Below are 57671 nucleotides of genomic sequence, written 5' to 3'. Positions count from 1 at the left end.
CCAGATATGACGTCGTGACTGTTGGGGAAGCAAATGGAGTTAAGGTAGAGGACCAAGAAGATCTGCTGGATTGGATCTGTGAAGTCAGAGGGAAATTTAATATGGTCTTTCAATTCGAACACCTGGACCTCTGGAAAAACAGCACAGATAGACAACTGGATGTTCCCAAATTGAAAAACGTCTTGACCAAGTGGCAAAAATCACTGGAAGGCGTCGGCTGGAATGCTTTGTTTATAGAAAATCATGATCAGCCCCGTAAAGTCTCAACTTGGGGAAATGATACGGAGTATTGGTATGAAAGTGCCACAGCACTTGGAGCCATGTACTTTTTCATGCAAGGCACCCCATTCATCTACCAGGGGCAAGAGATAGGCATGACAAATGTGGCTTTCCCTTCCATAGCGGATTATAACGACATAGCCGATCGGAATTTATATCAGATCAAACGCGAAGAGGGGATGTCGCATGAGGAGATCATGAACATCATCTGGGCTTCGAGTCGCGATAATTCCAGAACGCCGATGCAATGGTCTTCGGCCAAAGAGGCCGGGTTTACCAGCGGTACGCCATGGCTGAAAGTGAATGACAATTACATCAATATTAATGTAGAGAAACAACTCCAGGAACCACGTTCTATTCTTCAATTTTATAAACAAATGATTCAGCTGCGAAAAGAGCACGATACGTTGACTTATGGTATTTATGAACTTCTTTTGCCGGATCATCCGAGTGTATATGCATATACACGTACACTGGCAGACGAACAGGTGCTGGTAGTAATCAATCTTTCTGAACACATGGTGGAGCTTGAGGAAAATGAGCTTGGCCTCAACTTTTCAGAGATCTGGCTTACCAACTATGAGAAAGGTTTACTGCCACTGGTGTTGCGACCGTTCGAAACCATTGTTGGATTAAGCGATAACGTGTAAGCAGGAAACGTAAAAAAGCGTCTATATCATGGCCTGAATGATATAGACGCTTTTTATTGTTGTTTGGCAGGAGTATCAAAATTCGCCAATAAACCGTTACATTTGTTAGCCAAATGAAATTCAGCGGAGAATGTTAGTTTTATTGATGGAGAACATCCGCGTATTCAGAGATACGTTCGAAACGTCCCTTGGCAAACGGGCATAAAGGTAAAATCTTAATACCATTTTCCCGCGCGTATTCCACCATAGCTTTGATAAGTTCATCGCCAAGCCCTTGTCCTCGGTAAGCATTTTCCACCAAAGTGTGATCAATTATGTATAGCTCTGGACTCGAGATTACATAGGTCATCACCGCAGCAATGTCACCGTTATCTTGAATAAGGAATCTTTTATTGGCAGGTTCATGTTCTACGTTATGCATGTTCATCCTCTTTCTTTGTTGAATATTCACCGTCCAGAAGCTTATACGTCAAAGCTCCGCTTGGACATGTGTCAATATGCCGGGCAATGGCCTCCGAAGTGTCACCATCAGGATCAACCCAAGGTCGCTTGCTTAAATCAAAAACAGCAGGGAGACCTTTTACGCAAATACCGGAATGAATGCAGACATCCGAATTAAACATAACCTCGATATCTTTACCGTAATATAATTTCTCTTTAACCATAATGCATTCACATCTTTCACTGTTGAGTTTGTTACAGATCGATATCCCAGGCATCCATGGTAGGCCATGTCTGCCAAGCCCTTAATGTCCGAATTATAAATGAGGAATCGTTAATAAGTCAACGTGACACAGAACAAGAACACGGTCATTCTATGTGCTGATCATAACCCTGAGTCCTCCGAAAAATTAACGCTCCAAGAAAGTTATGTTTCCAGCGATTCTAAGTTGTCATCTAATAATACCCATAATGAGATTGGGAACTTATTTAGTGACTTCGATCTGAAATTGATCGGAATATGATTTGAGGTTGCCTGCAAGACCGGCGAGTTCCCCGGAGATGTTCGACAGTTCGCTTGCCGATCGCTGCTGCTCCACAGCACTAGCCGTGACTTCTTCGGCCATGGCTGAAGTTTCCTCGGTTGCGGAAGCAATATAACTGAGGTTTTGTTCCAACTCCTGACGAATAGAGTGCATATCCATCGTCCGGCTGTCTAAACTCTGAGCCAACTCATGCACTTCGGTCGATAAGCGGCTAACCTGTCCAAATGCCTGGAGGCAATCAGCGATCTGTTTCTCCTGTTCCTTAACAGCTACCATATTCGCATCAAAATGACTGCCCATCCGATGTATCTCTTGAACAAATGAACCCAGGATTTCATCAATCTCCTGGATCGAACGTTCGGATTGTTGAGCGAGCTGTCCCATTTCACCTGCAACGACTGCAAAGCCTTTACCCGCTTCTCCAGCTCGGGCTGCTTCAATTGAAGCATTCAGGGATAGTATTTGAGTTTGTTTTAAAATGTTGTGAATTTGACCGCTAATAGAGGAAGCGAGTTCGGATTGAGTCGTCAGAGACCTGGAAATATCCTGTTGATGCTCAACACGCTTGGCATTCTCTCGGCCCTTCTCAAGTAGAACCTCATGTTCACGTGTAACTTGTACTTGAACAGAAGATAGCTGCTCTGAAGTATAAGTAAACTGTTTCACATATGAACCTACTTCATCCATTATTTTGCTCAGATTCTCTGAATGCTGGACGGAGTGTTCTGTCTCTTCAGCCTGTTTCATTGAACCTATGGCAATTTCCTCAATCGCTCTGGAAAGTTCTTCGCTCTGACGCTGGTTTGTCTGAGCGGTTTCCGAAATATCTTTTGATGACTGCTGTAATGTATTTGAACCTTGCTGTATTCCCATCAGAATGTTCGTCAATTGGGCAACCATGATGTTAATCAAATCACTGATGTCACCGAGTTGATCATTGGACATATGTGTGGATACGACTTTGAGATTGCCATCAGCAACCTGTTCGAGGCTTGACTTAATATCGCGTACTTGTCTAAGAATACCTCGTACTACGAATAACATCATGACCAAAGAAAGAATCAGTACAATCACAAAAATCGGGATAATGGTCCGATAAGCATTATTCACGGATGTCGCGGAGACTTGATTCACTGCTCCAGCAGAAATATCAATGCCCAGATAGCCAATAACAACGCCTTGCGAATCCTTGATTGGTGTAAAGGAGGACAATAGCTGTCCCCAAGTTGGATCATCTACAATGCCTGTTGTGACGACTTCACCGCGTAACAAGCGTTCCTGAATCTGGGGATTAAATTCCATTGCAGTCCCGTAAGGGCTATATTCCGTATCGTCCCAATTCGCTCCATCTACGGTGTAGAACCACCCGTCCGAAGTTTTGTTATACATATAAACATACAAGGCTCCCGATTGAAGCCTAACTTTAACGAGTTCGTCCCTAAGACTTTTATATTCGTTGCTCTCCTCTGAAGCAGTAGAAGATAATGTCTTAATTAATTCCGACTCCTGACCTAGTTGAGAGGCGGTATTCACAGCCAGCTGCTGATTGTTATGCTGTATGGTCATTAATGATGCATTTTCACTGGAGTCGATGGTGGCCCATATGATTAGACCGCCCATGGCCAGTAGCGGAACAAGAATAATCAAATACAGTTTGAATCTTAAATCCATCTTTTTTTTGTAAGTCTTTCTCACGTTCGGTTCCCCCTTGGATGTAATAAAGTAATTATGGTTATTCGTATAACCCCATACTATTTATCGTAATATTGAAGGGGGAAATGAAGACTAACACTAAATTTGTATATACATATACGTAGATTATAAACTAACGTGTAAAAGTGAGAACTATCAAAATTTGTGTAATATAAGATAAAAAAACTACCAGCATCAAGCCACCACTCAGGATTCAGTATATTTTGCATTATAATGAGCTACCTGTTGGGAGAAAGCATGCCTCCCTATGGTAAGAAATGAGAAGAGTGTCTCCTGCTAATTTCTCGTTAAAATACTTCTTCCACTTTGGACAAAAATGAAGAGACCATAGCTCATCGCTATGGTCTCTTTCTGCTGGACATAAAAATTAATAAAAAATTGCCTTACTCATTTCAACTGTCCTTTATAGCCTACCATTGAACCGTTGGATTGCTTCCTCGGTCACCGGCGTGAAGAGATTAACCAGATTACCGTCAGGATCGCGAAACAGCACAGCACGATTCCCCCACGGCATTGTGGTAGGTTCCTTTACCCACTCATCGACAAACGACTTCAAGCGCTCGTATTCGGCATCCACATCGTGGACGTGGAACTCAATAATGACAGTACGATTGTTTGCCGCCACAGCGGAACCAGCGCCAAACAGTTGCACCGTCTGGGAGTGGCCGATCGCTAGAGTGCACGATGGCATAACAAGTTCGGCAAAGACAGGTGCAGGGCGTCCTGCGGTAACACCCATAATTTTCTCATAGAACTCGACGAGACGATCCACGTCATCAGTAATGATGCGCACAGAAGCAAAATTCACGAGATATCATCCTTCCTATAATAAGTAATACATTTTGGATCAAAAAACACTTCGTATTTACCTCTACTCCTTTACAATTGCTTACTCCAACTATACAAATACACTACTGACAACAGTATGTCAGTAGTGTTTTATGAAGAAACCACCGTCCACTAGCCATCATTCTATAGAAAGTATTAGAGTTTCAAAGTGAGGGTAAGTGCTAAAAATCGATTGTACTTGGTGGTAAACAGTGTTACTCTAAAAGTCTGTGTTCGACAATATATTCATTACTAGCCACCAATTTAGTTGTAAAGAAAGGTAACACTATGATAAAAGTTGAAAACTTATCCTTCTCATTTCCACAAAAGGAACTATATAAAAACATTTCATTTACGTTTGAAGAGGCACAACATTGTGCTTTTATTGGAACAAGCGGCAGTGGGAAAAGTACATTGATCGATATCCTGATGGATCCGGAACGATATTTGTTCGAGGGCAAGTTAGAGATAGACCCCGATTGCAGAATCGGGTATGTGAGTCAGTTTTTGCAAGTAGATAACACAAAAGAAATGACCGTTTTTGAATATATCGCAGAAGAATTCATCAAGATACAAGATGAAATTACAGCGATTTATGCGGAGATGGCCACCACATCGGATATGGATTCCCTGATGGAAAAGCTTCAATTGGCTTTGGATGCCTTCGAAGCGATGGATGGGGACAATTTCGAAAAAAACATCAATAAACAGTTAAACCTTGCCAACCTCATGAAGCTCAAAGATCTTAGTATATCCGCCATAAGCGGCGGGGAATTCAAACTTATTCAAGTGATGAAGGAAATGCTGAACCGTCCAGACTTCATGATTATGGACGAACCCGATGTATTTTTAGACTTTGAAAACCTGAACGCGCTTAAAAAATTGATTAACTCCCACAAGGGAATGCTGCTGGTCGTTACGCACAACCGTTATCTGTTGAATCATTGTTTCAACAAAATCATACACCTCGAAAACACAGAGCTCCAGGAGTTTGACGGGCGATATATCGATTATAACTTCTCGCTGCTTCAGACTAAAATTGAGCTGCAAGAAATCGCGGTTGCTGAAGCTGAAGAAATTGAGAGATATGATCATATCATCGACAATCTTAGAGAGATCGCCACGTATAATTCAGAAGCCTCCAGAGGCAGAGCGTTAAAAGCCAGAGTCAAGTTTCAAGAGAGATTGGAAGCACGTCGAATAAAAGAGCCATTTGTCGATATCAAACAGCCGAATATCCGTTTTGGGATCGATAAGGAAATGGAAGACACCGTTGTGGTTAACGTCAATAATTATAGCGTTTCCTTTGACGAGTTGCTTTTGGAAAATGTGAATTTTGAGATCAAATCGACAGATAAAGTAGCCCTGATCGGTCCTAACGGTACCGGGAAGACGACTTTACTCCGAGAAATCTTTAAAAATAATCAGGATTCCATTGAAATAAATACTGATGTTAAAGTGGCCTATTTATCTCAGGTTCAAGGCGAAATGCTAAAAGATTCGAATACCATACTAAATGAATTCATTGATTCCGGCTTTCAAACGTATGATGAAATTAGATCGTATCTTCCAAACTATGGCTTTGAAGGAGAAATCCTTGTTCAAAAGATTGAATCGTTATCTGGCGGAGAAAAAAACATGCTTCAATTGGCTAAAGTTTCTGCCAGTCAAGCCAACGTATTGCTCCTAGATGAACCGACAAGCCATTTAGACATCTATACACAAATCGCATTGGAGAAAGCCATTGAAGACTACAAAGGTGCGATTATCATGATTTCTCATGATTTCTATTCTGTTGTAAATGGTATGGATTATGTTTTAATTATCGAGGACAAAATGATTAGTAAAATGAGTATAGAAGAATTCAGACAGATGATTTATGCGAGTCATTTTGATGAAAACTATCTAGAAAATGAACAAAAGAAAAAGTCTGTTGAAATGAAAATTGAATTGGCTTTAAAAGATACTAATTTTGAACTTGCTAAGAGTTTGGTTGATGAGCTAGAAAAGCTGATTAAGTTGCTTTAGACAAGGTGAATATTCCATAAATCTAAATCCCCCTGTATGTGGATTAATCCGCATACAGGGGGATTTACTTCTAGAAACAGCTAAACGAGCTGATTCGCTGCAGATCAATGCCGGTGTATAGCCAGAAGAAGCCATTCCAACGGAAGCCAGCCACCGAATTTCTCCCTACAAATACCGGGTACATCCAGAAGCCGGGACCACGATCCGGCCAAATATATGTGTAGCGAAACAGACAGCCGGATATGGCTCTTGGATCTACCGCATATAACGAAGCGGGTTGCTGTGGAATGAATGATGGTGGCGGCCCAGTAGGTGCCTGCACCCCTTGTGGCCCGCCGCCTCCACCCCCAGGGAACGATGGCGGACCAGGAATTCCACCGGGTCCTCCCGGTCCTCCGGGACCCCCAGGTCCGCCGAACCCTCCACCAGGTCCAAAAGGAGGTAAAAATGTCATATCACATCACTCCTGTTCATTAGTCTAATGTATTGTATGTAGGCAATTGAGCAGGGGAATGGGTGGAAGCCTATAGAAGGCTGCTAATAATCAAGTCGAATCAAGCAAATTAAATTGCAGAAAAATGTCGAATAAAGTGATTGCTAACTAATTTATTGTGTGATATTATGATCCAGTAAACGTTTACATCGATAACGAATTGAATATTAGCAGTGTTTGGCTGTTACTGGTAAAGCAGGCATGACCAAAATGATTTTGCATTTTCCTTATGTGAGTAGGGGAAAGCATATCGTTTTGGTCTTTTTTTATATCCAAATTCAGAAATGAGGCAATGTTATGGATTATCGCAAGTTGGGACAAGAGATTACGGAATTGGTTGGAAAGAAAGATAACATCGCTCGGCTTACGCACTGCGCAACCCGACTGCGGTTCGAACTGCACGACATCTCCAAAGCAGAGACAGAAAAACTTAAAGCACTCCCAGGAGTCATTACCGTTGTGAACAATGGTGGACAATACCAGGTTGTTGTGGGCAATGAGGTGCAGCAGGTCTACCGAGTTATTACTCAGCAGATGGGTTCGGCTACCCGAAGTGCGGAATCCAAATCGGATTCTGGCAAAAATAACGGACCAAAGCAAAAACAGAGCTGGATTTCCAGATTCATCAGCGTGATCTCAACGACATTTACTCCGGTCATTCCGGCAATCATTGGCGCGGGTATGATCAAAGCGATATTAGCCGTACTTGTGCTGACAGGTCTCGTAACGACGGAAAGCCAAAACTACTATATCCTTAATACCATTGCGGACGCGGCTTTTTATTTCATGCCTATTCTGCTGGCTTATGGAGCTTCCATTAAGTTTGAAACAAGTCCAATTCTGGCGATGACAGTTGCCGGTGTGTTGTTACACCCGGGATGGAGCGCCCTGATGGCGGAAGGAAAAGACGTGTTTTTCATCGGTGTTCCAGTTCGACTAACCGATTACGCGGGCTCCGTGCTGCCGATTATTATCGTCGTTTGGCTCATGTCCTATATTGAACGTTTCGCGGATCGGGTATCGCCTTCAATGATCAAATTTTTCACGAAACCAATGATTGTACTATTGATTACAGCACCACTTGCATTGGTGGCGATCGGGCCTTTCGGAACGTACCTGAATGATCTGGTTGCGATGGGTGCAGAAGCGATTAATGCCAGAGCCAGTTGGCTGATTCCTTTGTTAATGGGAACTTTGCAACCATTCCTGATCGTAACAGGTACCGCATGGGCCATGACGCCGATTGCAACTAGCCAACTAACCAAAAATGGATATGAAATGATCAACGGTCCGGGAATGCTCGCGTCCAATATTGCTCAAGGTGGGGCCACGCTTGCTGTAGCATTAAAAACGAAAAACAAAAAACTCAAACAGCTCGCAGCTTCATCCGGTTTCACCGCTGTGCTGGGCATCACGGAACCATCCTTGTACGGTGTAACGCTGAAACTGAAGAAACCCTTAATTGCCGCAATGATTGGTGGTGGTGTAGCAGGGATATATGCTGGTCTGACTGGATTAGTACGTTATGCCTTCGTTTCTCCGGGGCTTGCCGCGTTACCTGCCTTCATTGGAAGCAATCCGATGAACATCGTTCATGCCATTGTGACTTGTCTGATCGCTTTTGTTGTTACCTTTGCTCTGACATGGATTATTGGTTTTGAGGATCCAGTGGATGATGAAGAAGAAGGCAATACCAACGTTAACGATGACAAGACACTTTTCGGGCAGCCTGTTCAAGACAACAGCCCAGACACTAAGTCTGCTGCAAAAACAAATGCAAATGTACCACGCCAAAATGAATTACGCCCACTTACAATCGCCAGCCCGATGCAAGGGGAATTAGTCCTTCTAGACCGTGTACCAGACGATGTCTTCTCTTTGGGATTACTGGGTAAAGGCGCTGCCATCATTCCTGCCAAAGGAGAACTGTATGCACCGATCACAGGTGAAGTTACGGCTTTCATGGACTCCAAACATGCGGTCAAATTAAATGGTTATGATGGAGAAGAGGTGCTCATTCATATTGGAGTGGATACCGTCAACCTGAAGGGGAGACATTTCGACTCTTCCATTAAAGTAGGGGATCGCGTACAACGGGGGGACTTGTTGATCAGCTTTGATATCGAAGCCATCAAGGCGGAAGGCTACGAAGTCATAACCCCGATTATTATCGCCAATTCGGATCGTTTCCCGGATATTAAGCTGGAGAAGCAGAGTCCTGTTGAGGTTGGAGCAACCATTATCCACCTTTCGTAACAACCGTAATACGGTCCGTCATATATCTTAATCAACATAAAAATGAAGGAGTGTTTGAGATGTTATATCAACACATCAAACCATTCCCCAATGAATTTCTGTGGGGAGGCTCTACCTCGGCCTATCAAGTGGAGGGAGCCTGGAACGAAGATGGCAAAGGCCTGTCCGTCATCGATATGTGTGATCATCCGGCTGGAACCGCCGATTTCACAGTTGCTAGTGATCACTATCACCGATTCAGAGAAGACGTGAAGCTTTTTGCAGAGCTGGGCCTCAAAGCATATCGTTTTTCAATTGCATGGACTCGAATCTTGTCTTCAGGCACAGGGGCTGTTAATGAGAAGGGACTCCAGTTTTATCACCAATTGATTGACGAATTGCTGCTCCATAACATTGAGCCTATTGTGACCATGTACCATTTTGACCTGCCCTACGAGCTTGAGAAAAACGGAGGATGGAACAACCGGGGGACGATCGATGCCTTTGTCGAGTACGGGCGTATCTTGTTTGAGCAATACGGGCATAAAGTGAAATATTGGTTGACCATTAATGAGCAAAATACGATGATTCTCCATCCAGGTGCTATTGGTACACCAAAAGGCGGACTTCTGCCTTCCAGTAAGGAACTGTATCAGCAAAATCATCATATGTTTGTGGCTCAAGGCAGAACGATGCGACTATTTCATGATATGCTACCACAAGGCAAAATCGGGCCTGCATTGAACATGACTTCCATGTACCAGGCAACCTCCAGACCAGCAGATGCAATCGCTGCACATAACTGGGAGACGATTCGTGGATGGGGTTTTCTCGACTTATCAGTGTGGGGACGGTATAATCCATTATTCTGGAGTTATTTACAGGAACGTGGCATCGAGCCGGTTATTGAGCAGGGTGACATGGAAGATATCCAGTCTGGCCGCCCCGATCTGGTAGCAATCAATTATTACTCGACGGCAACCATTGCCGCCAGTATGGGCGATGCGTCGGATGTTACGGCTCGTGCAGGGGATCAGCAAATTATGCTTGGCGAGCAGGGAGTATACCGGGCCGCTGAGAATCCTTATACGGAAAAAACGAAATATGGCTGGGTCATTGACCCGGTTGGCCTAAGGCTGACATTGCGTAAGGTATGTGAACGATATGGTCTCCCGATTTTAATTACGGAAAATGGTATAGGAGCCCCAGATGTACTGGAGGCAGATTACACCATTAACGATACGTACCGGATTGATTTTATTGAGAAACATCTGGAACAGATCAAACTGGCTCTAACGGATGGAGTAGATGTGATTGGTTATTGCCCTTGGTCCGTTATTGACGTGGTAAGCACACATCAGGGGTATGGGAAACGTTATGGAATGATCTATGTAAACCGCGGTGAACAGGATCTGAAAGACTTGAAGCGTTTGAAGAAGAAAAGCTTCTCGTGGTATCAAGAGGTCATTAAACAGAATGGCAGATGTATCGGAAATTCGGATCAGCCGGTCACGAAAGAATAAAGGATCGTGATGAATTCATGAGAGTAATCAAAATATTAAATAACAGCTTGCTTCTGATCAAAGATGAACAGGGACAAGAGATGATTGTCATGGGAAAAGGGTTGGCATTCAAAGGCAAAGTCGGCGAGCGACTCGATGAGGAGCATATCCAGAAACGATTCATTCTGCAAAATAATCCGTCTGCCCAGGCTTACGTAAGAACCATCGAAAACATGCCCGAAAAACATGTGAATGTCATAAACAAACTGATTACCAATGCAAAAGAAAAGCTGTCTCTTGACGATCAAATCTTCTTCACGCTTATGGATCACTTGTCATTTGCCATTGAACGATGGAAAAAAGGTGTAGCATTACAGAATCGCATGTTATGGGAGATCCAGAGGTTTCATCCTCTCGAATTCGAACTGGGCCTTGAAGCTGTTCAGATGCTGAATCTAGAATTGGGGATTGAACTACCGGAAGAAGAAGCAGGGAATATCGCTTTTCATTTTGTGAATGCCCAAACGCATGAACAGAATATGGAGCGCACGATGCAATCCGTTAAGATGTTAAAAGATATTTTTAACCTGATTCAATACACCTTTGATATGCAATTGAACAAAAATTCCATCCATTATGTGAGACTTGTCACACATCTGCAATTCTTCATCCAGCGTTTACAAGAAGGACGTCTGGGCAATTCGGCGAAAGATTTTATATTTCAACACATGGTAAAGGAGCACCCGCTTGAATACAAGTGTGCGGAGATGATCAAAACCTACGTGCAAAATATGCTGGATATCTCCATATCGAACGAGGAATTATTATATTTGATGATTCACATTGCACGAATTGTGCAGGAGGAACAGGGTGACGAGGGACGATTATAAAACAAAGTTAAAGTTATATTCCCTTATTTTTGGGGAAAGCGATTCTTTGAATATCTGATGCCTTGATTTCTAGCATGTTTATATGCCTGTTAGCAGACAGGAAAAAAGATACTTTCTAACTATGACCGTTTTCTCGTATTTTATCGGGAAACGGTCTTTTATTTTTGCAAATATGTAGCGGCTTTTTGATATTTCATGCGAACGAACTCCACCTTCCTAAACTCACAATTACCAAACGATAACTTTTTATTATAATTATTGGAAATTTTTAAGTGCTATCCAAAAAACTATAATCTATTTATCTTGATGTTAATCCGTTCAGAAATACTTAGACCAAATCATGAGGAGGAATTTTATGAAACGGTTAGGTCAATGGAATATAACGGCCTTGGTTCTTGTGCTGGTACTCGCCATGTTTCCATTTTCGAATGTCTCACATGCAGCCAAGGCAGTTACAGAAGTGGAAGGAGGTCATTTGAGCACAAACTTTGAAGACGGTACACTTCAGGGATGGACTCCACGTACAGGTAACGAAAGGCTGACAGTGACACAACAGGAAGCACACGAAGGTCAGTCCAGTATGCTGCTGGAACCCGATCGGCAGCGTGAAGATTGCCAAAACAGAATGGAATACATGGCACAAGATCACCGGAAAATTTCAGTATAACGATGACCCCACTAAATTGAATCTGTTCATCGAAACACCCTACATCTCTGAAGATAGCGTAGATACGTTATCGTTCTATGTGGATGATGTATCGCTGGCAGTTGGAAGGCGCATATGGACAACTGCTCACAAAACACTTTAACAGCTTGACCGCAACCTATGAGATGAAACCGAAGTACATGTCTCCTTCCGAAGGTGTTTATGAGTTCGAGGCAGCCGATCAATATGTTCAATTCGCCGAGGAACATGGTATGGGCGTACGCGCACATGCGTTGTTGTGGCATATTGATGCTGCAGAGTGGATGTTCAAGGATCCTCGGGGTAACCCTGCGAGTCGAGAATTACTACTTGCCCGGATTCAGGATTATGTTGAGACCGTCATGACCCGATACAAAGGTAAGATCTATGCCTGGGATGTGGTAAACGAGGCGATTGCGGATAGCAATGGTGATGCCAACGGTTTACGTAAAAGTCCCTTTTATGAACTAATCGGTCCGGATTACATTGAGAAAACCTATGAATTCGCCCGTGCAGCCGATCCGGATGTCAAATTATACTACAACGAATACTTCACGGAAATCCCTGAGAAAAGAGAGCATATGTATCGGTTGGTCAAACGACTGAAAGAGAAAGGGCTCATCGATGGTGTGGGTTTGCAATCTCACTATAACCTGGAATCCCCGCCCATCAAGGAAATTGAAAAAACGATCAACATGTTCGCCGAACTTGGATTGGATATTCCGATCACGGAACTGGATGTTGATAGCGGAATTCCATTTGGTGAAGAGATGTCCGATGAAGTTGCGGTAAGGCAGGCGCATCGATATAAGGAAATGTTGGATTTGTACAAAAAACACAAAGATCACATTTCTTCAGTTACCTTATGGGGACTCCAAGATGAGAAGTCTTACAACAACCAGGCTATGCTGTTTGATTCAGCCCTGAAGGCCAAAAAAGCATACTGGGGACTCGTGGATGAATCCAGCTTGCCTGTGTTGACATAGAGAGCCGTCTCACTTTCGGGTAAACCGGATATCAGGTTGAATTGTCCATTCCATGGGGTGGTATCCAAGCCGGTTCAGAATATGAAGCCGGATTGGATATCCGTGTGACTGATGGCGGTACAAATGGGACACAACCTTATAATCCACTGTACTGGAATGATCGAACACAATCTCAGGAGCAAGATACAAGCAAATACGACGTGATTCAACTCGTCCCTATGCCAAATCTGCACAAGCTGTGCAAGGGATTGTTCAGATTGATGGGAAGAAAGACGCCCTATGGAATAAGGCTGTACCATTTGAAGTAAAACGGTTGAATGAGAGCGAAGGTGCAGAGGGGGGGCCTCACCCGGACGCCTTGTAAGTGCTGTGAAGAAAACAAATAAAGGATATCTCGTAGTAGCCAGAATTCAATTGCATTCACTGACGCCCAAAACAGGAAATGTTCTCGGTTTCGAGCTCCAAATTGACGACAACCAGGGCGGAGGTAAGCAGAACGTAGCCAAATGGAATGATAAGACCAATGAAAGCTGGAGAAATACTTCCCAGTACGGAATACTCACTTTTGTCGGAAAGAACAAACACGGGCATTAAACCATTGGCAGTAGTTGCAAGAATAGAAACCATCATAACAGTGGCTAAAACTCAACCATTGTTGTGATGGTTTTCATCATTTAAATACGTCACTCAAACTGATTATGGGGGATACAATCTGCCTTGACTATATTTAACAGCCCTTGATATACTAAATGGATGTTATTTTCTCTTTTATGCGGATAAGAAAGCAATCAACTACATACAACCGTTTGCGAGGGAGCCTTAACCGGCTGAGAGGGTGTTAAACCGACCTTACCTGATTTGGATAATGCCAACGTAGGGATGCAACGATGAAACGCTGTACTTGGGTAGCTCATGCGAACCCCCTTGTTTTAGTGTATTTGTCTGCGAAACATCCTATGGATGTTTCGTTTTTTTGTTTTAAAATACATACGTACATTATGAATTGGAGGGACATATGTTGACTATTTCAGAGAGACTATATCAGGCAGCACAGCCTGTGTGGAAGGAATGTCTTGAGCATCCCTTTGTTAAAGGAATCGGAGATGGTTCCTTACCGGTCGAACAATTTCGTTATTATTTGCTGCAAGACTACTTGTACCTGTATGATTATGCCCGTGTATTTGCACTAGGTATCGTCAAGTCGCACGACCCCAAATTGATGCAGTTTTTTAGTAAAAACGTAGATAACATCTTGAATGGCGAAATGAAAATTCATCGTTCTTATATGGAGCGATTAGGAATTACAGAGGATCATGTTTTTCAGGTAAAACCTGCACTGAAAAATGCAGCTTACACTAACTATATGCTTTCTGTTTCCCATGCGGGTGGCATAGCAGAAGTACTTGTATCCATTCTGGCCTGCTCATGGAGCTATGCAGAGATTGGTCAAGTTCTTTCCCAAAAGCCAGGTGCAGCTGATCATCCTTTTTATGGTGAGTGGATCACAGGATATGCTTCCTCTGAATACAACAGCAGCAATCAATCCCTTGTGACGTTAACGGATAAGTTATTAGAAGATTGTAGCGAGGAAACGTACCAACGGATGGAGGATATTTTCGTGATGTGCAGTCGCTTTGAGCTTGATTTTTGGGAGATGTCATGGAGGATGGAAAATAAGTAGAATACGTAAAGGAACGGTTGTATAAGCGTGTTTCGTGACGATGCCGAAAAAAGGGCGGATTGTATCCGCCTTTTATTATTATTGAAATTCTTGATACAGGAACATTTTGTTCTCTTGGCTAAAATCAAAAAGGGTGTCAGGACGGTATGTTCATAGCAGTCTGAATGTTTTTCAGATCGAGCTGAATTTGCTCTGCAATATGGTAAGGGTGGTATAGGCCATGCTGCACCATGTAATTTGATATCTTTTCATAAGAGTCTATGGCTTCATCGAGCTGTTTCATCAAAATTTGCTTGATTTCGGGGGTGGCACATTCGGTCACAGCCATGGCGTAGTTTCTGACGCTGCTCTTGGCGTTCATCAAAAAATCCATTGCGATCACGTCATCGGTCAGCGTATTAAGACCAGTCATGTGTTCTAATATTGGGTTCATTTTTTATCTCCTATACAGTCGCTTTAGACAGCACTCCACCGAGCTCCTGAAGCTGCTGTTGTGATAATGTTGCATCTTGTTGCAAAATTTGCTTGAGCTCCGGGTCGGTTACCAGAGCTTGCATGGTCTTGGATTTAGTCATGCAAACCGTCTTGAACGCAGCTATTTCATGTACCTCGAGCATCTCATGCAAAGCGTAAGTGGAATCCATTCAGATTGTCCTCCCATGTATCTATTCATATTTAAGGCTTTAAGATGACTTTAATGCAATCGTCCGTTTTTGTATCGAACACTTCATAGCCCCGCTTGGCCTCGCTGAGCGGAATGACGTGTGTAACAATGTCCCCAGGGTCCACTTTGCCAGACGTAACCAACTCGTACATATATGGCATGTAGTGAATTACCGGGGCTTGTCCGGAACGAATATTCACGTTTCGCTGCATGATGTCTCCGAGCGGGAATCCGTTATAACGTCCGCCGTATACCCCAGTGACTTGAATGGTGCCGCCTTTGCGGACCGCCTGAGATGCAATGATAAATGCGCTCATGGTGCCGCCTTGCAGTTTCATACCGCTGGCCAGAAATTCAAGATCGCTCATCTTGCCGTCCATTCCTACCGCATCGATAACAACATCGGCGCCGCCTTTGGTCATTTCCTTGAGAGTGTTCCCAATATTCTTATCCTGTTCGAAGTTTACGATTTCCACATTGTTTGTTCGCTTTGCATGCTTTAAGCGGTAATCGACATAGTCGACGGCTATGACCCGCTTAGCTCCTTTCAGCCAGCAAAATTTCTGGGCCAGGAGTCCGACCGGACCGCATCCGAGCACGATGACCGTATCTCCATTCTTTACACCGGCGTTATCTACGCTCCAGAATGCTGTCGTCATGGCATCGGCAATCAAGCTTAGCTTTTCGTCAGGTTGTTCGCAGTTTTCGGGAATCTTGAAGTGGGTAAAATTGGCGAACGGGACCCGTAAATACTCGGCTTGCCCGCCAGGATATCCACCGGTCGTTCCGGAGTATCCGAAATATGCGCCCATATCCCCGTGTTGGTTTGACTCGTCACATTGGCTTTCCAGCTGATTTTTGCAAAAAAAGCATTCACCGCATGCGATGTTAAACGGAATGATCACACGGTCACCTTTCTTTACCTTTGTTACGCCGGGGCCTACCTCTTCTACGATCCCCATCGGTTCATGTCCGATGACATAGTTCTCCTGAAGGTTAGGGATCATCCCGTGAATAAGGTGGAGGTCGGAACCGCAAATGGCTGAACTGGTGATCTTTACGATCATATCGTCCGGTTTCACGATCTTCGCATCCGGCACCTCTTTGACCACGACGTTTTTAATCCCTTGATACGTTACCGCCTTCATGCGTTATGTCCTCCAATATGTTCATCTGGGGTCTGATCAAACATCCCTTTACGGGATGTATCATCCGGGAACAGATTCATCTGCCCAATCATCACCGTATTGTTCGCCGAAAGCTGGTCGAGTTGATATTGTTCGTTCAGCTCGTAAGGATGGAACCACTTTTTGCGAATCATGAGCTCCGAGATTTCTTGGTGCATAGCAATCCCTTGTTTAAGATGAGTGTGCAAAAGGGCTCTAACATCCGGTGAAACCGTTTCCGTCAAGGCGATGGACAAATTACGCACACCTTCCTTGGCACGAACAAGGAAGTCCATGGCAAAAGTCATATCTGCCATCTCCGGCATATTTAATGAGTTAATCGGATCTAAATAATCGGTATTCATCTGAGTTCCCCTTAATGTGTTATAGGTGTCGGATTATTTGGAACGGGTACTTGAAAAGGAGCTCTTGCGTAGATTGCTTGCAGCTCGGCGATCTGTTGTATGGATTGAATGACGTCTTTCTGCATTAAGGCTTTTAGCTCTTGGTCAAAGACCAGGCCTTGCATAAGTTTCGACTTAGCGATGCAGAGCGTTTTGAAGTTTAACGCTTCATGCAGTTCCATCGATTCGTGCGGCGCTAGCGTTGGATTAGCCATTTAGAAAGGATCACCTCCTTTTTCATCAAGATTAGATTTTCCAATGCATCGGATTTTATACTAATATGGATCACCGGAGAGATAAGATCCGAATATCCCCATACAGTCGCAGGGATATAAACAAAATCTCAATCCCATACTTATTTCTGTTTAAATGAATGATCTTACTCAAGTAAGGAGGAGTTCACGGTGCCCAATAAAAACAAAATTGACCTAGCCACCGAAAATGCAAGAAAACCGGCAGAAGGTGCACTTAACTCGAGTGGTAGTAATACGGGAGCAGCATGCATCTAACGCGGTTTCTGAGGTGCAGACGGCTTTAAATCAGGCAATAAGCTCGTTAAATGAATCTGATGCAACAAATTCACAAGCGTTGGAGATCGTCCGGCAGCAATTGACCCGAGCAGATGAATTTTTAGATCAAGCGCTAACTTCAGCAAATGCATTACGTCTGCCGGACCAACAATAAAACGGTTTTGGTACTGATAAGCTTGGCAGATTTTTTCCTTCTTTTCCGAATTTTCTCCGATACTCTCTGCATGGGGAATTACCCTTCGTTGACGATCGGAGGAAGCATTTTTCCTAGAACACATATATTTACCGTCAACATGCTTCGGCTTACGCCGAAGTTTTTTGTATTTTTAGATCTATCGGACATTGTCAAAATCGAGGTTGAAAAAGAATGATTAAGGGCCAGGCATTAGAAAAAGTCTTGAACATAATTATAGGTAATATCTATTCAACTATGTTGAGGAGGACATCATACAGCCTATGTTACCTATGGAAGAATATTTTGGTAAGTTAGAACTTGTTCATTCCTTTTACGGGGCTATGCCTACAGGCGTTAGTGTATCCGAAACCGGGCGTATCTTTATTTGCTTTCCAAAATGGGGAGATGACGTAAGATTTACGGTAGCGGAAATTGTTGAGGGTCAGATGCAACCTTATCCTAATATAGAAACGAATTTGATCAACCCATTGAATATCGTTATGTCCTTCATCAGTGTGCAAAGTGTTGTTGCAGATGGAAGGGGAACTCTGTGGGTACTGGACACGGCTGCACCAAACTTTTCTGAGCCAATTAAAGGAGGGGCAAAATTAGTCGCGGTAGATTTAGAAACAAATACAATAAGAAAAGTATATACATTTGCAGATGATGTAGTATTGCCGACAACGTATCTGAATGATGTCCGATTTGACTTTCGTGTAGGAAAAGCAGGTTTCGCATATATAACGGATTCTTCTTCCAATGGTCCAGGGGCTATTATCGTCGTAAATTTAGAAAATGGCAATGCATATAGACGGTTGCATGGAGCAAGCTCAACCTCACCCGATCCGTATTTTGTACCGAAAGTGGAAGGTGAAATTTTGATGAATCGAAACGCGGATGGTTCGACATCTCCCTTTCGATTGGCCTCTGATGGTATTGCCATTTCCCCTGATGGAAAAATGTTATTCTATTGTCCACTAACCAGTCGCCAGCTATACTCGATCTCAACAGAATCGTTAAGAGATAGAGCGATACCGGATTTTAAGTTAAGTGATCTTGTGCAGTATTGGGGAGAGAAGGGTGCATCTGATGGGATGATCACGGACGCAAAAGGAAATGTTTATGCTGGAGATTATGAAAACGATAGTATTCGAAAGATATTGCCAAATGGAATCATGGAAACCATCGCCCACGATCCCCGAATTTTATGGCCGGATACGTTTTCTATTGGTCCGGATCAATACTTATATGTAATTGTGAACCAATTACATAGGCAGGCGAGATTTCATTATGGAAGAGACCTGCGACAAAAACCCTATAGTTTACTTCGTATAAAAATTGATGAATTACCTGCTCCTACCTTTTGATATACATCCCACTTTACGCGTACAATCGTGTAAGCTCAAAAAGACATGATTAAACATTTCAACAACAAGCCCTGATATAATAAGCAAATAGCAACTATCTATTTTCTATGGAGGTGAGGCTATTGAAAACAATCGGGGTAGGGTTCTTACATGCACGGCTCTATGCAAAGCCAGTGAAGGATATGGCAATGCTTTGCATAGAGCCCGGGAATAATCACATTGCCAACGACGAATCGTAATATTCTACTTACTGGCTTTGCACCTTATTGATCTATTAAATAAGGAGTGAGGCCCATGAAATATTCAAAAGCCGAGTCTATTTTTCCGGAAGAATTGTTACGTATCATTCAAGAATACGTTCAAGGGGAATTGGTTTATATCCCCAAACCCAAAGAGGCGCACCTAAAATGGGGCGAGAAAACAGAGAGCAAGAGCAGGGTCTCTGCTCGAAACGCTGAGATTAAATCCTTATTCTGCAGTGGAGTCAGGATAGAGGAGTTGGCGGGTCGGTATTTCTTGTCCTGCGAAAGCATAAAGAAAATAGTCTATACAAAGAACTAATGAAATCCGCTAACTCGTCGTATCGACGGTTTAGCGGATTTTGTGCAAAGATGACTTAAATCAACTTATACATAGTAACCGTACCTCTAAGTCGATAGACTCAAGTTAAGGTTGTTGTGATGAAGGACGGCCGGATCATACAAAGAGGTGTAACGAATGAACGAAATCATAAAGAAGAAGCTGCTGGACAAAAATGAACTGCTCATTAACATGGTGATTGAACGTGTAAAAAGAGATTTTCTAGAGGATATCGCCATTATTGGGCTTACTGGTTCATTTAGCACCGGGGACTTTCACGAGAAGAGCGATCTTGATTTAATTATCATTAATAATACAGAAAAGGGATGGAAAATATCCGATTGCTTCATCTTGGACGACGTTGGATATGATATCTATTGCACGCCATGGGATTCAAGAATACAAGAGCAATCCGCCTTGGAGAGTCCCAACGTATCCAGCCTAACCGAGCTTAAAGTACTCTACTATGCTAAGCCTGAGGATTTGGAGAAATTGAACGACTTCCAGCAAAAAGCTCTTGATGCACTTGCGAACCCGATAGGAGAAGTGTGTCTTAATCGGGCAAATAAATGGATCGATCTGGCTAAGCAAGCATACAGCAATACGATGCTTGGTGAAGATATCGGTTCAGTGCGATATGCATCTGCTGGGGTTCTGTACAATCTAGTCAATGCCTTGGTGAGTATGAATAACACGTGTTTCAAACGAGGAATCAAGCGTTATTTGGAAGAGATACGCTCGTTTCGTTATGTTCCAGATGATCTCGAAACCTTGTACACGTCAATCATCGAAGCTCATACCATTGAAGATATTCGAATAACATCTTTTAATATGTTGAATAGCGTTACGAGGTTACATAGCACGATGTGTGATAACTTCATTGTTAAACCGATTCCGACCTTTGATAATCTTGGAGGAACATACGAAGAACTGTGGTGCAACTACCGCAATAAAATTTTGAACAGTGTTACAACGAACGATGCTTCCTACGTCTTTCTTTCGGCCTTTGGAGCACATGAGTATCTTGATGAAATGGCCACGGAGAAAGGCACCAAGAAATATGATCTTATGCAATACTTTGATGCAAGCAATTTACCAGTTATGAAAGAGAAGTTCCTTGAAGTGATGGATGAATATCTAGAAGAGTATGATAGGGTCGGCAGAAAAGTCGAACGTTTTACAACCTTCGAGCAACTATATGCCCATTATATGAATCATTGACCTTACGTTCCAGCTAGTAATAAGTCCAGGAATTGAACACAAGGAAAAAATCCTTTTACAATGATTGTCAGTACGTTTATAATACAATCACCAGGTAGATTACCCAACAAAAAAGTGAATTATTGTAATATCTAGTCACACTCGGCTCGTCATAGTTCTTGAGCCGCATATTACATCATAATAGTAACGGAGGTATGGTTATGGTCAAGAAGAAAATTTCCACAGCCCTCAGCGCAGCTTTAATCGTTTCTATGCTGGCTACTGGCCTAATAGTCACTATCCAGGGTAACACAACGTTAGAGATAGCGAAGTCAGCAGGGGATAAAAAGGTTGAAGTTGTTAAAGCATAAGCGAGCCGTTAATTTATTAAGAACATGTCAAGAGACAAGAACATATTCCTATTGAAGTCGCTATTTTAGCGGCTTTTTTTGTTTTATCGGTACAGATTGGGTTTACTACTAACGATATTTTGTTGAACAAGTAAAGAGAAGTTTAGATGTAACCTTTTTTACATTTGTAAACTATTAGTTTAGAAATAATAAAAAAATGATTAGATCAACTTAAATTAAAATTGTTATTTTCTATAATCAGTCATAAATTGTGCAAATGTAAACAAAAACAGATATATACATAAAAAATAATATTCATTTATCCAAAAATACTTTGACAAATGAAAACGAGTGGATTATTTTGTTAATAAGGAATGCATATTTCTTCTTTTAGATTCTAAGTAGCTTAAGGGAGCGTGAATAAAATTAAAAAAGTACATCTATCAGGTGAAAATAGTATCAGCAAAGATCCAGAAAACTTTATTTATAAAACTGAATACAGACCGCAAATACATTATTCCCCTAAGGGAAATTGGATGAACGATCCTAACGGAATGGTTTATTACGAAGGAGAATATCACCTTTTCTACCAGTATACTCCTCATGATACGCAGCCTGATTTCGGCAGTATGCATTGGGGGCATGCCGTAAGTAATGATTTAGTTCATTGGGATGAACTTCCACCAGCCATCTCACCTGGGGAAGATGGAGCGATCTTTTCGGGAAGTGCGGTAGTCGATAAGAACAATACAAGCGGATTCTTCAACGAAGCAGGATCAGGATTGGTTGCAATTTATACTAATAATGGTAACAGCGCTCAACCCGGTAAACCGCAGGTTCAAAGCATCGCTTACAGCAAGGACAAAGGTCGAACCTGGACAAAATATGAAGGTAACCCTGTTTTATTCCCCGCGGAAACGCTAGACTTTCGAGACCCAAAGGTATTCTGGCATGAAGAATCTTCAAACTGGGTAATGGTTCTTGCTGTAAGTAACCGTGTAGAATTTTACACATCTTCGAATCTTAAGGATTGGTCTTTTGCAAGCGATTTCGGTTCTGATATTCCGGGCATCCATCGTGGAATATTTGAATGTCCTGATGTTTTTAAAATCCAAGTGGATGAGGACCCTAATACCACTAAATGGATTCTGACACTAAGTGTCGGAGATAGAAATGGCGTAAATCCCAACGATTCAGAACCACCCGCAGGCGGTTCTGGCATGATGTATTTTATAGGTCACTTTGATGGTAAGTTTTTTACACTAGATGAAACATTGGAATCATTCGATACAATCCAATGGATAGATTACGGATCTGACTTTTACGCGGCCGTGACCTGGGATGGTATCCCGAATGAGGATGGGCGAAAGATTTGGGTCGGTTGGATGAATAATTGGCGTTATGCTTCCACTCTTCCTTCTAAAGAATGGCGTGGCCATATGTCAATCCCACGAGAGATTCAGCTTAGGACGTACTCGGAAGGACTTCGCTTAATTCAAGCACCCATAACTGAGTTAAATCAACTTAGAAGTTCAATTCTGTCTCTACAAGACATTACGATTAAACCAGATATGAACGTTTTGTCTGCTGTTTCTGCTGCAAAGATGGAAATTATTGCGGAATTTGAAATCGGTAATGCAATAGAATTTGGGTTCAAGGTGCGAAAATCTTCCTCTTCCAACCAGGAGACAGTCATCGGATATCATGTCTTGAATGAGGAGTTGTTTATCGATCGGACGAAGTCAAACGCTGTTGATTTTCATCCCGATTTTGCTGCAAAACACATGGCCCCCATGAAGCCAGAGCATAAACGGATACAGTTGAGCATCTATGTTGATTGGTCAAGTGTAGAGATCTTTGGCAACAATGGAACAACTATCATTTCAGACACGATTTTCCCCGACTTGGGAAGTAGAGGACTGGAACTCTATGCCATTGGTGGAGAGCTAAAGGTCGTGTCGCTTCAAATCAATAATCTAGTTAGCATTTGGGAAAATCAGAGTGTTTAGAACTTAGCAATAGCTTGATTCGCCATAATGGTTACTGCGCGGTTTTGGGCAACCGAACTGAACTGAACTGGGTGTCCAAAACCAATTAAATTTGAACCGACTTTACAATCCTATTAGAAAAGAGGGTATGGAATGAAAGATAAATCTAAATATGCAATATGTCTTCTGATGGCAACGGGATTGGCTCTGACTTCAAACGGTATTTTTACATCTAAATCAATTGCGGCTAGTGCTGTGCTCGCTGATCAGGAAACAAATAAACAGGCAAAGGAGGAGCTTGATATTTTTGAAAGCGCATTCAAATCAAATACCAATTTGATAGGCTGGCAAGTGAAAGGAAAAGGAGGATTAGAGGATACTTCAGAAGGAATTTTGCTAACTTCACAGCCTAAAGAAAATGTAATGGCCATCTCAGAGACAGTGTCCGATGATTTTATCTATGAAGCTGATGTCATGATTAGGGATAAGAAGGCAGATGCAACATTATTGTTTCGATCTAATGAGGATGGCTTTAGCTCGTACATGCTGCAAATCGTTCCGGACGCAGGTCTGATTCGGTTAAGAGATGCAAGAAATGGAGATGGGAGATTAAAGGAGGAGCGTAAAGTTTCTGTTGAAATGGGGCAAATCTATCATCTCAAAGTGAAGGCAGTGGGTTCCTCGCTAAAAGTATATTGGGGCAATCAATATAAACCATTAATTGATGTTCAAGACATTTCTTATCAAAGCGGTAAGCTTGGACTCCATGTATGGGATGGATCCGCCTTGTTTTCGAACATCGTGGTGAGCGATCTGAAAGGTAATTTGGGTACGGTGCTTTCTAACAAGGGAAAATGGCAGCCTGATATCAACGGAAAAAGAGGGACGGTAGAACAGGAGAGCAAAGCACAGCAAATCTATAATAAAGAAGCGACTGATATGGTCTATGAAGGAAATATTACCCTTCGTCCTGATTCTATTGCAGCTCTCGCATTTCGATCTTCAACCGATGGAACCAAAGGATATGAAGCTACTCTTTCGAAGGAAGGAGATCAGGTCCGTGTAAGTTTGACGAATACAAAAGGAACAATAATTACCAGTTCTCAACGTACTTATCCGAGTCAGATGGGAGCCAAACATCATGTGGAAATCAAGGCAAAGGGAGATCGAATTCAGGTCTTCCTGGACGGGTACACTACGGCCGCGATTGACGTGAAAGATTCAACCTATAGAAGTGGAAGTATTGGAATTGTCGTAAAAAAGGGGACGGCATACTTCCAGGATACTTATGTGACGGAACTGAGCCAATATTACAATGAGATATATCGTCCACAATATCACTACACGCCAATACGTGGTTCAGCGAGTGATCCGAATGGACTTGTCTACTTCGAAGGAGAATATCATCTCTTCCATCAGGATGGAGGAACATGGGCGCATGCTGTAAGTAAAGATATGCTGAACTGGAAACGGCTTCCGATTGCACTTCCCTGGAATGATCACGGACATGTCTGGTCTGGGTCGGCTGTTGCGGATATGACAAATGCATCTGGTTTATTCGGAGATTCAGGAGGCAAGGGCCTCATTGCATACTACACTTCCTTTAATCCGGATAGCCCAAATGGGAACCAGCGTATAGGTTTGGCTTACAGTAAAGACCTAGGTCGTACTTGGGAATATTCGAAGGAACGCCCGATTGTGATCGAGAACCCAGGTAAGAGCGGAAATGAAGTTGGGAATTGGGATTTCCGCGATCCGAAAGTGATCCGTGATGATGAGAATAACCGATGGGTTATGGTTGTGTCCGGAGGAGATCATATTCGTTTCTACACCTCAACGAATTTACTTGACTGGACATTGACAGATAATTGGGGATATGGGGATTACGTCCGCGGAGGCGTATGGGAATGCCCTGATTTGTTCCAGCTTCCGGTAGACGGAACGTCACAGAAGAAGTGGGTTATGATGATCAGTACAGGAGCGAATCCCAAAACAGGCGGATCAGATGCTGAGTATTTTATCGGTCATTTAACAGCTGATGGTAAATTCGTGAACGATAATCCGGCGGGTAAGGTGCTAAGAACAGATTTTGGTAAAGAATTTTATGCTTCGATGTCTTTCGCTAATATGCCTGATCATCGCACAGTGATGATGGCGTGGATGACGAATTGGGACTATCCGTTCGCTTTCCCAACGTCCAATTGGAAAGGTGAACTAACCATCCCGAGAGAAATATCATTGGTAATGACCGAAGATGGAATTCGTATGGTGCAAAGTCCAATCAAAGAATTGGAATCACTGCGTAAACCTTTGTATTCTGCTTCTAACAAGTCGGTGAGCCCTTCTTCCGGGAATCTGCTAAAAGGTATTATTTCAGGTGCTTACGAAATTGAAGCTGAAATTGAAATCCCTGAAACTAGCACAGTGACCGAGTTTGGCTTTAACATTCGTGAGGGTGCAGATCAGAAGACGGTCGTGGGTTATAAGGCAAGCGATAGTCGTATGTTTGTGGACCGAACTGCATCGGGCGAAACAGATTTTTCTAACCTTTTCAGTAAGAAACATGAAACACCTACGCAAATGGAGAATAATCGGATCAAGATGCGTATTCTTGTGGATGAGTCTTCCCTTGAAGCCTTTGGTAACGACGGCAAAGTCGTCTTTTCAGATGTTATATTTCCGGATCCTGCTAGTAGAGCAATGAGTTTTTACGTAAAAGGTGGGAATGTGAACGTTGTTTCCTTGAAAGTGCATCAACTTGAATCTGTCTGGAATGAGGACATTCCTTCAAAAGTTCAAATAAAGATGGATACGAGCGTTCGGGAACTGGGGGTAGGCGAGTCGGATACACTGCAGGCGATGATCGAGTACGGACCAGGTTTAGGCGTTCAACCGCTTAAGTGGAATTCCAGTAATAAAGAAGTAATAGCCATAGACTTGGCAGACAACTCACACGCAGTTATTAAGGCGAAAAAAGAAGGGGAGTCCACCGTCACTGTATCTACTCCGAATGGTAAAACTGCCACTAGTGTGCTCGTTAAAGTCATAGGTGGCGAGTTCCGGACAAACCTCAGTGGATGGACTAAAGATCTGTCTACTGCTTCATGGTTAGTTAGTGAACATGGGATTCGTGGTAAATATTTTAGCGATGCGAATTATATTGCCAAAGAGAAGGCTGGGAATTTTACGTATGAAGCAGACATGATGCTCAGTGAAACAGGAGGGGCAGGTTCTATTTTGTTCAGGACTAGCGAAGATGGTCGCAGTGGTTATTATCTGAATCTAGACCCTAACATGAAGGCAATCCGTCTGTTCTATAAAATCAATGGAGGATTTGAAGAACGGCAGGTTCTTGCAAAAGTACCAACTTTCATTCAGCCAGGTCAAACGTATAAGGTGAAAATAGAAGCGAATGGTCCGCATATTGTCGTTCACGTGGACAGTCAAAAAGTCATAGATATCATGGATGGTACTTTTGCAGAAGGCCACTTGGGACTCCATGTATTTGGCGGCTCCGCATCTTATCAGAACGTCAATGTCAGCAACGGTGAACCTGCAAACATCACCAAGTCCAGCCTTGTAAATGCCGCAACACAGAAATCCATTTATACAGTTGACCTTGTCAACGGGGAGCCGGTTGCCTTGCAGGATGCAAGTGCGGCTTCCGTCCAGAAGTGGGTATTTGTTCCGACAGGCGACGAAGCAGGTTCGTATTCAATTCGTACTACGGCCGGTCAGACGCTTGATCTGGATATAGGGCAAAACAAACTTCAGCTATATCATTACTTAGGGTACAACAACCAGCGCTGGGTCCTTCACCAGAACAAAGACGGATCAGTTCATATTACTTCAGCTCATCATCAAAAAGCATTAGAAGTATCGGAAGATGGGACCGAACTCTTCCTAAATGAACTGAATCCATCACTTGATCGACAAAAATGGATATTAACGAAGTAATTAAAATTTATTGCATGATGGCATATCTCATAGATATTCCAATAAAGAAGTGCCGCGGGACAGGAACATTGTTCTATTCAAGTCGCTATTATAGCGACTTTTTTCTTTTAACGAGAGGAATCAATCATATATTATATTTTTTCCTTCTTCACTTAGTTTTCTCAAAGATGTAATCATGTGATTAATCTCTTCTTCAGTGTGTCTTTCCCATGAAGCTAATTCAGCTACTATTTTAAGTGGCGATTTAGATCGATATGAACGTGTTGGGTTTCCAGGAAACCTTTTATCAGTTACGTTCGGATCACTTTCAAAATCTCCTAATGGTTCTACAATGTAGATTCTTTCTTTTGCATTAGATCTTGCCAATTCAGCACCCCATTTGGCAGCATTTAATGTTGCAGTAAAGTATATATGGTTAGAATTTTTCTCTTGGTAATTTGATAAGAACTGTGGTTCTAATAAATCACCAATTTGCAGTTCTGCTTTTGTACCATGAAAAAAAGGACCTTGATCTATGATCACTTTTTTGTCATCCATACTGATCCACCTCTTTTTTAGTATTGTATTTAGCAGTATAGTGTAGGAATTTCAAAAAAAACAGTCTATAAAAAAATAAAAAATAACGGTATAATTTAAGTAGAGAGAATGATACTGTGTCCAATAACCCGAGTTTAAGAAGGCAGCCGATCAGCGTGATCGGCTGTTTTTTTTAACTAACGAGCAGCTTATATGATAACCGTTCAAGGCAGATCTCTGACCTGGATTGTAGAGTAATGTTGTACTGTCAGAGATTATTGTTGATAAGCATTATCATTCATGTTATATTGTTAACCAATAAACTAAATATAAGAAATTATTTAGAAAACCCCTATTATTTAAACGAGATTTTTGTTTACAAGTAAATAAGGAGCGATCAAAGAATGATCTCAAAAGATCGAACAAAACAGTTGCTTTATGACCAATTTATCCGTTTCTTACATGTGTATGAGAACCACAAGGATACAGAAATCGAGCATTTCCTAAGTATCGCCCAGCGAGAAAGCATCGAGAAAATCCCTCAGCATTTGACCGCGGTTCATATGATAGATTGCATAGGCAAGCATGAGCCTATTAACAACACAGGTATTGCCGAGGCGATGAATTTGTCCAAAGCAAGTATCACCAAAATTGGCAACAAACTGCTGGAGGAAGGATTCGTCAAACGCACAAAAATGAATGACAACAAAAAGGAGAGCTATTTCCGGTTGTCACCGCAAGGCAAAAAAATCTTTGAACTTCATGAACGTCTGCATATACATGAGGCAGAGCGCTTCTATCGTACTCTCGACAAATATTCGGAAACGGAGCTAAAAGTAATCCATCAATTTCTTCAAGACAGCAGTATAAATATTGAATCCAGATAGAACAAAGGAGAGTGAAACATTTGAGTCTGGCGGAATTGATCAGGGAGCGCAGGAGTATTCGTAAATGTAACTCTACGCCGGTGGACCAGGAGTTAATTGTAGAATTACTGCGTAAGGCTATAAGGCTTCAACCATTTGTTGAGTCTGGGTCGTGGCGTGTAGTATATGCCGGAACTCCGGAAGCACGCAAACGGTTGGTGGACTGCATGCTGGAACAGATGTCACAAAGCAAGCTCGGCAAGCTGATTCCCGGGAAACTTCTGGATGTTTTTAAAAAGAGATTTACCGATATTCCTGCCCACGTCATTGTTATGTCGACTGTAGGACCGAATCGTCTGACCAATGACCGCAATTATTCGGCTGCCTGCGGAGTGATGCAAAGCTTCCAACTGCTGGGCTGGGAACGAGGGTTAGGCATGTTGTGGGATACAGAGTCCATGATTCAGCATGAAGGGTTCTTCAATGGTATTGGCTTACGTGAGGATGAAAGATTTGTTGGCATTCTTCATATAGGATATTACGACAAAGCGCCAAGAAGTCGGAAAAGGACACCAGCCGAGCAGAAGTGGACCGTATTGCGAGGACAGACTACATAGAGAAGGAGGATATAAAAATGAAATTGTCAGATTTGGAAGGAGACATGGACGGTCCGAGTGAGTTTTTGGATCAACCGGTATCGCAGGACCTAATCCTTGAATTGCTCAATCATGCCGTATGGGCGCCAAATGATGGCCTCCGGGAGCCGTGGCGATTCATCTTTGCCGATAACCGGTATGGGGACATCATGCAGGGATTACAGGAGTCTGCCCCTGCATATCTTCTGGTCTTGGTGAAGGAAGAGGCGGATCAACATAAGCGAGAAGAAGACTTTGCGGCTGTCTGCTGCCTGATTCAGAATTTCCGCTTGCTGGCTCATGAGCAAAGTCTGGGCGTGCGTTGTACCTTGCATGACTGGATGTACGACCCGAGCCGTACTGAAATGTTTGGTGTACTGAGTAACGAGCGCATTGCTGCGGTTCTGGAATTGGGATACGGTGCAAATCAGTGGAAAGAAAATACGGAGTTACCAGAGACTCAACTTCATTTTGAACTGCTGTAGGGGTGGAGACGATGGGATGAGACTCCAAAATGCGAATAAATCCAGATATGTCGAGGGAAAAGAAAATATACCCAAGGAAGTCGCTATTTTAGCGGCTTTTTTTGTTGTAGTAGATACAAGGTTTTATATCGTTCACATAGAATACTAGTTTAGAGTGAAATGAGAAGGAGATTCCAAAGCATTGAGTCTCAATCCCCACTAGGGCCTATGTAATGTAGGAGGGATGAGTTTCAATGCTTTTTTGATTATGAGGGGGCATTATAAATGGGATTTTTAACAGAAAAGGATGTTGGAGAAGGGTTGAATGTTCAGCAAGTTTATTAGCAACATTGCTTCTGTTATTTAATCTAATCGTTATTTTTTGATAAATGTTTTTCCCTTTTTTATTGCAGGAAAATGGGAATTAGAGCACGAAATATGTTGATAATTATGCTAAAAAAGTTGCTTTGTGCACAATGATGTACCCAAAGCTGGATGTGCTTGAGCAAAGAGAAAGGTGTGCCACTATCCATGAAAAAACCGTCTGAACACCTCATTGCCATGCTGGGTCAGCCTTATGATTTCAGGCGTGTTCAACAAGTATTGCAATCCTTCGGTGTCAAACGTATGCCGAAGGCGAGCGGTTATTTTAGTGACGACATTATTTGGTCTGTAAAGTCATCTATCCGCCTAGACGTTTATCGCTCACCGAAAATTCATGAACTGACTGGACGTGACGATCTGAACATGGATGAATGGATGATCGGCGCCGTCCATTTTCTTGCTCCTGGATCGGATGACCGAATAAATACCCCGTTTCCAGGACAGCTTCCTGCCGGAATGACAATGAACTCAACGCCAGATGAGTTCATTCGTGAATACGGTCAACCTGCATTGTATGAAGAAGGGGAATGGTTCGGGGGCAGCGGTCCGTTTCTGGCTTGGCGTGAATCCGGCATCAATCTCGCCATTGAGTATGAAACGAACGAGGACGACAGTGCAATGACATGTTATACTGCCTGTTTAGTTGGATGTATCGGCGCTTGGCGAAAGGATTACCCGGAGGTTTTTGTTCCCTGAAGACATCAAAAAAAGAAGCACCGACGCTGGTCTGCATCCCCATGGTATGACAAAGACAACCATCGAGTTGCGCTCCATGCCTGGCTCAAAGTAGGGAACTTATATTAGTCATAACAATTCATGTCGAGGGACTGATAGGGTGATAGGGATGAGAAGACTTGAGTCTGATATTGTCAGGTATGAACACGAAACGATAAGCGGAACAACAATAATAAACTCGAATGTTGGTTCGCCCATATTTTGGAACTGCAAGTTGCAACATCTGATATTTGATACCTGCAATCTTACAAATGCGAGATTTTTTGCCGGTAGTACGATTGATCATTGTACATTTATTCGTTCCGACTTGCGCTCTGTTGGCATTGCCAAGGGCGAAGCTGTTTTCACCAATTGCGAATTTTCCTTCTGCGATATGAGAGGCATGACATTGGAGAACGCTACGTTTATCGACTGTACTTTTTATAAATGTAGATTCAATGACCGGATTCTACAAGCGGCGAATATCGTCAATTGTTCCTTTACCGGCAAGCTAGTGGATATTACGTTTGAGGGAAATGGCCAACAAAAGCTAATCGCCAATTTTGAAAACTGCATCCTGGCTGGTGTTCGTTTTGTGAACTGTGACCTGACGCAATGTATTCCGCCAAAATACAAAAACCATCTGTATGTTGAACAGGTATCGGCACGTGTAACAAAGGGTCGTTCGAACTACAAACTCCTCAAAATAAAAGAACAGAAATGAGACTTTCTGATTGGAGTTCACCTCAAAATCGTAATAAAAGGATTGACATGAAACCAGTTACATATTTTAATCTTGTTTTGTAGCGAGAGATCACACAATCATATAGGTAGAACTCATGATGAAACTTTTTCGGATACTTATTAAATATTCATTATAAAGTATTTGGATAAAGGAGATCTTCTCAATCAAAAAGGACGAATGATACACTAAACATGGAGGTCACAAATATGATTAAACTGGTAATCACTGATTTAGATGGAACGTTTTTGAACAATAAAGGTTCGTACGATGTTGAACTCTTCAAAAAGGTTTATGCCGAGATGCAGCAAAAAGGAGTTACTTTTGTCGCATGTACCGGGAAACAATGTGAACGTGTAGAAAAATTGTTTGATGAGCATGGCAAAGGAGTCTGGATTCTGGGTGACAGCGCTGCTCGAATCAAAAAAGATGGTGAAGTCATTAAAGAGTTCAGCATGAATAAGGATCTCGCCTTGAAGGCGATTGATCGAATCCAGGACTTCGACAAAACGATGACTCTCATTGTATGTGCAAGTGATGCTGCTTACGTTCATTCTTCCATTTCAGAAGAAATGTACGAAGTGGTTAAGGGCTCCTATGAACGTGTAATCAAAACAGATTCTTTTGAAACCATCGAGAGTGATTTTATCAAAATTACGGTCTTTGATACGGAAGGACGCAGTACAGCATTAAGAGCGCATGTGGAGGGTACAATGTTTGGACAGGTTTACATTGTTGACTCGGAGGCCAGATGGCTGGATATTACGGCATTACACACACACAAAGGAGAGACCGTGAAGAAGCTGCAAGACATGCTGGGTGTCACATACGAGGAGACGATGTCATTTGGTGACGGTGAGAATGATGTGGAGCTTATGGCCATCGCCAAATATAGCTTTGCAGTAAGTAATGCTTGTGATAATACGAAAAAAGCAGCAAGTTTCATTACGAAATCCAACGAAGAAAAGGGGGTTCTTCTAACGGTTCAAAAAATCCTGGATTTGCAGTAATCCTTGTCTGACAAGGTACTACATGTTCGATCTAACGGGGGCAATCTTAGGATTGCCCTATTTTCATTGGATAAAAACGTTACTTGGGGTCCGAGTCGTTGTTGGTAACTTGTTTGCGATAATGCTGGGGAACTACACCCATCTGTTTACGGAAAATGGACGAAAAATAACTGGAGCTTTGAAAACCGCAGGCAAGTGCAATTTCACTTATGGATCTCCGTGTTTCTTTTAACATTTCACAGCTTTTCTGAAGTCGATATTGGGTGACATAGTTGTTTGGCGATTGGCCCACATATTTGTTAAACAATTGGCAACATCGACTTCTGCAAACAGCTCCGGCAGATGCGATCTCCTCAAGCGTTATCTTCTGATCATAGTTCTGGTGAATGAACTGAGTCATTTCCTGAACATGCGTTAATATGCCAGGTTGACCGGAAACGGGCTTCAACTGATCGCCAATTGTAGCACACAACGACAACGCTTGGGATACCAAACGAAGTGGATTGGGAGGCGTATGTTCCCTATGCATTTCAAGATAGAGTTCCTGAATGGACTGTACGATGTCTTCTTGCCATGTTGTCTGCTCTGCGAGCACAACAAAATCAGCCATTTTGGAACTGAATTTCTCCTCCCAGTACGTCTGAAGATACGAAGTTTTCTCACCAAGGATAGAGGGATGGATAACGACCACCAGGAACGAACAATCGTTGTGATCCGCAACAGCGTAACCATAATGCAAACGTTGGCTATTCACAAAAAGTCCATCTCCTTGATGCAATCGAGTGATACGTCCATTCACAGAGAAATTCATCGATCCCTTTAATATATAGATAAACTCCAGATCCACATGCCAATGTGCAACTGCTGCATGATTATTAAATTGATGAAGACTTCCTTTGCGTACATAAAGGGGGAAATCAGGAAGATTATAATCTAACCGTTCTGATAAATCAGAGAACACCTCTAAATCTGTCATTGAGAATCCCTTCTTTACACAAATATACGATATTAATAAAAGTATAGCCAATATTGATGGAAACAGCAATCAACGTATCCTATTCTTATATTATTGATAACAACGGAGAGGACAGATAGAGGTGAGAAAACGCATGCAACTTAAAGGTTTCGGCAAACGCGACTTTAATCGAGAGTTAATATCGCTTGTGATCCCCATTGCATTACAAAATCTAATATCAGCAACGGTGATATCTGTTGATGTAATCATGCTGGGTATGATGAGTCAATCTGCAATGGCAGCCGTATCACTCGTAGGACAAATCACCTTTACCTTAACATTGTTTTACATGGGATTGTCAGCGGGAGCGAGTATCCTCACTGCACAGTACTGGGGGAAGAAGGACACACTAACCATACAGCGCATTCTAAGTATTGCCTGTGTATGCTCCTTATGCATATCGATCCTGTTTTTCTTGTCTTCCTTCCTGATTCCCGAGGCACTTATGCACTTGTTCACCAATGACCCTGAATTGATTCAATATGGTTCAAGGTTCTTACAGTTCAATTCCTTTTCTTACTTAGTGATGGGATTATCGCAGATGTATCTGAGTGTAATTCGAAGTATGGAAAATGCAAAACTTAGTGCGTGGATCAGTTCTTTATGTTTGGTCTTAAACATTATATTTAATGCCATTTGTATTTTTGTACTATTCCCATCCAATCCGGAACTTGCGATTGCGGCTGTAGCTCTTGCCACCGTGCTCGCACGTATGATTGAACTGGCATGTTGTGTGCTTCACTCCCTAACCAAGGGAACCATTCGTTTTCATTTGCCTGTACGTGACGGTATTCAGCGTAGTTTATTGAAGGATTTCTTGAGATATACATTGCCTGTGCAGGGAAATTATATCGTATGGGGAGGAGCGCTTACCGCTACGGCGGCCATTATAGGCCATGTGAACTCCGATATGGTAGCGGCGAACTCCATCGCATCTGTAGTTAAGAACTTGGCGGTTGTTCTCTGTGGCGGCATAGCCACCGGGGGCTCTGTACTGATTGGAAAGTATCTTGGACAGGGTGAAATGGAGAAAGCAAAGTATGCGGGTAACAACATGTGTTATTATGCTTTCATTTTTGGAGTCATTGCAGGCTGTACCATTTTGCTTATTAAACCTTTGGTGTACTCCATCGTCAATCTGAGTCCAGTCGCTCAAAGCTATCTGGATGGCATGTTATACATTAGTGCGTATTACTGTATTGCGAAGTCGTTTAACTCTACAACTATTGCAGGTATATTCCCGGCTGGTGGAGATGCGAAGTTTGGATTATGGTGCGATACCATTGTAATGTGGCTTATTATTCTACCACTTAGTTATCTATGCGCTTTTGTTTGGCAGGTATCTCCCATATTCTTATACGTTATCATCAGCTTAGACGAGTTAATCAAACTGCCTATTGCTCTAGCCCGATATCGTCAATATAAGTGGCTGAACAACTTAACTAGAAATTTTAAGAAACCTGATCTTAACCAGGGATAAAGGAGAAGATGACATGAATATCCAAGAACGAATGGCAAGCAAACAATTATTTACGGATGATGATGCGAATTACCCGAAGGAGGCTGCGGAGTTAGCCAAAGCACGCCAGCGAGGTAAGGCACTATGCTATGAGATCAATAATTTGCATCCAGACGATGTTGAAATGCGAAAAACGTTAATGAGACAACTTTTTGGCAGCATGGGAGCAAATGTATGGATGGAACCTCCGCTCCGCATGTCATATGGCTCAAATACGACCGTAGGAAATAATGTATATATCAATTTCAATCTAACCGTGGTTGATGACTATAAAGTTACGATTGGGAATGATGTCATGTTCGGCCCCAATGTAACGATTGCTGTAACGAGTCATCCTGTACACCCTGAGAAGCGCAAAGAAGGCGGGATGTTTGCATTACCAGTTGTTATTGAAGATGGAGCGTGGATTGGGAGCGGAGCGATTATTCTACCAGGAGTCACAATCGGAGAGGGCAGTGTCATTGGTGCCGGCAGTGTTGTAACCAAGGATGTGCCTGCAAAAGTAATTGCTGTGGGAAATCCATGCAGAGTTCTTCGTGAGATTACCGAACAGGATCGAGAGTTCTACTATAAAGATATGCGTTTTGATCAGGTTGAATGGTAAAGGAAGTGACTTTTTACCTTCTAGAAAGGAGTTTGTCTATGACTATGACATTGTATATCATATATGCGATTACTACATTATTAGCTCTGTATTTTGTCATTAGAGCCATTGTTCATTCCCGCCGAACCCATTTCATAGCTAGTAAGATGAATAGAAAGTTTGAACATTACTATAATGAAGATGCCTATCATAATGATATTTCCTCCAAGGATTAACATTGTTCTGTGAGTGAAAACCTGGGCGATTAATATGTTTACTACCTTTGTCATGATGTTACGCTCTGAAGATCTGCACGGGCCCTATGAAGAAAAGGAGTTAATTCATACACATGGGGTTGAATTAGATCGCGAACCGAATCAAGGCGGCCTTACGCAAACGGAAGCTGGGGAGTGGTATATTACGAGTCTAAAAATGCCATTAAAAGTCGTTGATACAACGGCTTTTTTTTATCGAAATATGTTCTTGTCCCCAACCGAAGACAAGAACCATATCCGATTGTACAAATCAGTTTGTGCGATAGATGGAATTCAAGTAATTCGAAATCACAGCGGGTTCATCAATGGAGGTTCGCAGTGCAATGTAACCGTCGGGACGAATCAATACGAGTTCTTTACTTGCTACATCGTAAATTCGATAGGCATTCCCTGCTGTGTCTATTATGCCTTCCGGCCCATCTGCGTTTGATGGCAGGATATAATGCACTTGAAGTTCATCGTTGGTGTAGTTATTTAAGGAAGGAAAATACAATCAACACAGTTTGCAAAAGCCAAAAGCGTCCAGTGTGTGCCACGCAATAGGTCAAAGATACTTCCTGCAAATCCGGTACCTTGCAGACCCGTAGCATTAGGAGCACGATCCCCAGGAAAGGGAGAGGTAGCATGGGGTAGAGCAGACGGACGGATAAGAGAACTGGACCGATAGGAAATGAGAAGCCCACTCGTCAGATCGTCGGATATGGTGCTCAACGATTGGGACAATCCTCCGCCTTCAGTCGCCGTTCCTATGACCACTCCCATCTTCTTCGTGCTGTCCTCAAGCACGGCTTGAGCCACAGGACGGCGCTCTTCATCGTACGTGTCGAGTAAGGAAGTATCCGCTCCGCGTATCACATCAGCCATCTTCCAGCCGAGGTTGTACGCGTCCTGCATCTCCGTATTCATGCCTTGACCACCGGCTGGTGAATGAACATGGCCAGCATCGCCTGCAAGGAAGACCCGGTCGTTACGGTAACATTCAACCATATGAACGTTAACCCGGTAGATGGATAGCCAGGAAGCATCCCTGAGCTTAACACGTCCAGCCCCAGCGCGTCGGTCAAACATGGCTTGATACACCTCTAGCGACGGCTGCTCTGGTTCCTCGATGTCTGCTGGAATGGTGGCCTGCAGTTGCCAAATATCTGATTTGGGGAGCGGAGTCACTCCGACCATGCCCTCCGAAGATATCCAGATATGGATATGATCACGATCTAACCCTTCCAATCGTACATCGCCAAGATACCATCGCTCATGATCGTGTGTTTCCCCAACCAGCGGTAAGTGAATAAACTTGCGGATATTGCTTTTGCCCCCGTCAGCGCCGACGACATAACGAGCGCAAATGTGCTCTTCTCCTTGTGGTGAATTCACGGTTACCGTTACACCATGCACATCCTGAATAAGCCCTACAGCTTCCATGCCCAACTCAACTTGACCGCCAAGCGTTGCATATTGGTCGCGCAATGCTTTTTCCACATCATATTGAGCAATCCAGACCGGATCACGATAAGGGGTTTCAAGTTCGGCGCTGGCTGCAACGGTAATAGACGGCTTATCCACACTACCGCCATCTGCGGTATAATAACGAACAGGCAGATCCACCACACCTGTGTCAATAATGTAGTGAATGGCCTCCAAATCATCGACGACCTTCAAGTGAGCGAGGCTAGATACCTTTGGCGCGAGAAGCAACGTTATATAAGGTGCTTCGCTCAATAATACGATGGTCAACGTTTCGACGGGCAAGATCGCAGGCAAGAGTAAGCCCCGTTGGGCCAGCCCCGACAATAAGGACATCAACAGAAGACGGCATGGTATTCATGGTAGAATCCTCCTTGATCATTGTTATGATATGTTACACTTTTATACTAGACCGTGCAGTGTAGTTTATAAACAAAGCTCTAACTCTAATCAATTTCAGATAGTATTACATATAGGAGGAATATAAGAATGGATCATACAGAAAACAAGAAAATCCGAAAGGGCTCTTCAGACAAACGAGCTAAAATTATTGCGGCAGCACGAGACCTGTTTCTTTCCGATGGTTTTGACCGATCCAGCGTCGATGCGGTTGCAGCTAAAGCGGGAGTTTCCAAACGGACCGTTTATGATTATTATGGCGACAAACAGAACTTGCTGCTTGCTGTTGTGGAAGAAACCAGTCAGGCGGTTCTGGACATGATCAAGCAAGGTATATCAGACTACCTCTGGGAATTCGAGGATCTGGAGCAGGCGCTCATCTTATTTTGCGAACAATTCGTAGCTTCTGCGAACGGTTCGTCCGATTACAGCGCTTTGATCCGTCTGGTTACAATGGAAGCCGCCAATCTGCCAGCCTCGTTTTTAGAAAAGCTGGATAACGCAACGGAAGAGGGCATTATCAGGAGGTTTACCGAGTTTGGACAAACCGGACTGCTCGATGTGCCAGATCCTGTAATGGCTACAAAGCACTTCGCTGCCTTAACGTTTTTATTGGTATTTGATCAACCGAGAAAAACCGGGACATTAGAGGAGGAACAAACCAAACGTATCATCACTGAAGGCGTACGCGTCTTTCTTTGCGCTTATGCACCACGTACTGCTCAAAACCATCAACCATCATCATACTGATTGCGACCTTGCTCAAAAATAAAAAACTAGCTGGGCCGCTAGTTTAACGTAAATATATGCTGAGGATATGTAGGCGTTCAAAAGCAGATTTTGGGAGTATTCAAATTGGTAAACGCAGCGGTGGTATCATTGAAGGTAAGGGAGTAAAAGGTCTGGGTGTACACTGCCCAGGCCTTATATTAGACACGATTAAGCTGTGACTGTTTCCCATTATTCGTCGAGGGACAAGAATCAGATATGCTTTCGTGGCTTTCTCGGGAAGCACTAGATACCGAAGTTACGTCCAATAGCTCATTTTTATTGCACCAAAACATCATAACTGATTGAGCTTGCTTTCAGGCTCTTCACCATTTTCTACACGTTTTATATTATTTATAAAGAAATCATATCTTGTTTTATGAAATTTCCGACCATCAGGCATTCCTGCTGTATGGGGAGTAAGGATCACATTACCCAGATTCCGGAGCTCACTATCCATAGGAAGCGGTTCAGATTCAAAAACATCCAGGCATGCGCCTGAAATATCCCCGTTTTTTAATGCATCAATCAAGTCTCTTTCGTTGACAATCCCGCCACGGGCTGTATTGATAAAAAGAGATGTATTCTTCATTTTTTTGAATGTCGCTTTGTTGATCAGCTGTTTGGTTTGTTGATTCAAGGGTACATGTACACTGACTATGTCCGATGTGCTTACAAGAGTATCGAAATCCGTCATTTTCACTAAATCGTCCGATTGTACAATGGCATTTCTCGCATATGCCAGCACATTCATATCAAAGACCCTGCAAAACGCAGCTACTTTTTCTCCGATAGCGCCCAAACCGATAATCCCAATCGTTTTGCCTTTTAATTCACTCCCTGTATAGTCCAATTGATTTTCATCCATCTTGTTTTTCATGAAAGTATCAAGAAAAGGTATGTTTTTATAATAAGACAATATCAGTGCCATTACGTGCTCGGCGACTGCCTGTGCATTCACTCCTGCAGCATTGGCCGCCCAAATGCCGAGCTGTGTACAGGCAGGGACATCCACATTATCAAATCCAGCACCCGTCTGTACCAATTTTAATTTTTTTGCCTTAGAAAGCAGGCTGTGATCCACTTTAATATGTTCAGGAATGATTACCTGGCAATCTTCAATATGATGCAGCATTTCTTTTCCGGGCGGGACAATTACAACGTTCCAGTCTTGCGGAAAACTCCTTAAAATATTTGTTACCGAAATCTCGCTAAAATAGCCAACTATGAGAATCTTCATTTGCCTAACCACCTTTCATAACCTATACCATTCTTCGAATAAACCCGTTGGATGCTTGTCATTTTATTCTTTTAATACAATTTTATCAAGAAAATCTCATTGTTGGGGGGCGTAGTTATCAACTCAAAACATTTCAGTATATCCTTGAAAATGTGCCAGAATGAACCTGAACGTGGAGTAACTTTTGTCGAGATTTTATTTTATTTGACCTTGTGAACAATTTAGGTACATTAGGGAAGTATGGAAAAGAATCTAGATAAACAATATACTTGCTATATAGTTTTTTTGTTGAGGTGAATATCAAATGGATGAAATCGATGAGTCAAAACAAATTGTATTACAAATCGGCGGTGCATTAAAAAAGTATAGAAAAGAAAAAAACATGACTTTAGACGACTTATCAGAATTAACGGGCGTAAGCAAACTTACTCTGGGGAATATCGAACGTGGTGAGACAAATCCAACTTTAGCAATTATATGGAAAATTTCAAAAGGAATATCTTTACCGCTATTGGCTTTGTTCACCTCAGAGAAACCTGTTAGTTTGTATCGAGCAGGGGAGGGACTGCGGTTTTCTAATGATGAGAAAAATTGGATCATTGAACCCGTCTTTAAAAGCAACGATATTGAAATGTGTCGTGCATACTTACAGCCAAATAGCTCGTATTACCCTGAAGGTCATCATGTGAATACAACTGAAATTGCCACAGTAATGACTGGTTCCATTGAGTTACAAGTCAATGGAGAGATTTACACATTGAATCAATATGATACGATCAGTTTTCGTGCAGATGATCCTCACGCTTATACCAATCATACGAATAACGAAACAGTGCTCCATATATCCTTAAAATATGGTTTCTAGTAGTGAAAATCCGCTTATTAAATGCAACTCCGAATTCCATGACGGGAATTCAGAGTTGCATTTTTTTGATCAATTTTAGTATGTTATAAAATAATTATTGTTTAATAAAATATATTATACTATACTTTTGTTATTCGCGCGGATGTTATAGCAAAGTTTTTTAACGAATAGGAAGCAAATATAAGACGTAAGAATTCAGGAAGGAGAAATGAAGAATGCCGAATAAACAAAATAAAAAATTCGTGCCATCCTCTGTAGCGTTGATCATTCTCGGCATTATTGTTATTGCAGCTAATTTACGTACTCCCTTAACCTCAGTTGGTCCTTTGGTGAGTTTTATAAGGGATGACGTTCATATTTCAAATACATTAGCAGGCCTGATCACAACCGTACCCTTGCTTGCCTTTGCTTTATTATCACCTCTAGTGCCAAAATTAGGACGGAGGTATGGGGTTGAGCGTATCATTTTGATTGCCCTAATCTTTCTGACTGTTGGTATTGTAATACGATCTTTATCTGGCGCAGTTAATCTGTTTATTGGAACAGCAGTTCTTGGATTCGCCATTGCCATATGTAATGTATTATTGCCAAGTATAATCAAACGGGATTTCCCAAATAAAATTGGCTCCATGACAGGAGTTTACTCCATTTCAATGAATTTATGTGGAGCAATTGCATCGGGAATCAGTGTACCGCTAGCCATGAACGCTGGGCTAAAATGGCAGGGAGCATTGGGAATATGGGGGATTCTAAGCTTTGTATCGATCCTCTGTTGGTTACCCCAATTAAGAAATCAAACAAAACAAACCGCCACGACGAGTCAACAAATGGCAAGCAACGATGTGAATGTTTGGCGATCCCCGCTTGCTTGGCAAGTAACCTTGTTCATGGGTATACAGTCTATGGTTTTCTATGTATTGATCGCATGGTTGCCTGAAATTTTAAAGCAGCAAGGCATTGACTCCAACCAATCTGGATGGTACCTCTCGATCATGCAGTTAGCGATGCTTCCATTTACCTTTATTGTCCCTGTTATTGCTGGGCGTATGTCTAACCAACGTTTGTTAGTAATCATCACAACCATTTTGCTTTTGACGGGGACACTCGGACTTCTTTACGGAAGTTCCAATGTCATTCTGTTGTGGATTGTCATACTCGGAATTGGTGGAGGTTTCGCCTTTAGTTTGGCCATGATGTTTTTCGGATTGCGCACTGAAAATGCACATCAAGCAGCGGAACTATCTGGTATGGCCCAATCGATCGGATATCTTCTTGCCGCAATCGGTCCAGCCCTTATAGGATATCTGCACGATGCAACAAATAGTTGGAACCTGCCACTTTTCATTCTTCTTGGGGCTTCGGTGTTACTCTTTTTAGTTGGAATAGGAGCAGCAAGTAATCGTGTTGTAGGTAGTCGAAATGGTTACGAATTGCCACGGAAAGGATGATGACTATGTTTGACAAAATTATGGTGGCCATTGATAAATCTGAAATAATGAACAAACTCCTTGATGTAACCGTTGAAATAGCCCAAAATAAACAAACTCAAGTTACCTTGGTTAATGTCAGCCAGGATTATGTGTCAAATGGCATGACATATGTTCCAGAGAATTTTTTGGAAGACATACTGAACGAAATGGAGAAAGCGAGTTTGGAACAGTTGCATCAAGCCAAATCTAAATTAAAGTCTGCGGGGATTAACCCGGAAACTGTTCATCTTAAGGGAGATCCTGGGCATGAAATATTGAATTACGCAAGGGATACCGAGCAGCAACTTATTATTATCGGAAGCCGTGGGTTAAGAGGTGTAAAAGAAATGATGCTTGGAAGTGTCAGTCACAAGGTTTCACAGCTATCAAGTTGCCCGGTCCTCATTGTACATTAACTCCTCCGGGAGCTGTTTAGATGATGCATTATTATACAGCGGGGAACGTTCATAGTATGAATTAAACAGCGGCATTCTAGGATATTTGTGTTCCTACAATGCCGCTCTTTCCATATCCCAATAGCTGCTCAAATGCTGACGCTAAAGATGAATGGAGGGATGTCGAGGGACAAGAACATATTATCATTGCCGAAAAGGAAAAGAACATTGTGTCATTCCCGATTAGAATGTTATCTAAAACAGTTGGATGAAGGAATCATGTCGCTTGAAACTAACGGGCAGGATAGCTCAATAAAAGCTCCTGCTGTGAAGGGCATCTTTCCAAGCTTACCAGTGGCATTCACTTGGGAAATATGCGTACTTCTTTTAATTTCTTTCGGACAAACATCTATTTCGTGTTTCTTGGCGAGTATTTTATATGGATCATATGCTCAAGAGTGCTTTTAACCTCAGGCCAGTCATTATCTGTAATGCTATAAAAAATATTATCATGATATCTACCCTGAGTGTCCCGCCTATGCTTCCTAAATATGCCTTCTTTAGTTGCCCCAATCCGTTCTATCGCTCTCTGTGACCTTATGTTATAGCCGCTGATGGAAAATTGCACGCGAACTAGCGCTAATTGTTCGAAGCAATAATTTAACAGTAAAAACTTACATTCCGTATTTACACCTGTACGCCAGTAAGTTGGTGTTAGCCATGTCCAGCCGATTTCCGCATTTTGATTGATCATATCAATATCTCCGATTCTTGTGGTTCCAATAATTTTTTCCGACATGAGTTCGACGATGACAAAAGGGAGTTGGGTGCCATGAAGCTGGTTTTGTATGGCTTGTTCAATTAAATGCTTAATATCAGCATATGTTGCATTTTTTCTCCAAGTAAATTCCCATATGTTTGGATTCATTAGTGTTTCAAGTAAATCTTCTTTATGTTTAGATTCTAGGGGTAAGAGTTTTATTGTCTTGCCTATTAAAGTAACATTTTGATTCATGTCATTTATACCTCCGATGATTCATTATCTTATTACGTGGTGGGATTAGTATATATTTATTGGTATCGGCGTTGAATGCATTAACCGTTGAATTATTGTACTTTCATACATCACAAATTCTCTACAGGTGTTCTATTAAATTGCACTAACGGGAAACGCTAATTGAATCCATGGTCTAAAAATCATCATTAGTTGGGACAACAATGTTTCGAGAGACAACAACATAGTCTCATTGAAAGTTTCTAAATTGGTATTAGCGTCTTTTCGTTTTATCAGGTTAGCCTGTAATTCCTGGTTGGCCTTTTTCGTGGTCGCTTTACGGTGGCGGCTTTAAAGGCTTGACCTATAAAGCGAAGTTATGGCTTTGGAACCCTCGGGGATTCGTCCGGCTAAATCAAAGATGAGGAGTGAGGAATTGGAACCTGTGTAGGCGTGGATGTGGCCAAAGTTTCAAGTGTGGTACAGGCGTTTCGATAACGAGACGTTCCATACGGCAAAGCTGTAGAATCATGCACGGAAAGAGCGGTTTGGTTTTTCCACGGGCGGCTCTGCGTTACTCGGTTTGAGCGAACCAGCATTATATGGGGTGCTGCTCCCCAATAAAAAAAGCTTATCATGGCGATTATCGAAGGTAGCGTGGGTGGTGTTTTCGGTGGTATCTTTCTTTCAATAATACTGATGTTTTACTGAAAAATAGTGTAGGATGGTGACATGAGGAAGATATTATCTTTTATGGATTGGGGTATTTTTGCTCTTCGTTTGTACCATTACATTTTGCTGTCATCACGGCTGTTTACAGAAAGTGATCTGTCGAACCCAACATGGTTAAACGTCAGTTGGCTAATGGCAGCGCTTTTCGTTCCACTGATATTCTGGTTTCCTCAACGAAGGATGAACAAGGTCTGGTTTTGTATCGCAGAGCTATTACTGGGAGGTTCTTATTATGTGAACTCTGTCATCCATCCGGAACTGACTTCCAAAGCAGACTATCTCCTGCCGAGTCTAATAATGGGGTACTTATTGACCAAGCAGACACTATGGATCATTCCCGCAATTCTATTCATTCCCTTTATCTTCCAGCCTTATTTAAAGTTACCTTGGGAACAAGCCTTTAGTAGCGGGACAGATAATGTGTTATTCTGCTTCATCGGCATATGGGCAAGCTTCGTGGCCAAAGCGTATTACCAGAAAAATGAACTTGTGGTCGAAGTAGAGCAGCAAAATAAGCTGTTAACCCACTACGCTGCTCAAATTGAGAAAATGACTTTGCTTGAAGAACGCAATCGTATGTCCAAGGAACTTCATGATACCCTGGGGCATTCCTTTATCTCCATCATTATGAGTCTTGATGTTTCCATCGCTCTTATGGATCGTAAGCCTGCCGAGGTCAAGGAACGGTTAATTCGCTTAAGAGCACTGGCTGAGCAAAATTTGGACGAAATGAGAAGTATTGTTCATGAGATTGGAGAAGAAGAGGAGTCGAATCTTATACGACAGGTTGAGGCCCATGTGGCCAATTTTCGGGAACATACAGGAATTCTCCTGACGTTAAATGTACTAGGAACAGAGCAGCACACGCATTTTGAAGTACGACAGGCGATTCTGCGAGTCATCCAGGAGTCTATTACGAACGCACTAAAACATGGAAAAGCGTCTCAACTGGATTTGGAGCTTCAATTTTCCGAATTCGTTCTGCACCTGGTTATTCGAAATAATGGGAAACCGATTGATAAATTGGAATATGGCTTCGGGTTGACTACGATGAAACATCGAGTTGAGCGGCTGGGGGGCAGTCTGTTTGTATCATCAGAGGTAGGAGATGAAACGATCACCGAAGTCAGATGTGAAATTCCCCTGAAAGGAGTGGAGCTACATGGGGAAAATTAAAGTATTACTTGCGGATGATCAGGAATTAATTCTGGAGAGCCTCCATATCGTACTGTCCATGGAAGATGATATAGAAATCGTTGGATTAGCTAAAAATGGGGAAGAAGCAGTCCAATGCTGTCATCAGTTTCAGCCCGATATGGTACTGATGGATATTAATATGCCAGTCATGAATGGTGTTGACGCAACAGCTCTGATCAAAGAGAGAATGCCTATGATCAAAGTGATGATGCTGACCTCCTATCAGGAAGTCGAATACGTCATGGCGGCATTAAGCCATGGAGCAGAAGGGTATCTTCTCAAGGCCATTCATCCTAGAGATCTAGCTGCAGGCATACGGGTGGTTCATGCGGGGGGAACGTTAATCTCGCAGGAGATGGCGAGTAAAATGATCAAAAGTATGAATACGGGATCCGCTATTAAACATAATGAATACGGACTTAGTAGCCGTGAGATTGAAGTATTGCAAAAGCTGGCTTCTGGCATGCGTAATCGAGATATTGCAGAGGTTTTGTTTCTTAGTGAAGGAACGGTTAAGAATTACATTTCAACGATTTACTCAAAACTTAATGTAAAGGGAAGACAAGAGGCGGCCCGCAAAGCCAGAGACTCGGGAATCATGAATTACTAAGACTCCCCCCCTAAGAAGCCGGTAACTTATATAGTTGCCGGCTTCTTAGGGGTTAGCCACATGACTTTATCATGACAAAAGTGCACTGTCACTTTATGACTTTTTCAGCCTATGCTCATAACTATCATCAAGCTATAAAGGAGCTGACTCAAGACATGAAGAAAAGATATGCACACAAAGAACATTCGCAGATGGATGAGAAATTAAGTAAATGGAGTTTGTTTTGGCGCTTTCCAATCATCTGGATGATTGTGGGGGCTATCAGCATAATTCTTGTGGATGCGTTCATCCGGCCGCTAGCAGAGCAAGTACCGGGCTTGCTTTCTCTTCTGTTGACACTAACATTGGGCTTTCTGGCCATCATGGTCTATATGCTTACCATGAAATATTTGGCCCGTCGGTCCATTCCTGAGTTATCCAGAAAGGGCGCAGGGGTTGAAGCAGTTATGGGAGCACTAACCGGGGTTATCTTTATTGCCTTATCTGCTATTATTATTGTTTCATTGGGAGGTTACTCCTTTCAATGGGCGAATGATGCGGATACGGTTACTGTTCTAATCGCTTCTGTTGAAGCCGCTTTAGGCGCAGCCATTGTCGAAGAACTTATCTTTCGTGGACTAATGTTTCAGGCCATGAATAAATTGCTGGGAAACTGGGCCGCACTCGCTGTGACTTCTCTATTCTTTGGAATAGCCCATCTTGGGAATACAGGAGCAACATTATGGAGCGCGTTCGCCATAACCTTAGAAGCAGGTGTTCTGCTTGGAGCCGCGTTTATGTGGCGACGGAACCTGTGGTTTGCCATGGGTCTGCACTTTTCCTGGAATGCACTTGAAGGTTTGCTTGGTATTCCTGTTTCTGGACACACTACAGCCGGTCTGTTAATTGTGAAAGTGCATGGTCCTTCACTTCTCACTGGAGGTGATTTTGGACTTGAGGGGTCTATGGTTCCCGTTATCATCAGCCTCCTGATTACTATTCCCATGCTGTATGGCGCTGTTCGCAATCGCAATCTGCCAACGAATTTTACATAAGCCATATACAGAGTTCATTAAGAACTGTACCGAATTGCTTCAGTTTATTAAGCTAACGGGCAGGTTAGCTCAATAAACCACGAAGATAGCCAATCAATTGATTGGCTCTTTTTGTTCACGTAACAGGAATTAATTTATACCGAACCAAATCCTACTTGAATGTGTATATAAGATGAAAAACATCAAAAGGGGGGAAAGAAATAATGGCACTCGAAATCACACGTGATGAAGCAGGGCAGCTATTTACCGATTATTCCAAATATATTTATCGAACCGCATTACTGTTAACGAGATCAGAGACACTCACTGATGACATCTCATGAGCGTATTAAATCGTCAATGAGAATTAAATTGCGTCAGTACATACAGATCCGGAGGCAAAGATCATTAGAGACTTATTTACTCTGTAAACTCCTGAACTGGCAGAAGGCACAAGCATTAACGATGTTGGTCAAACATCATTTTTCGAGCATCCTTCAGGGTGCTTTTTCTTTTGCACTCATAAAACGAAATGCGAGCTGTTTTAAGCCTGTTTCAGCTAACGCTGCCTTGATGATTTGAAAGATATCTTAACAATTTGAATGATTATGCAATGGACTCAGCTTGTGAAATCCTGCAATGTTATAGAGAATAACGAAACATCAATTCATAACGAATTGAATGGCACACAAGTCTACGACATGAAGGAGGAGTGTAAATGGCATCTCGGCAAAAGTGCGGCTTAAAAAACCAGGCCAAGTGTATTGTAATGTTTATGTTAATCGTTAGTTTGGTTGTAGCGGGTTATCCTTATCCGGTATCTGGTGAGGCATCTCTCAACGAGAATATGGCAGCAGAATATCTGCCAACGATTTATGAGGAAATTGATGCAAGCGGTTTCAAGCATCCGGGAATTGGGCTTACCAAGGACATTCTGGAGAATATGCGCACACAGGTGCTGGCAAAGCAGGAGCCCTGGTACAGTTATTTTAATCGAATGACCGAGTCTGGAGCCGCATCCAGAAACGTTACGTCCAGCAATCAGAGCAGTTCGGATCCGACAAAGCCTGGCAGCGTGAATTTTAACAGCCAATCCTTTAATTCCAAATTTATAGCAGACAGCTTAAAGGCCTACACGCAGGCCATCATGTACTATGTAACAGGGGAACAGGTGTACAGAGCTAATGCGATGGGCATCATCCGAATCTGGTCTCAGATGGACCCGGCAAAATACAGCTATTTCACCGATTCGCATATTCACACTGGAATTCCACTGAATCGGATGGTGACAGCAGCAGAGATTTTAAGATATACGAGCAGCACAACGCAAGATCTGGAATGGACAGATCAGGACACAACAGATTTTAGCAATAATCTCATCTATCCGGTCATTGATACATTCCAGCATCATAACGGGTATTTTATGAACCAGCATCTGTATCCCCTCCTTGGAGCCATGTCAGGATATATTTTTACAGGAAACCGTGACCGTTACAATGAGGGCGTGGAATGGTTTACCGTGAATGAGACCGCTGTGGATCAAGGACAAAATGGCTCGATTAAGCAGTTATTTCGATGGGTGGATACTAATATTCTGACAGGTGAAGCGGTGGTTCCACCGAGAGTTCAGCATGTGGAGATGGGTAGGGATCAGGCCCACGGCGCTGGGGATATCACCAATGTGGAGATCTTGGCCCGCCTGTTGGAAGCACAGGGAACCAAGGTCGATCCAGTCGCAGGAACGGTGTCCACTGCGGAGAATGCGGTTAATGCCTACGAATATCTGGATCAAAGGATGTTGAAAGCGGCCGATTATTTTGCACAGTTCATGCTGGGCCATGATACGCCATGGACACCAGTGGCGGCTCATACGGATGCCGATGGCAATCCGACCATTATCTATAAGGAGCTGGCTGAAGGGTACAGAGGACGTATTGGCGGCAACGTCTATGGTCTCTACTATTATTACAAATATGCGGCAGGCGTAGATATGGAAGAGGAAGCTCCCTACTATGCCGATATGTTTAAGAAGCGACTGCCTTTTTATTGGGAATCTCCAGATGGAGGCGCTGATTATTGGATGTTTATCCCTGCAGAAGCAGCGACTGAAGGTGCAACAACACTTCCTAAAGTATCGACGAATGCGGATTGGAATGAAATGGAACACCGGGCTACAAGTCTGGATTCTCATTCCGAGATCAAACAAGAGGGTGCAACATCCTTTGTAGAGATTACAGCCACGGAAGAAGGGAGTCGAGTCTCCATCGTCAGCACCAGCACTCCCGTCAAAACCATAGGACTGCGAATACGGACCAATGGTACAGCCAAGCTTGTGATCAATGGGTGGGACGAAGCTCCTTTGATTTTGCCGAATACCCAGGGACAGTGGAAATATGTAACCTATACCATGCACAACCTGCGAAGTCTAAGTGATCTGACGTATTTCAAGATTCAGGGAGCGGGCACTGTAGTGAATATGGATCACATCCATCTTAAAGCGGGTGAACAGCTGACGCCACCTGTCTTTAACGATAGCGGAACCTCTCTTGATCTGTATTCGTATGTCGGATCAGATGCTGCATTGCAGTACGATTTTTCTGCAACGGACGCAGGCGCAGGCGACAGCGTCACCTACCAGATCGATCATAAGCCTGAGGGGGCTATGTTTGACGAAAGTAGGGGGGCTTTTTCGTGGAGGCCGGAGCAGGTCGGGACCTATTCCATAGTGTTAGGAGCAACGGATGGAACCTCCATCACAGCCAAAGAAGTCAGGGTCGTTGTGAGCGCTGACCGATCATCTGCCGTTGCTGCAGTAATTGCTCCCTATAACCCGGAAACCACCTATGTATCGGCGAGTTTAACGCACTACAATAACATATATGCTGATATCATGGACGTAATAGCAACGGCTTCGGATGACGAGTTTTTGCAAAAGCTGGTGGATTTGAGATCTGCGGTAGCAGATCTCCGGGAGTTAACACCGCAGCTTCAGGATGGAAGTATGGACTATTCCAGTATGCTGACTGCCGCAACGTTCTACAATGAAACGCTGAATTTATTGGATAATTACGCGGGGAGTTTTGCATTTTATGGTAACGCCGTCAATTTGACGCACACCATGGATTTTGGACCGGATTATAAGGTGAGTGTGGATGCCTTCTCCCTTCAGGTAAGGGCGAGCTTTCCCGAGCGGATCGGCGGTACTGCGATTTTTGGCTCCAATGATAATGAAAGCTGGACACGACTAACTCCAGAGTTAACTGTCGTGTCTGAAGATATGCAGACACTGGAGGTCAGCGAAGCACACAAGAATACGCCTTTCCGTTTCTTTAAGATTCAGATGATTGAGCCATCCAGTACCATGCTGGAGTTGTCCGAATTCAGAATATTTGGTGAACGCCATGAAACGAATAATAAACTTCAATCGCTCTCAATAAACTCTCCCCAGAGCGTACAGAACCGGGTTGATACAGGCAATACGGTTGTGCTGACCTTTGAATCCACCGAACCGATTCAAGATGTGCAGGCTGTGATTCAAGGTAAGGAAGCAACGGCGCATTCAACGGATCACCTGAACTGGACGGCATCGGCAGTCATGGACAATCTTGCGCCTACAGGTCCTATCCGCTTTGCCATCGATTACAAAACGGCTAATGGGCTGTCGGTAGGTCCTGCCCTCTTCACGACGGATCAATCTTCGCTGTATTTGGTGAACCAGTCCAAGCTCCTCGATGTATCCAGGCTGGCCACAGTAACAGCTTCGGATAAACAATATGGTACCGGGGGACTGAGCAAGGAACAGGTAGGGTATCTATTGTTCGATGGCAATACGGGCACTTATGGCGATCTGGTTACTGGTGCCGGAGCCTACTATACGGTGGACTTTGGACCAGATGTATCGGTTACCGTGAGCGATATGATGCTGATGCCCAGAGCCTCCTATCCTGCAAGAATGAATGGAGTCGTCCTGCAAGGATCGAACGACAATAACAGCTGGACGAACTTGATTTCAGTTGTCACAGGAACAGCAGAAGGCAAGTGGACTTACATTGGCGGGGACAGAATAATTGATCATGATGCTTACCGATACCTGAGAATTTACAACAGCGCTGCCTGGAACGGTAATGTGGCAGAAGTGGAATTGTACGGACAATATGATATTCGCAGCATCGATTCCAAGGTAGTCAGCCCGGATGGATATACCAAGGGAAGCTATTACAAATACATGCAAGAGGTTGAGCGGATTCGAGCACTCTTTAACCATCCTGCATCCGATCGGCCCGCTTTGCTGGAGGAGCTGTACCAAGCTCAAGAGCAGCTGGTTTCTCTTGATTCTCTGCCTGCACAGAAGATTAGCGTAACGCCTTCCATGGTGGCGGCTTCCACGCCAGTCTATCAGAATAAGGGGACCAAAGAGCAGAATGGTTGGCGTGCCGTGGACAGCAATGTCGATACGTTTACCGATACAATGGATGCTGTATCATGGATTGATATTGATTTGGGAGAAAATCAGGCCGAGTCATTATCGAGCTTCAAGTTTTATCCGAGAAACGGTAAGGCCTCAGAAATTATGCGAGTTAACGGAGCTATTCTGCAGGGTTCTAACGATGGTACGCATTACACCGATTTGAATACCATCAGCGGGATTAGCAGCGTCCAATGGTATACGGCTCAGATAACCAACGATACAGCGTTCCGATATCTGAGGTACTACTCACCGGGCGGCTATGCCAATGTGGCCGAACTGGAATTGTACAGCAAGCCCACAGACCCAACCCTGCTGGTAAAGCTACTGGAACAAGCAGGCACATTAGAGGCGGAAATCTATGATGAGGCTGGGTTTACCGCCATGTTGGCGGCCAAATTACTGGCCACGGAAATAGCGGAAGATGCTGATAGCACCCAAACACAGATTGATTCCGCAGCTAATGAGTTGCTTCAGGCAATACAGGCACTGGTTATCAAGACGGAAACGAACGAAGAAGGATGAAAGGAGTGGCTGGTGCAGGATGAAAAAAACGTTGATTGTTACCATGGTGTTCAGTCTGTGTATGGGGATGTTCGGATTTGGTTTTGCGGCAAAGGCAGAAGCAGCAGCTGAATTTACGCACCCTGGTCTTCTGCATACACAGGCAGATTTCAACCGCATGCAGCAGATGGTAGGCGCAGGTGCGCAGCCTTATCTGGATGGATGGAATCAGCTGCTGAACAGTCCGCTTTCAGAGTCTGGTTGGACTCCGAGTGCGAAGTCTACAATTATCCGAGGGGGGACAGGCGACAATGTCGCCTTGCTGTATAACGATATAGCACGTGCATATCAGAAGCTCTGCGATGGAAAATCAGTGGTAATACGGCTAACGGTGATACTGCCCGTGACATTCTGAATGCATGGTCATCGACGCTAACGACACTCACCGGTAATGCCGACCGTTACTTGGCGTCCGGAATATACGGTTACCAGATGCCTAACGCAGCGGAGATCATGCGGGATTACCCTGGGTTCAATGTGACCCAGATGCAAAATATGCTGTTAAATGTATTTTACAAGCCGCTTAATGAACGCTTTCTTATTGGCAATGAATTCGGCGGTGACCACAACGACGCCTACATCCAGAATTACTGGGCGAACTGGGATCTGAGCAACATGGCGGCGACGATTGCGATTGGTATTTTCTGTGACCGCCGTGACATCTATGAAGTAGGCATTGAATATTTGAAGCACGGTAATGGAAATGGCTCCATCTATAACGCAATTCCTTTCCTGCATCCGAACGGGCTTGCACAATGGCAGGAATCCGGACGTGACCAGGCACACACGATATTAGGGATTGGATTGATGGGTGCAATCAATGAAATGGCATGGAATCAAGGGGAAGATCTGTATGGATGGGCGAACAATCGTTTCCTGCGCGCTGCAGAATACGTTGCCAAGTATAACAATGGAGATGATAATGTCCCTTTTGCGACCTATGAATGGGGTTCTGGAACAAACGGTGCTGTTCAGACCCAGACTGTGATTTCGAGTGCGAGCCGTAATGAGTACCGTCCGGTTTGGGAGATGATCTATAACCACTATGCACAACGTAAGGGTCTATCCGTACCCAACATTGCTGCTCGTGCCAACCTGATGAGACCAGAGGAAGGCCCGAACACCGCTTATCCTTCAACGTTTGATCAGCTTGGATTTGGAACACTTCTATATACTCGTCCGGCGGGTAGCGGTGGTTCAGCCACACTTCCCAATGGGAATATAGCTAATGGCACGTACCGATTTGTTGTGCGTCTGGATGGCAAAGCTATGGAAGCAGCGGGTACTTCAAGCGGTGCACAAGTTCGAAAATCCACCTACACGGGGGGAGCCCATCAAAAGTGGAACGTGACTCATCTTGGCGGTGGCCAATACAGTATCAAAAATGTACAGAGCGGGCTTTCGCTGGATGTAGCAAGCGGTGCCTTGAGTCATGGGGCCAACTTTCAATTGTGGAGCAATAATGGCGGTGATAATCAGAGGTTTGTCTTCATTCCTACAGGGCAGGGTTATTATCGAATCACTCCTGTGCATTCGAACAAACCCGCTGACGTGGTGAATGCATCTTCGGCAGAAGGAGCTCTGGTTCAGCAATGGAGATTTTTGTTAAGTAGTAACCAGCAGTGGAAGCTCGAACCATCCTAATAATGCATTTTGACGAATCCGCTTGTCTGCAAGAAAGCACGTGTTCAATGTTTATGTCCCGAAGTTCCTATACAAGGAGGCTTTGGGGCATTTTTTTTGCTTTGTTTTGTACCAGATAAGTGCAGGTCCGGGACAGGGTTGAAAGAAATTAGAATAAAGTTAAAGATTTTATACTGGATTTTAGAGAATGATTTTGATAGCTTAAGCAATATGAATAACTATTGTTGATCTCATTTATGATAGCGCATACATTATTGTGGGGACTGGATAGTGCACGATGAGCGAAGCTAAAGGGGATGGATGAAAATGCCTGAATACAGAAAAACCATCTTTATCAAATTTATATTGTCATATACTGTTCTGTCTGTGGTTCTGATCGGTATCATGGGTGGGTATTGGTATACCCAGGCCAATGAAATGATGGAGGATGAGATTGCCAAAGACAATAAAAATCGCCTGATTTCCGCCAAGGATTATATCGAGCAGACGATATTAAAGAAATATGAAGACAACCTGCAGAATAAGGCACTATCCATTCGGTTTATTCAGAATAACTTCAACTTGAATCTACTGTTAACGAAGAGTTGGGAGGGGAATTTGAGTCGAATTGCATCCTTTCGGCAGGAACTGGAATTCTACAGGATTGAAAATGAAGGGCTAACCAATGTTACCGTTTATTTTCCGGCCAATCATTATGTCGTGGATGCCAGCAACTTTCATATGAAGAGTGATACATCCGAAGATGCAGCTTTCATTATGAAGCTGAACGAAGTAAAACCTAAAGAATGGCTGTTTCGGACCTTGGCGGATGGAAGCAAGGTGATGACCTATGTGATTAAATTGCCATACGAGACACCTGGCGTGCCAACCATGGGTTATTTCTTTATGGATGTAGGGGTGGAATATCTGCAGACGGCGGCTTCCCGAATTTTGAGTTCTCCGGCAGATCAGTTGTATATTTTCGACTCTTCCGGTAAAGAGCTTCTTCACACGGGGGAGTATAATGAGGCTCTCGGTGGTCTATTGCAGAATACCATTCACAACCGCCAAAGCGGAGAACAGATTATAGAAGGAGCAGAAGGTAAAGCCGTTCTGTCTTATCTGGAATCCGCGAACTCCCAGCAGGATTGGACGTATGCCATGTATCGTCCGATGAACTCGTTTGTCCTGTCCTCTGAACAGTTGAAAAACAGTCTTGTAATTAGTTGCGGCGTAGTTGTTCTATTTGGTTTGCTACTATCGTTCTTTTTCTCCAAACAACTCTACATTCCGGTAAAGAGACTGATGATGCAGATCAAAGGTTTACATACATCAAGTGCTGTCACGTCCTTAGGTAATGAGTACGCTTTTATCGGAAGCACCTTTCATCTGATGGAGGAAAAGATCGTAAACCTCGAAACCCAAGCCAGAAAAAATGATTTGAAAAACCTTTTGCTTGGCGTGAGCCTGGAGATCGAAGCGGAACAGTTCATTCAACCGGGATATCACTATTGCACCGTCTATCTCCGGATTCCAAAGGAAGGCAGTGCAGGTCTGAAGATGCGTTATGAAAAGATGAATAGGTCTTTACACAGCATCTTCGTTCCATTGAATGAGAATGAGGCAGCTATCATTTATTATATTTCTCCTGATGAGCAGGACGCAGAAGACCGTATTAAGGCCGATTTGCTGGAAGCTCAGCATTCTGCTGAGCAGGATTCCCGGTTTGGCGCGGCTATTGGGAGTAGGGTAGACCATCCAGAAGCGCTCGCCGATTCTTATCAGATGGCCAAGCAGGCAAGCAGATATCATTTTTTATATGGAAAAGATTCCATCGTTACGTATTCCAGAGTTCTGGCGATGAGTACAGCGCCTTATCTGTTTCAATACGATCATTTCAAAAATGCACTACAGGCAGGGGATCAGGAAGTAGTTGCTGAGTTCATTAACCACTTTCTGGAGGTTCTTCAGGATGGTCATATGCAGATCGAGACTGCGGAGCTCGCTGTGCTGCAATTAATGATGCAATTGTACCAATCGGTGCTTGAGTTGAAGTTACAGCACTTTCTGCCGCATTCCAATATCTTTGATGAATTGAAAAAGGATACGCTGATCGATACGGTTGAAGGGATACGTAGACTCTGCACGCAGATTACGGAACATTTAAAGTATGCCGGTAACCACGCACATATGGATGTGATTCGTACGTTGAAGGTGTATATTGCAGATCATCTGCATGAAGAGTTATCCCTGCAGATCCTCTCGAAGGAGGTTTCACTCGCCCCTGCTTATATTTCTACACTTTTCAGTGAAGGGACTAAAGAATCTTTTACGGAATATGTAACTCGGTTGCGGTTGGAAAAAGCTGCGGATCTGCTGCGTGATCAGCCACGTCTGTCGGTGTCGGTTATTGCAACGCAAGTCGGATACCGGAATCCTCAGTATTTTCACAGCAAATTCAAATCACGTTACGGCGTAACGCCTGTACAGTATCGGAATTCACAGCTGGTAGCGCTGGATTCAATCTCTCTGGATAAGGAATAGCACGAGCAAGTATGGAGGTAGAAGGTAAGGTGAATATGACTGTTGTTTGGAGCATCTAACGAATGTTACCCAAGCAGCGGTCATTTTTTATGAATTCTATAGATTTTATAAGAAAACGTGAAAGAATTTATAAGGAATCGAATGAACTTGCAATAGAAAAAGCGCTTACATAATTCTAAGATTGAAGTGTGGCTTGAGGAATTTTGGATGGTTGGAAAGGAGTAGTTATCATGAATCCGGTGCACAATCCGGAAGTGGACGGCAAAAAAAATATATTTAATGGACAGCCGTCAAAATGGGCAGCAACATGGAGGGAATACAAGAAGTGCAGATATCTGTTTCTGCTGCTTGCCCCGGTGATGATTTGGTACGCGGTCTTTGCATACGGCCCAATGTACGGTATTCAACTGGCCTTCAAAGATTTCAGGATTATGGATGGAATCTGGGGAAGTCCGTGGGTGGGCTTCAAACATTTCGAGTTTTTGTTCTTTCAATCTCCTGACTTCTTGCGGATTCTGAAGAATACGATCGTCATCAGTTTTTTGCATATTTTGTTTGGATTCCCGGCGCCGATTATACTCGCACTGCTGATCAATGAGATCCGGTCAGGTGCCTTCAAAAGGGTAGCACAGTCGCTGACCTATCTACCGCATTTTTTCTCCTGGGTCATTCTTTCGGGGATATTAATCACACTGTTGTCTCCATCGTCCGGTGTGGTCAATTATCTGCTCCAGCTTGTGGGATTGGAGTCGGTCTATTTTCTGGGAGATCCGAATCATTTCCGGTCAACACTGGTCATTTCGGCGATCTGGAAAGAAGTCGGCTGGGGCACGATTATCTATTTGGCTGCGCTTGCAGGTGTACAACCCGAAATGTATGAGGCTGCTGTGATGGACGGAGCGAGTCGCTGGAGGCAGACCCTCAGTATTACGCTTCCGACAATTATGCCGGTCATTGTGCTGATGTTTATCCTGCGCATTGGCAATGTACTGGATGCCGGCTTTGATCAGATTTTGAACCTTTACTCACCTGCGACTTATAGTGTGGCGGATATTCTGGACACCTATGTTTACCGGGTAGGCTTGCAGAATTTCCAGTTCAGCCTGACGACAGCGGTCGGTCTGTTCAAGAATGTGATTGCTTTTGCGCTGGTACTGGCAACGAACTATATGGCTAAAAGGTTTGGACAGCAGGGGCTCTTCTAAACAGAATAACCAGATTGGAGGACAAGGCAGTGAAGCATAGCAGGGGCAGTAACCTTTTTCAGGCT

At 43.2% G+C, this 57671-nt stretch carries 53 protein-coding genes, 2 pseudogenes and 1 riboswitch (2 of these 56 running past the window's edge); of the genes and pseudogenes, 38 read left to right on the top strand and 17 right to left on the bottom strand.

The annotated features are described in order from the left end of the window. Window positions 1-929, top strand: the 3' portion of a protein-coding gene (locus FE296_RS27715) for a glycoside hydrolase family 13 protein (protein WP_150367122.1). 739 nt of this gene lie to the left of the window's left edge; 929 of the gene's 1668 nt are visible here — the last part of the coding sequence; its start codon lies off the left edge, out of view; its stop codon occupies window positions 927-929. A gap of 139 nt (window positions 930-1068) precedes the next feature. Here the strand turns inward: FE296_RS27715 and FE296_RS27710 are convergent, their stop codons facing one another. From FE296_RS27710 to FE296_RS27695, 4 genes are all read right to left on the bottom strand, one after another. Further along, window positions 1069-1350: a GNAT family N-acetyltransferase gene (locus FE296_RS27710; RefSeq protein ID WP_036615433.1), complete on the bottom strand. Its 282-nt coding sequence runs from the start codon at window positions 1348-1350 to the stop codon at window positions 1069-1071. Continuing rightward, window positions 1343-1594, bottom strand: coding sequence for a (4Fe-4S)-binding protein (locus FE296_RS27705; protein ID WP_036616061.1), 252 nt, complete (start codon window positions 1592-1594; stop codon window positions 1343-1345). The genes FE296_RS27710 and FE296_RS27705 overlap by 8 nt, the downstream gene beginning before the upstream one ends. A gap of 261 nt (window positions 1595-1855) precedes the next feature. Continuing rightward, window positions 1856-3586 (bottom strand): methyl-accepting chemotaxis protein, encoded by a 1731-nt coding sequence (locus tag FE296_RS27700; protein WP_223869060.1) that lies wholly within the window; start codon window positions 3584-3586, stop codon window positions 1856-1858. A 445-nt stretch (window positions 3587-4031) separates the two neighbouring features. Further along, window positions 4032-4436 carry a VOC family protein gene (locus FE296_RS27695; RefSeq protein ID WP_150367120.1) on the bottom strand — a complete coding sequence of 135 codons (405 nt, stop codon included), beginning with the start codon at window positions 4434-4436 and terminating at the stop codon, window positions 4032-4034. A gap of 308 nt (window positions 4437-4744) precedes the next feature. Between FE296_RS27695 and FE296_RS27690 the strand changes: the two genes are divergently transcribed. Further along, window positions 4745-6484 carry an ABC-F family ATP-binding cassette domain-containing protein gene (locus FE296_RS27690; protein WP_150367119.1) on the top strand — a complete coding sequence of 580 codons (1740 nt, stop codon included), beginning with the start codon at window positions 4745-4747 and terminating at the stop codon, window positions 6482-6484. A 70-nt stretch (window positions 6485-6554) separates the two neighbouring features. On the opposite strand, the gene FE296_RS27685 is transcribed toward FE296_RS27690, so the two are convergent. Next, complete coding sequence (locus tag FE296_RS27685) at window positions 6555-6938, bottom strand: transporter (RefSeq protein WP_105598863.1); 384 nt, start codon at window positions 6936-6938, stop codon at window positions 6555-6557. A gap of 336 nt (window positions 6939-7274) precedes the next feature. Here FE296_RS27685 and FE296_RS27680 point away from each other — a divergent pair, with 336 nt between their 5' ends. The 8 genes and pseudogenes from FE296_RS27680 to tenA all read left to right on the top strand — a co-directional run bounded on the left by FE296_RS27680 (window position 7275) and on the right by tenA (window position 14956). Further along, window positions 7275-9233, top strand: coding sequence for a beta-glucoside-specific PTS transporter subunit IIABC (locus FE296_RS27680; protein ID WP_150367118.1), 1959 nt, complete (start codon window positions 7275-7277; stop codon window positions 9231-9233). Between the two features lie 59 nt (window positions 9234-9292). Continuing rightward, window positions 9293-10735, top strand: a complete 1443-nt coding sequence (locus tag FE296_RS27675) for a glycoside hydrolase family 1 protein (protein WP_150367117.1) — start codon at window positions 9293-9295, stop codon at window positions 10733-10735. Between the two features lie 17 nt (window positions 10736-10752). Further along, a complete protein-coding gene (locus FE296_RS27670; RefSeq protein WP_124114865.1) occupies window positions 10753-11604 on the top strand; it encodes a PRD domain-containing protein in 852 nt (283 codons plus the stop codon). Between the two features lie 355 nt (window positions 11605-11959). Continuing rightward, window positions 11960-12271 (top strand): carbohydrate binding domain-containing protein, encoded by a 312-nt coding sequence (locus FE296_RS27665; RefSeq protein ID WP_150367116.1) that lies wholly within the window; start codon window positions 11960-11962, stop codon window positions 12269-12271. 77 nt (window positions 12272-12348) lie between these two features. Beyond that, window positions 12349-13275: an endo-1,4-beta-xylanase gene (locus tag FE296_RS27660; RefSeq protein WP_150367115.1), complete on the top strand. Its 927-nt coding sequence runs from the start codon at window positions 12349-12351 to the stop codon at window positions 13273-13275. A 35-nt stretch (window positions 13276-13310) separates the two neighbouring features. Beyond that, a pseudogene (locus FE296_RS27655) lies at window positions 13311-13583 on the top strand (hypothetical protein); the annotation flags it as partial. A 52-nt stretch (window positions 13584-13635) separates the two neighbouring features. Further along, window positions 13636-13869: pseudogene (locus FE296_RS27650) on the top strand (sugar-binding protein); the annotation flags it as partial. A gap of 206 nt (window positions 13870-14075) precedes the next feature. Then, window positions 14076-14173, top strand: a riboswitch (TPP riboswitch). Between the two features lie 117 nt (window positions 14174-14290). Next, window positions 14291-14956, top strand: a complete 666-nt coding sequence (tenA, locus tag FE296_RS27645) for a thiaminase II (RefSeq protein ID WP_124114868.1) — start codon at window positions 14291-14293, stop codon at window positions 14954-14956. A gap of 136 nt (window positions 14957-15092) precedes the next feature. Here the strand turns inward: tenA and FE296_RS27640 are convergent, their stop codons facing one another. From FE296_RS27640 to FE296_RS27620, 5 genes are read right to left on the bottom strand one after another with little or no spacing between them, the layout of a single operon-like run. Further along, window positions 15093-15389: a spore coat protein gene (locus FE296_RS27640; RefSeq protein WP_124114869.1), complete on the bottom strand. Its 297-nt coding sequence runs from the start codon at window positions 15387-15389 to the stop codon at window positions 15093-15095. A gap of 10 nt (window positions 15390-15399) precedes the next feature. Continuing rightward, complete coding sequence (locus FE296_RS27635; protein ID WP_076253188.1) at window positions 15400-15600, bottom strand: hypothetical protein; 201 nt, start codon at window positions 15598-15600, stop codon at window positions 15400-15402. A 31-nt stretch (window positions 15601-15631) separates the two neighbouring features. Further along, entirely contained in the window at window positions 15632-16768 is a 1137-nt protein-coding gene (locus FE296_RS27630) for a zinc-dependent alcohol dehydrogenase (protein ID WP_124114870.1), read from the bottom strand. Continuing rightward, a complete protein-coding gene (locus FE296_RS27625) occupies window positions 16765-17151 on the bottom strand; it encodes a spore coat protein (protein ID WP_124114871.1) in 387 nt (128 codons plus the stop codon). The genes FE296_RS27630 and FE296_RS27625 overlap by 4 nt, the downstream gene beginning before the upstream one ends. An 11-nt stretch (window positions 17152-17162) precedes the next feature. Continuing rightward, the gene (locus FE296_RS27620; RefSeq protein WP_124114872.1) at window positions 17163-17405 is read right to left on the bottom strand and encodes a spore gernimation protein GerQ; all 243 of its coding nucleotides are present in this window, start codon (window positions 17403-17405) and stop codon (window positions 17163-17165) included. Between the two features lie 262 nt (window positions 17406-17667). On the opposite strand from FE296_RS27620, the gene FE296_RS27615 reads away from it, so the two are divergent. The 7 genes from FE296_RS27615 (at window position 17668) to FE296_RS27590 (ending at window position 27336) form a co-directional block, all read left to right on the top strand. Continuing rightward, window positions 17668-17874 carry a hypothetical protein gene (locus FE296_RS27615; RefSeq protein ID WP_124114873.1) on the top strand — a complete coding sequence of 69 codons (207 nt, stop codon included), beginning with the start codon at window positions 17668-17670 and terminating at the stop codon, window positions 17872-17874. 302 nt (window positions 17875-18176) lie between these two features. Next, window positions 18177-19262, top strand: coding sequence for an L-dopachrome tautomerase-related protein (locus tag FE296_RS27610; protein WP_190945606.1), 1086 nt, complete (start codon window positions 18177-18179; stop codon window positions 19260-19262). A 294-nt stretch (window positions 19263-19556) separates the two neighbouring features. Beyond that, entirely contained in the window at window positions 19557-19823 is a 267-nt protein-coding gene (locus tag FE296_RS27605) for a CD3324 family protein (RefSeq protein ID WP_124114875.1), read from the top strand. Between the two features lie 156 nt (window positions 19824-19979). Continuing rightward, complete coding sequence (locus tag FE296_RS27600) at window positions 19980-21062, top strand: nucleotidyltransferase domain-containing protein (protein WP_150367113.1); 1083 nt, start codon at window positions 19980-19982, stop codon at window positions 21060-21062. Between the two features lie 200 nt (window positions 21063-21262). Continuing rightward, window positions 21263-21412 carry a hypothetical protein gene (locus FE296_RS33050; protein ID WP_190945603.1) on the top strand — a complete coding sequence of 50 codons (150 nt, stop codon included), beginning with the start codon at window positions 21263-21265 and terminating at the stop codon, window positions 21410-21412. A 395-nt stretch (window positions 21413-21807) separates the two neighbouring features. Continuing rightward, window positions 21808-23400: a glycoside hydrolase family 32 protein gene (locus tag FE296_RS27595; protein ID WP_150367112.1), complete on the top strand. Its 1593-nt coding sequence runs from the start codon at window positions 21808-21810 to the stop codon at window positions 23398-23400. A 132-nt stretch (window positions 23401-23532) separates the two neighbouring features. After that, window positions 23533-27336 carry a GH32 C-terminal domain-containing protein gene (locus FE296_RS27590; RefSeq protein ID WP_150367111.1) on the top strand — a complete coding sequence of 1268 codons (3804 nt, stop codon included), beginning with the start codon at window positions 23533-23535 and terminating at the stop codon, window positions 27334-27336. Between the two features lie 120 nt (window positions 27337-27456). Here the strand turns inward: FE296_RS27590 and arr are convergent, their stop codons facing one another. Further along, window positions 27457-27873, bottom strand: coding sequence for an NAD(+)--rifampin ADP-ribosyltransferase (gene arr, locus FE296_RS27585; protein WP_105598868.1), 417 nt, complete (start codon window positions 27871-27873; stop codon window positions 27457-27459). Window positions 27874-28256: 383 nt separating this feature from the next. Here arr and FE296_RS27580 point away from each other — a divergent pair, with 383 nt between their 5' ends. The 6 genes from FE296_RS27580 (at window position 28257) to FE296_RS27555 (ending at window position 32667) form a co-directional block, all read left to right on the top strand. Continuing rightward, window positions 28257-28739, top strand: a complete 483-nt coding sequence (locus FE296_RS27580) for a MarR family transcriptional regulator (RefSeq protein ID WP_017688279.1) — start codon at window positions 28257-28259, stop codon at window positions 28737-28739. Between the two features lie 20 nt (window positions 28740-28759). Beyond that, on the top strand, window positions 28760-29335 hold the full coding sequence (locus FE296_RS27575) for a nitroreductase family protein (RefSeq protein ID WP_124114879.1): 576 nt from the start codon (window positions 28760-28762) through the stop codon (window positions 29333-29335). Window positions 29336-29352: 17 nt separating this feature from the next. Continuing rightward, window positions 29353-29838 (top strand): nitroreductase family protein, encoded by a 486-nt coding sequence (locus tag FE296_RS27570; protein WP_150367110.1) that lies wholly within the window; start codon window positions 29353-29355, stop codon window positions 29836-29838. A 480-nt stretch (window positions 29839-30318) separates the two neighbouring features. Then, entirely contained in the window at window positions 30319-30897 is a 579-nt protein-coding gene (locus tag FE296_RS27565; protein ID WP_223869059.1) for a hypothetical protein, read from the top strand. 148 nt (window positions 30898-31045) lie between these two features. After that, window positions 31046-31639 carry a pentapeptide repeat-containing protein gene (locus FE296_RS27560; protein WP_150367108.1) on the top strand — a complete coding sequence of 198 codons (594 nt, stop codon included), beginning with the start codon at window positions 31046-31048 and terminating at the stop codon, window positions 31637-31639. 227 nt (window positions 31640-31866) lie between these two features. Continuing rightward, complete coding sequence (locus FE296_RS27555; RefSeq protein WP_150367107.1) at window positions 31867-32667, top strand: Cof-type HAD-IIB family hydrolase; 801 nt, start codon at window positions 31867-31869, stop codon at window positions 32665-32667. A 79-nt stretch (window positions 32668-32746) separates the two neighbouring features. Here FE296_RS27555 and FE296_RS27550 read toward each other — a convergent pair whose 3' ends face one another. Further along, complete coding sequence (locus FE296_RS27550; RefSeq protein ID WP_150367106.1) at window positions 32747-33643, bottom strand: AraC family transcriptional regulator; 897 nt, start codon at window positions 33641-33643, stop codon at window positions 32747-32749. 133 nt (window positions 33644-33776) lie between these two features. Here FE296_RS27550 and FE296_RS27545 point away from each other — a divergent pair, with 133 nt between their 5' ends. Both FE296_RS27545 and FE296_RS27540 read left to right on the top strand, forming a co-directional pair. Next, a complete protein-coding gene (locus tag FE296_RS27545; RefSeq protein ID WP_150367105.1) occupies window positions 33777-35162 on the top strand; it encodes an MATE family efflux transporter in 1386 nt (461 codons plus the stop codon). Between the two features lie 13 nt (window positions 35163-35175). Continuing rightward, entirely contained in the window at window positions 35176-35805 is a 630-nt protein-coding gene (locus FE296_RS27540) for a sugar O-acetyltransferase (protein ID WP_124114884.1), read from the top strand. Window positions 35806-36309: 504 nt separating this feature from the next. On the opposite strand, the gene FE296_RS33605 is transcribed toward FE296_RS27540, so the two are convergent. From FE296_RS33605 to FE296_RS33865, 3 genes are all read right to left on the bottom strand, one after another. Beyond that, window positions 36310-36552 (bottom strand): hypothetical protein, encoded by a 243-nt coding sequence (locus FE296_RS33605; protein ID WP_223869058.1) that lies wholly within the window; start codon window positions 36550-36552, stop codon window positions 36310-36312. Continuing rightward, a complete protein-coding gene (locus tag FE296_RS27535) occupies window positions 36534-37538 on the bottom strand; it encodes an FAD-dependent monooxygenase (RefSeq protein ID WP_263364303.1) in 1005 nt (334 codons plus the stop codon). Before FE296_RS27535 ends, FE296_RS33605 begins: the two co-directional genes overlap by 19 nt. A 190-nt stretch (window positions 37539-37728) precedes the next feature. Next, on the bottom strand, window positions 37729-37875 hold the full coding sequence (locus FE296_RS33865; protein ID WP_263364302.1) for an FAD-dependent monooxygenase: 147 nt from the start codon (window positions 37873-37875) through the stop codon (window positions 37729-37731). 137 nt (window positions 37876-38012) lie between these two features. On the opposite strand from FE296_RS33865, the gene FE296_RS27530 reads away from it, so the two are divergent. Beyond that, complete coding sequence (locus FE296_RS27530) at window positions 38013-38672, top strand: TetR/AcrR family transcriptional regulator (protein WP_124114885.1); 660 nt, start codon at window positions 38013-38015, stop codon at window positions 38670-38672. A 313-nt stretch (window positions 38673-38985) separates the two neighbouring features. On the opposite strand, the gene FE296_RS27525 is transcribed toward FE296_RS27530, so the two are convergent. After that, window positions 38986-39930, bottom strand: a complete 945-nt coding sequence (locus FE296_RS27525; RefSeq protein WP_150367104.1) for an NAD(P)-dependent oxidoreductase — start codon at window positions 39928-39930, stop codon at window positions 38986-38988. 304 nt (window positions 39931-40234) lie between these two features. On the opposite strand from FE296_RS27525, the gene FE296_RS27520 reads away from it, so the two are divergent. From FE296_RS27520 to FE296_RS27510, 3 genes are all read left to right on the top strand, one after another. Continuing rightward, a complete protein-coding gene (locus tag FE296_RS27520; RefSeq protein WP_124114886.1) occupies window positions 40235-40795 on the top strand; it encodes a helix-turn-helix domain-containing protein in 561 nt (186 codons plus the stop codon). 215 nt (window positions 40796-41010) lie between these two features. After that, window positions 41011-42243 (top strand): CynX/NimT family MFS transporter, encoded by a 1233-nt coding sequence (locus FE296_RS27515; protein WP_150367103.1) that lies wholly within the window; start codon window positions 41011-41013, stop codon window positions 42241-42243. A gap of 5 nt (window positions 42244-42248) precedes the next feature. Then, the gene (locus FE296_RS27510; RefSeq protein WP_124114888.1) at window positions 42249-42680 is read left to right on the top strand and encodes a universal stress protein; all 432 of its coding nucleotides are present in this window, start codon (window positions 42249-42251) and stop codon (window positions 42678-42680) included. A 388-nt stretch (window positions 42681-43068) separates the two neighbouring features. Here FE296_RS27510 and FE296_RS27505 read toward each other — a convergent pair whose 3' ends face one another. Continuing rightward, window positions 43069-43674: a GNAT family N-acetyltransferase gene (locus FE296_RS27505; RefSeq protein WP_150367102.1), complete on the bottom strand. Its 606-nt coding sequence runs from the start codon at window positions 43672-43674 to the stop codon at window positions 43069-43071. 945 nt (window positions 43675-44619) lie between these two features. On the opposite strand from FE296_RS27505, the gene FE296_RS27500 reads away from it, so the two are divergent. The 9 genes from FE296_RS27500 to FE296_RS27465 form a co-directional block, all read left to right on the top strand. Beyond that, window positions 44620-45561: a sensor histidine kinase gene (locus FE296_RS27500; protein WP_223869057.1), complete on the top strand. Its 942-nt coding sequence runs from the start codon at window positions 44620-44622 to the stop codon at window positions 45559-45561. Further along, window positions 45548-46192 carry a response regulator transcription factor gene (locus FE296_RS27495; RefSeq protein ID WP_150367101.1) on the top strand — a complete coding sequence of 215 codons (645 nt, stop codon included), beginning with the start codon at window positions 45548-45550 and terminating at the stop codon, window positions 46190-46192. The genes FE296_RS27500 and FE296_RS27495 overlap by 14 nt, the downstream gene beginning before the upstream one ends. A 155-nt stretch (window positions 46193-46347) precedes the next feature. After that, on the top strand, window positions 46348-47226 hold the full coding sequence (locus tag FE296_RS27490; protein ID WP_150367100.1) for a CPBP family intramembrane glutamic endopeptidase: 879 nt from the start codon (window positions 46348-46350) through the stop codon (window positions 47224-47226). Between the two features lie 697 nt (window positions 47227-47923). Further along, a complete protein-coding gene (locus tag FE296_RS27485) occupies window positions 47924-52195 on the top strand; it encodes a galactose-binding domain-containing protein (protein ID WP_150367099.1) in 4272 nt (1423 codons plus the stop codon). 19 nt (window positions 52196-52214) lie between these two features. Beyond that, window positions 52215-52589, top strand: a complete 375-nt coding sequence (locus FE296_RS33600; RefSeq protein ID WP_223869056.1) for a hypothetical protein — start codon at window positions 52215-52217, stop codon at window positions 52587-52589. Beyond that, window positions 52520-53878 carry an RICIN domain-containing protein gene (locus FE296_RS27480; RefSeq protein ID WP_223869136.1) on the top strand — a complete coding sequence of 453 codons (1359 nt, stop codon included), beginning with the start codon at window positions 52520-52522 and terminating at the stop codon, window positions 53876-53878. Before FE296_RS33600 ends, FE296_RS27480 begins: the two co-directional genes overlap by 70 nt. 306 nt (window positions 53879-54184) lie before the next feature. Beyond that, on the top strand, window positions 54185-56401 hold the full coding sequence (locus FE296_RS27475) for a helix-turn-helix domain-containing protein (RefSeq protein ID WP_190945599.1): 2217 nt from the start codon (window positions 54185-54187) through the stop codon (window positions 56399-56401). Between the two features lie 230 nt (window positions 56402-56631). Then, a complete protein-coding gene (locus FE296_RS27470) occupies window positions 56632-57606 on the top strand; it encodes an ABC transporter permease (RefSeq protein WP_150367097.1) in 975 nt (324 codons plus the stop codon). Between the two features lie 29 nt (window positions 57607-57635). Then, window positions 57636-57671: the start of a carbohydrate ABC transporter permease gene (locus FE296_RS27465; protein WP_223869055.1), read on the top strand. Its footprint extends 837 nt past the window's final position; 36 of the gene's 873 nt are visible here — the first part of the coding sequence; its start codon is at window positions 57636-57638; its stop codon lies beyond the right edge, outside the window.

Origin of the sequence: Paenibacillus sp. UASWS1643, from assembly GCF_008693195.1 — a bacterium.
Lineage (GTDB): Bacteria > Bacillota > Bacilli > Paenibacillales > Paenibacillaceae > Paenibacillus > Paenibacillus amylolyticus_B.
This window is presented reverse-complemented; position numbering and strand designations above follow the sequence as displayed.

Coding starts and splice junctions, on each gene's coding strand:
- FE296_RS27710 (WP_036615433.1), bottom strand. CDS start 1,350: ATGCATAACGTAGAACATGAACCTGCCAATAAAAGATTCCTTATTCAA.
- FE296_RS27705 (WP_036616061.1), bottom strand. CDS start 1,594: ATGGTTAAAGAGAAATTATATTACGGTAAAGATATCGAGGTTATGTTT.
- FE296_RS27700 (WP_223869060.1), bottom strand. CDS start 3,586: ATGGATTTAAGATTCAAACTGTATTTGATTATTCTTGTTCCGCTACTG.
- FE296_RS27690 (WP_150367119.1), top strand. CDS start 4,745: ATGATAAAAGTTGAAAACTTATCCTTCTCATTTCCACAAAAGGAACTA.
- FE296_RS27685 (WP_105598863.1), bottom strand. CDS start 6,938: ATGACATTTTTACCTCCTTTTGGACCTGGTGGAGGGTTCGGCGGACCT.
- FE296_RS27680 (WP_150367118.1), top strand. CDS start 7,275: ATGGATTATCGCAAGTTGGGACAAGAGATTACGGAATTGGTTGGAAAG.
- FE296_RS27675 (WP_150367117.1), top strand. CDS start 9,293: ATGTTATATCAACACATCAAACCATTCCCCAATGAATTTCTGTGGGGA.
- FE296_RS27670 (WP_124114865.1), top strand. CDS start 10,753: ATGAGAGTAATCAAAATATTAAATAACAGCTTGCTTCTGATCAAAGAT.
- FE296_RS27665 (WP_150367116.1), top strand. CDS start 11,960: ATGAAACGGTTAGGTCAATGGAATATAACGGCCTTGGTTCTTGTGCTG.
- FE296_RS27660 (WP_150367115.1), top strand. CDS start 12,349: ATGTGGATGATGTATCGCTGGCAGTTGGAAGGCGCATATGGACAACTG.
- tenA (WP_124114868.1), top strand. CDS start 14,291: ATGTTGACTATTTCAGAGAGACTATATCAGGCAGCACAGCCTGTGTGG.
- FE296_RS27640 (WP_124114869.1), bottom strand. CDS start 15,389: ATGAACCCAATATTAGAACACATGACTGGTCTTAATACGCTGACCGAT.
- FE296_RS27635 (WP_076253188.1), bottom strand. CDS start 15,600: ATGGATTCCACTTACGCTTTGCATGAGATGCTCGAGGTACATGAAATA.
- FE296_RS27630 (WP_124114870.1), bottom strand. CDS start 16,768: ATGAAGGCGGTAACGTATCAAGGGATTAAAAACGTCGTGGTCAAAGAG.
- FE296_RS27625 (WP_124114871.1), bottom strand. CDS start 17,151: ATGAATACCGATTATTTAGATCCGATTAACTCATTAAATATGCCGGAG.
- FE296_RS27620 (WP_124114872.1), bottom strand. CDS start 17,405: ATGGCTAATCCAACGCTAGCGCCGCACGAATCGATGGAACTGCATGAA.
- FE296_RS27610 (WP_190945606.1), top strand. CDS start 18,177: ATGTTACCTATGGAAGAATATTTTGGTAAGTTAGAACTTGTTCATTCC.
- FE296_RS27605 (WP_124114875.1), top strand. CDS start 19,557: ATGAAATATTCAAAAGCCGAGTCTATTTTTCCGGAAGAATTGTTACGT.
- FE296_RS27600 (WP_150367113.1), top strand. CDS start 19,980: ATGAACGAAATCATAAAGAAGAAGCTGCTGGACAAAAATGAACTGCTC.
- FE296_RS33050 (WP_190945603.1), top strand. CDS start 21,263: ATGGTCAAGAAGAAAATTTCCACAGCCCTCAGCGCAGCTTTAATCGTT.
- FE296_RS27590 (WP_150367111.1), top strand. CDS start 23,533: ATGAAAGATAAATCTAAATATGCAATATGTCTTCTGATGGCAACGGGA.
- arr (WP_105598868.1), bottom strand. CDS start 27,873: ATGGATGACAAAAAAGTGATCATAGATCAAGGTCCTTTTTTTCATGGT.
- FE296_RS27580 (WP_017688279.1), top strand. CDS start 28,257: ATGATCTCAAAAGATCGAACAAAACAGTTGCTTTATGACCAATTTATC.
- FE296_RS27570 (WP_150367110.1), top strand. CDS start 29,353: ATGAAATTGTCAGATTTGGAAGGAGACATGGACGGTCCGAGTGAGTTT.
- FE296_RS27560 (WP_150367108.1), top strand. CDS start 31,046: ATGAGAAGACTTGAGTCTGATATTGTCAGGTATGAACACGAAACGATA.
- FE296_RS27555 (WP_150367107.1), top strand. CDS start 31,867: ATGATTAAACTGGTAATCACTGATTTAGATGGAACGTTTTTGAACAAT.
- FE296_RS27550 (WP_150367106.1), bottom strand. CDS start 33,643: ATGACAGATTTAGAGGTGTTCTCTGATTTATCAGAACGGTTAGATTAT.
- FE296_RS27545 (WP_150367105.1), top strand. CDS start 33,777: ATGCAACTTAAAGGTTTCGGCAAACGCGACTTTAATCGAGAGTTAATA.
- FE296_RS27540 (WP_124114884.1), top strand. CDS start 35,176: ATGAATATCCAAGAACGAATGGCAAGCAAACAATTATTTACGGATGAT.
- FE296_RS33865 (WP_263364302.1), bottom strand. CDS start 37,875: ATGCCGTCTTCTGTTGATGTCCTTATTGTCGGGGCTGGCCCAACGGGG.
- FE296_RS27530 (WP_124114885.1), top strand. CDS start 38,013: ATGGATCATACAGAAAACAAGAAAATCCGAAAGGGCTCTTCAGACAAA.
- FE296_RS27525 (WP_150367104.1), bottom strand. CDS start 39,930: ATGAAGATTCTCATAGTTGGCTATTTTAGCGAGATTTCGGTAACAAAT.
- FE296_RS27520 (WP_124114886.1), top strand. CDS start 40,235: ATGGATGAAATCGATGAGTCAAAACAAATTGTATTACAAATCGGCGGT.
- FE296_RS27515 (WP_150367103.1), top strand. CDS start 41,011: ATGCCGAATAAACAAAATAAAAAATTCGTGCCATCCTCTGTAGCGTTG.
- FE296_RS27510 (WP_124114888.1), top strand. CDS start 42,249: ATGTTTGACAAAATTATGGTGGCCATTGATAAATCTGAAATAATGAAC.
- FE296_RS27505 (WP_150367102.1), bottom strand. CDS start 43,674: ATGAATCAAAATGTTACTTTAATAGGCAAGACAATAAAACTCTTACCC.
- FE296_RS27495 (WP_150367101.1), top strand. CDS start 45,548: ATGGGGAAAATTAAAGTATTACTTGCGGATGATCAGGAATTAATTCTG.
- FE296_RS27490 (WP_150367100.1), top strand. CDS start 46,348: ATGAAGAAAAGATATGCACACAAAGAACATTCGCAGATGGATGAGAAA.
- FE296_RS27485 (WP_150367099.1), top strand. CDS start 47,924: ATGGCATCTCGGCAAAAGTGCGGCTTAAAAAACCAGGCCAAGTGTATT.
- FE296_RS33600 (WP_223869056.1), top strand. CDS start 52,215: ATGAAAAAAACGTTGATTGTTACCATGGTGTTCAGTCTGTGTATGGGG.
- FE296_RS27475 (WP_190945599.1), top strand. CDS start 54,185: ATGCCTGAATACAGAAAAACCATCTTTATCAAATTTATATTGTCATAT.
- FE296_RS27470 (WP_150367097.1), top strand. CDS start 56,632: ATGAATCCGGTGCACAATCCGGAAGTGGACGGCAAAAAAAATATATTT.